Source organism: Pantoea sp. ANP04 (assembly GCF_041982285.1).
GTDB lineage: Bacteria > Pseudomonadota > Gammaproteobacteria > Enterobacterales > Enterobacteriaceae > Pantoea > Pantoea eucalypti.
The window spans coordinates 1-57,671 of sequence record NZ_JAUTYS010000014.1 but is presented as its reverse complement, the minus strand read 5'-3'; the positions used below and the strand labels follow the sequence as shown (position 1 = coordinate 57,671).

General features: G+C 55.0%; 50 protein-coding genes and 1 riboswitch (1 of these 51 running past the window's edge). Of the genes, 21 read left to right on the top strand and 29 right to left on the bottom strand.

Features of this window, described 5'->3' with window-relative positions:
* A protein-coding gene (gene soxS / locus Q7C21_RS17935; RefSeq protein WP_003855727.1) for a superoxide response transcriptional regulator SoxS crosses the window boundary here: on the top strand, positions 1 to 73 show its 3' portion. The gene continues 353 nt to the left of window position 1, outside the view; only the last 73 of its 426 coding nucleotides appear in the window; its start codon lies beyond the left edge, outside the window; it ends in the stop codon at positions 71 to 73.
* 253 nt (positions 74 to 326) lie between these two features.
* A complete protein-coding gene (locus Q7C21_RS17930) occupies positions 327 to 608 on the top strand; it encodes a YjcB family protein (protein WP_008926612.1) in 282 nt (93 codons plus the stop codon).
* 66 nt (positions 609 to 674) lie between these two features.
* Here the strand turns inward: Q7C21_RS17930 and Q7C21_RS17925 are convergent, their stop codons facing one another.
* Together Q7C21_RS17925 and Q7C21_RS17920 are read right to left on the bottom strand one after the other, a co-directional pair.
* Complete coding sequence (locus tag Q7C21_RS17925; protein WP_008926611.1) at positions 675 to 1,625, bottom strand: ATP-grasp fold amidoligase family protein; 951 nt, start codon at positions 1,623 to 1,625, stop codon at positions 675 to 677.
* Between the two features lie 8 nt (positions 1,626 to 1,633).
* Entirely contained in the window at positions 1,634 to 2,890 is a 1,257-nt protein-coding gene (locus Q7C21_RS17920) for an oligosaccharide flippase family protein (protein WP_003855732.1), read from the bottom strand.
* A 525-nt stretch (positions 2,891 to 3,415) separates the two neighbouring features.
* On the opposite strand from Q7C21_RS17920, the gene Q7C21_RS17915 reads away from it, so the two are divergent.
* Positions 3,416 to 3,811, top strand: a complete 396-nt coding sequence (locus tag Q7C21_RS17915) for a transposase (RefSeq protein WP_003855733.1) — start codon at positions 3,416 to 3,418, stop codon at positions 3,809 to 3,811.
* 923 nt (positions 3,812 to 4,734) lie between these two features.
* Here Q7C21_RS17915 and Q7C21_RS17910 read toward each other — a convergent pair.
* Together Q7C21_RS17910 and Q7C21_RS17905 are read right to left on the bottom strand one after the other, a co-directional pair.
* Positions 4,735 to 5,694 carry a DMT family transporter gene (locus Q7C21_RS17910; RefSeq protein WP_003855735.1) on the bottom strand — a complete coding sequence of 320 codons (960 nt, stop codon included), beginning with the start codon at positions 5,692 to 5,694 and terminating at the stop codon, positions 4,735 to 4,737.
* A gap of 77 nt (positions 5,695 to 5,771) precedes the next feature.
* On the bottom strand, positions 5,772 to 6,599 hold the full coding sequence (locus tag Q7C21_RS17905; protein WP_375150992.1) for an AraC family ligand binding domain-containing protein: 828 nt from the start codon (positions 6,597 to 6,599) through the stop codon (positions 5,772 to 5,774).
* 119 nt (positions 6,600 to 6,718) lie between these two features.
* On the opposite strand from Q7C21_RS17905, the gene Q7C21_RS17900 reads away from it, so the two are divergent.
* A complete protein-coding gene (locus Q7C21_RS17900) occupies positions 6,719 to 7,240 on the top strand; it encodes an isochorismatase family protein (RefSeq protein WP_140033703.1) in 522 nt (173 codons plus the stop codon).
* Positions 7,241 to 7,324: 84 nt separating this feature from the next.
* On the opposite strand, the gene ssb1 is transcribed toward Q7C21_RS17900, so the two are convergent.
* Positions 7,325 to 7,876, bottom strand: coding sequence for a single-stranded DNA-binding protein SSB1 (ssb1, locus tag Q7C21_RS17895; RefSeq protein ID WP_003855743.1), 552 nt, complete (start codon positions 7,874 to 7,876; stop codon positions 7,325 to 7,327).
* Positions 7,877 to 8,100: 224 nt separating this feature from the next.
* Here ssb1 and uvrA point away from each other — a divergent pair, with 224 nt between their 5' ends.
* Positions 8,101 to 10,929 carry an excinuclease ABC subunit UvrA gene (uvrA, locus tag Q7C21_RS17890; RefSeq protein WP_003855745.1) on the top strand — a complete coding sequence of 943 codons (2,829 nt, stop codon included), beginning with the start codon at positions 8,101 to 8,103 and terminating at the stop codon, positions 10,927 to 10,929.
* Positions 10,930 to 11,162: 233 nt separating this feature from the next.
* Entirely contained in the window at positions 11,163 to 12,227 is a 1,065-nt protein-coding gene (locus Q7C21_RS17885) for an NAD(P)-dependent alcohol dehydrogenase (RefSeq protein WP_003855747.1), read from the top strand.
* A 53-nt stretch (positions 12,228 to 12,280) separates the two neighbouring features.
* Here Q7C21_RS17885 and Q7C21_RS17880 read toward each other — a convergent pair whose 3' ends face one another.
* From Q7C21_RS17880 to dnaB, 6 genes are all read right to left on the bottom strand, one after another.
* Positions 12,281 to 12,604 carry an MmcQ/YjbR family DNA-binding protein gene (locus Q7C21_RS17880; protein WP_003855748.1) on the bottom strand — a complete coding sequence of 108 codons (324 nt, stop codon included), beginning with the start codon at positions 12,602 to 12,604 and terminating at the stop codon, positions 12,281 to 12,283.
* The gene (locus Q7C21_RS17875) at positions 12,604 to 13,023 is read right to left on the bottom strand and encodes a secondary thiamine-phosphate synthase enzyme YjbQ (protein ID WP_003855749.1); all 420 of its coding nucleotides are present in this window, start codon (positions 13,021 to 13,023) and stop codon (positions 12,604 to 12,606) included. The genes Q7C21_RS17880 and Q7C21_RS17875 overlap by 1 nt, the downstream gene beginning before the upstream one ends.
* Before the next feature lie 121 nt (positions 13,024 to 13,144).
* A complete protein-coding gene (locus tag Q7C21_RS17870) occupies positions 13,145 to 14,338 on the bottom strand; it encodes an aromatic amino acid transaminase (protein ID WP_375151006.1) in 1,194 nt (397 codons plus the stop codon).
* 40 nt (positions 14,339 to 14,378) lie between these two features.
* On the bottom strand, positions 14,379 to 14,993 hold the full coding sequence (locus Q7C21_RS17865) for a YitT family protein (RefSeq protein ID WP_003855751.1): 615 nt from the start codon (positions 14,991 to 14,993) through the stop codon (positions 14,379 to 14,381).
* Positions 14,994 to 15,234: 241 nt separating this feature from the next.
* Positions 15,235 to 15,714 carry an Lrp/AsnC family transcriptional regulator gene (locus tag Q7C21_RS17860; RefSeq protein ID WP_003855753.1) on the bottom strand — a complete coding sequence of 160 codons (480 nt, stop codon included), beginning with the start codon at positions 15,712 to 15,714 and terminating at the stop codon, positions 15,235 to 15,237.
* Positions 15,715 to 15,843: 129 nt separating this feature from the next.
* Positions 15,844 to 17,250 carry a replicative DNA helicase gene (gene dnaB / locus Q7C21_RS17855; protein ID WP_003855755.1) on the bottom strand — a complete coding sequence of 469 codons (1,407 nt, stop codon included), beginning with the start codon at positions 17,248 to 17,250 and terminating at the stop codon, positions 15,844 to 15,846.
* A 96-nt stretch (positions 17,251 to 17,346) separates the two neighbouring features.
* Here dnaB and Q7C21_RS17850 point away from each other — a divergent pair, with 96 nt between their 5' ends.
* Positions 17,347 to 18,330 (top strand): quinone oxidoreductase, encoded by a 984-nt coding sequence (locus Q7C21_RS17850; RefSeq protein ID WP_003855757.1) that lies wholly within the window; start codon positions 17,347 to 17,349, stop codon positions 18,328 to 18,330.
* Between the two features lie 211 nt (positions 18,331 to 18,541).
* Here Q7C21_RS17850 and pspG read toward each other — a convergent pair whose 3' ends face one another.
* The 3 genes from pspG to Q7C21_RS17835 form a co-directional block, all read right to left on the bottom strand.
* Positions 18,542 to 18,808 (bottom strand): envelope stress response protein PspG, encoded by a 267-nt coding sequence (gene pspG / locus Q7C21_RS17845; protein WP_003855759.1) that lies wholly within the window; start codon positions 18,806 to 18,808, stop codon positions 18,542 to 18,544.
* A gap of 180 nt (positions 18,809 to 18,988) precedes the next feature.
* Positions 18,989 to 19,981 (bottom strand): tRNA dihydrouridine(20/20a) synthase DusA, encoded by a 993-nt coding sequence (gene dusA / locus Q7C21_RS17840; RefSeq protein ID WP_375150991.1) that lies wholly within the window; start codon positions 19,979 to 19,981, stop codon positions 18,989 to 18,991.
* 105 nt (positions 19,982 to 20,086) lie between these two features.
* The gene (locus Q7C21_RS17835) at positions 20,087 to 21,337 is read right to left on the bottom strand and encodes a conjugal transfer protein TraF (protein ID WP_039660677.1); all 1,251 of its coding nucleotides are present in this window, start codon (positions 21,335 to 21,337) and stop codon (positions 20,087 to 20,089) included.
* A gap of 450 nt (positions 21,338 to 21,787) precedes the next feature.
* Between Q7C21_RS17835 and zur the strand changes: the two genes are divergently transcribed.
* Positions 21,788 to 22,309 carry a zinc uptake transcriptional repressor Zur gene (zur, locus tag Q7C21_RS17830; RefSeq protein ID WP_008926605.1) on the top strand — a complete coding sequence of 174 codons (522 nt, stop codon included), beginning with the start codon at positions 21,788 to 21,790 and terminating at the stop codon, positions 22,307 to 22,309.
* Positions 22,310 to 22,398: 89 nt separating this feature from the next.
* Here zur and Q7C21_RS17825 read toward each other — a convergent pair whose 3' ends face one another.
* From Q7C21_RS17825 to Q7C21_RS17810, 4 genes are all read right to left on the bottom strand, one after another.
* Positions 22,399 to 22,611 carry a CsbD family protein gene (locus tag Q7C21_RS17825; protein WP_375150990.1) on the bottom strand — a complete coding sequence of 71 codons (213 nt, stop codon included), beginning with the start codon at positions 22,609 to 22,611 and terminating at the stop codon, positions 22,399 to 22,401.
* Between the two features lie 164 nt (positions 22,612 to 22,775).
* Positions 22,776 to 24,098 (bottom strand): MATE family efflux transporter DinF, encoded by a 1,323-nt coding sequence (gene dinF / locus Q7C21_RS17820; protein ID WP_039660678.1) that lies wholly within the window; start codon positions 24,096 to 24,098, stop codon positions 22,776 to 22,778.
* 98 nt (positions 24,099 to 24,196) lie between these two features.
* Positions 24,197 to 24,811 carry a transcriptional repressor LexA gene (gene lexA, locus Q7C21_RS17815; RefSeq protein ID WP_003855777.1) on the bottom strand — a complete coding sequence of 205 codons (615 nt, stop codon included), beginning with the start codon at positions 24,809 to 24,811 and terminating at the stop codon, positions 24,197 to 24,199.
* Positions 24,812 to 24,916: 105 nt separating this feature from the next.
* Positions 24,917 to 25,285 (bottom strand): diacylglycerol kinase, encoded by a 369-nt coding sequence (locus Q7C21_RS17810; RefSeq protein ID WP_003855779.1) that lies wholly within the window; start codon positions 25,283 to 25,285, stop codon positions 24,917 to 24,919.
* Positions 25,286 to 25,413: 128 nt separating this feature from the next.
* On the opposite strand from Q7C21_RS17810, the gene plsB reads away from it, so the two are divergent.
* Positions 25,414 to 27,837: a glycerol-3-phosphate 1-O-acyltransferase PlsB gene (gene plsB / locus Q7C21_RS17805; RefSeq protein WP_140916139.1), complete on the top strand. Its 2,424-nt coding sequence runs from the start codon at positions 25,414 to 25,416 to the stop codon at positions 27,835 to 27,837.
* Positions 27,838 to 27,897: 60 nt separating this feature from the next.
* Here the strand turns inward: plsB and ubiA are convergent, their stop codons facing one another.
* From ubiA to Q7C21_RS17785, 4 genes are all read right to left on the bottom strand, one after another.
* Entirely contained in the window at positions 27,898 to 28,782 is an 885-nt protein-coding gene (gene ubiA, locus Q7C21_RS17800) for a 4-hydroxybenzoate octaprenyltransferase (RefSeq protein ID WP_003855787.1), read from the bottom strand.
* Between the two features lie 10 nt (positions 28,783 to 28,792).
* A complete protein-coding gene (gene ubiC / locus Q7C21_RS17795) occupies positions 28,793 to 29,305 on the bottom strand; it encodes a chorismate lyase (RefSeq protein ID WP_003855790.1) in 513 nt (170 codons plus the stop codon).
* An 86-nt stretch (positions 29,306 to 29,391) separates the two neighbouring features.
* Positions 29,392 to 29,802 (bottom strand): phosphate-starvation-inducible protein PsiE, encoded by a 411-nt coding sequence (gene psiE / locus Q7C21_RS17790; RefSeq protein WP_003855792.1) that lies wholly within the window; start codon positions 29,800 to 29,802, stop codon positions 29,392 to 29,394.
* A gap of 69 nt (positions 29,803 to 29,871) precedes the next feature.
* Positions 29,872 to 30,579, bottom strand: a complete 708-nt coding sequence (locus Q7C21_RS17785; RefSeq protein ID WP_008926601.1) for a UTRA domain-containing protein — start codon at positions 30,577 to 30,579, stop codon at positions 29,872 to 29,874.
* Positions 30,580 to 30,785: 206 nt separating this feature from the next.
* Here Q7C21_RS17785 and Q7C21_RS17780 point away from each other — a divergent pair, with 206 nt between their 5' ends.
* The 6 genes from Q7C21_RS17780 to Q7C21_RS17755 all read left to right on the top strand — a co-directional run bounded on the left by Q7C21_RS17780 (position 30,786) and on the right by Q7C21_RS17755 (position 37,049).
* Positions 30,786 to 31,847, top strand: coding sequence for an ABC transporter substrate-binding protein (locus Q7C21_RS17780; protein WP_008926600.1), 1,062 nt, complete (start codon positions 30,786 to 30,788; stop codon positions 31,845 to 31,847).
* A gap of 20 nt (positions 31,848 to 31,867) precedes the next feature.
* Positions 31,868 to 32,680 (top strand): alkaline phosphatase family protein, encoded by an 813-nt coding sequence (locus Q7C21_RS17775; protein ID WP_003855799.1) that lies wholly within the window; start codon positions 31,868 to 31,870, stop codon positions 32,678 to 32,680.
* Positions 32,677 to 33,522 carry an ABC transporter permease subunit gene (locus tag Q7C21_RS17770; RefSeq protein WP_003855801.1) on the top strand — a complete coding sequence of 282 codons (846 nt, stop codon included), beginning with the start codon at positions 32,677 to 32,679 and terminating at the stop codon, positions 33,520 to 33,522. The genes Q7C21_RS17775 and Q7C21_RS17770 overlap by 4 nt, the downstream gene beginning before the upstream one ends.
* An 11-nt stretch (positions 33,523 to 33,533) precedes the next feature.
* Positions 33,534 to 34,319, top strand: coding sequence for an ABC transporter permease (locus tag Q7C21_RS17765; protein ID WP_003855803.1), 786 nt, complete (start codon positions 33,534 to 33,536; stop codon positions 34,317 to 34,319).
* 2 nt (positions 34,320 to 34,321) lie between these two features.
* Entirely contained in the window at positions 34,322 to 35,314 is a 993-nt protein-coding gene (locus Q7C21_RS17760; protein WP_003855804.1) for an ABC transporter ATP-binding protein, read from the top strand.
* A 109-nt stretch (positions 35,315 to 35,423) separates the two neighbouring features.
* Positions 35,424 to 37,049 (top strand): Na/Pi cotransporter family protein, encoded by a 1,626-nt coding sequence (locus Q7C21_RS17755; protein WP_003855807.1) that lies wholly within the window; start codon positions 35,424 to 35,426, stop codon positions 37,047 to 37,049.
* Positions 37,050 to 37,134: 85 nt separating this feature from the next.
* On the opposite strand, the gene panS is transcribed toward Q7C21_RS17755, so the two are convergent.
* Complete coding sequence (gene panS / locus Q7C21_RS17750; RefSeq protein ID WP_003855809.1) at positions 37,135 to 38,052, bottom strand: ketopantoate/pantoate/pantothenate transporter PanS; 918 nt, start codon at positions 38,050 to 38,052, stop codon at positions 37,135 to 37,137.
* Between the two features lie 260 nt (positions 38,053 to 38,312).
* Positions 38,313 to 39,665 (bottom strand): lysine-sensitive aspartokinase 3, encoded by a 1,353-nt coding sequence (gene lysC, locus Q7C21_RS17745; RefSeq protein WP_003855819.1) that lies wholly within the window; start codon positions 39,663 to 39,665, stop codon positions 38,313 to 38,315.
* Between the two features lie 113 nt (positions 39,666 to 39,778).
* Positions 39,779 to 39,971: riboswitch (Lysine riboswitch) on the bottom strand.
* Positions 39,972 to 40,362: 391 nt separating this feature from the next.
* On the opposite strand from lysC, the gene pgi reads away from it, so the two are divergent.
* The 5 genes from pgi (at position 40,363) to Q7C21_RS17720 (ending at position 46,505) form a co-directional block, all read left to right on the top strand.
* Complete coding sequence (gene pgi / locus Q7C21_RS17740) at positions 40,363 to 42,009, top strand: glucose-6-phosphate isomerase (protein WP_008926599.1); 1,647 nt, start codon at positions 40,363 to 40,365, stop codon at positions 42,007 to 42,009.
* Positions 42,010 to 42,575: 566 nt separating this feature from the next.
* Positions 42,576 to 42,833 carry an exopolysaccharide production protein YjbE gene (gene yjbE, locus Q7C21_RS17735; protein ID WP_008926598.1) on the top strand — a complete coding sequence of 86 codons (258 nt, stop codon included), beginning with the start codon at positions 42,576 to 42,578 and terminating at the stop codon, positions 42,831 to 42,833.
* A 194-nt stretch (positions 42,834 to 43,027) separates the two neighbouring features.
* On the top strand, positions 43,028 to 43,675 hold the full coding sequence (locus Q7C21_RS17730) for a YjbF family lipoprotein (RefSeq protein WP_003852764.1): 648 nt from the start codon (positions 43,028 to 43,030) through the stop codon (positions 43,673 to 43,675).
* Positions 43,672 to 44,415, top strand: coding sequence for a capsule biosynthesis GfcC family protein (locus Q7C21_RS17725; RefSeq protein WP_003852765.1), 744 nt, complete (start codon positions 43,672 to 43,674; stop codon positions 44,413 to 44,415). The genes Q7C21_RS17730 and Q7C21_RS17725 overlap by 4 nt, the downstream gene beginning before the upstream one ends.
* A complete protein-coding gene (locus Q7C21_RS17720; protein ID WP_375150989.1) occupies positions 44,415 to 46,505 on the top strand; it encodes a YjbH domain-containing protein in 2,091 nt (696 codons plus the stop codon). The genes Q7C21_RS17725 and Q7C21_RS17720 overlap by 1 nt, the downstream gene beginning before the upstream one ends.
* Before the next feature lie 281 nt (positions 46,506 to 46,786).
* Here Q7C21_RS17720 and metH read toward each other — a convergent pair whose 3' ends face one another.
* Positions 46,787 to 50,518, bottom strand: coding sequence for a methionine synthase (gene metH / locus Q7C21_RS17715; protein ID WP_375150988.1), 3,732 nt, complete (start codon positions 50,516 to 50,518; stop codon positions 46,787 to 46,789).
* Between the two features lie 146 nt (positions 50,519 to 50,664).
* Here metH and iclR point away from each other — a divergent pair, with 146 nt between their 5' ends.
* The gene (gene iclR / locus Q7C21_RS17710; RefSeq protein ID WP_003852768.1) at positions 50,665 to 51,492 is read left to right on the top strand and encodes a glyoxylate bypass operon transcriptional repressor IclR; all 828 of its coding nucleotides are present in this window, start codon (positions 50,665 to 50,667) and stop codon (positions 51,490 to 51,492) included.
* Here iclR and aceK read toward each other — a convergent pair.
* From aceK to metA, 4 genes are all read right to left on the bottom strand, one after another.
* Positions 51,467 to 53,215: a bifunctional isocitrate dehydrogenase kinase/phosphatase gene (aceK, locus tag Q7C21_RS17705; protein WP_003852770.1), complete on the bottom strand. Its 1,749-nt coding sequence runs from the start codon at positions 53,213 to 53,215 to the stop codon at positions 51,467 to 51,469. The two genes, iclR and aceK, sit on opposite strands and share 26 nt — an antisense overlap.
* 62 nt (positions 53,216 to 53,277) lie before the next feature.
* Positions 53,278 to 54,579 carry an isocitrate lyase gene (aceA, locus tag Q7C21_RS17700; RefSeq protein ID WP_003852771.1) on the bottom strand — a complete coding sequence of 434 codons (1,302 nt, stop codon included), beginning with the start codon at positions 54,577 to 54,579 and terminating at the stop codon, positions 53,278 to 53,280.
* Positions 54,580 to 54,596: 17 nt separating this feature from the next.
* The gene (aceB, locus tag Q7C21_RS17695; RefSeq protein WP_375150987.1) at positions 54,597 to 56,195 is read right to left on the bottom strand and encodes a malate synthase A; all 1,599 of its coding nucleotides are present in this window, start codon (positions 56,193 to 56,195) and stop codon (positions 54,597 to 54,599) included.
* Positions 56,196 to 56,457: 262 nt separating this feature from the next.
* Positions 56,458 to 57,387 carry a homoserine O-succinyltransferase gene (metA, locus tag Q7C21_RS17690; protein ID WP_003852776.1) on the bottom strand — a complete coding sequence of 310 codons (930 nt, stop codon included), beginning with the start codon at positions 57,385 to 57,387 and terminating at the stop codon, positions 56,458 to 56,460.
* Between the last annotated feature and the right edge of the window lie 284 nt (positions 57,388 to 57,671).

Below are 57,671 nucleotides of genomic sequence, written 5' to 3'. Positions count from 1 at the left end.
AGGTTTTGGCTATAACGATCCAATCAATAGCTTTACCCAGCGCACCACCGGCGAGTGTTGCCCGGTTCGCTGATTCTCCGTTGCGCCCGCCCTGGGCGCATCTGACTGATTTTTCCGCCGTTCTTCTTCTGCTGCTTACCCTTCCTTCGTGTCACTGCCACACCCGTGTAAATTTTGTTCAAAATTTAAAATCGGGTGATATAATGTGACCCAAGTCACACTTTAAACCTGGTTTGACGGCAAAAAAGTCTTCCCTGACACACTTTTTTGTCGCCGGTGATGTCCGCAGATTGTCAGGATTACCTGTTGATATTGAGGTCCGGCCAATGGCTACGTTAACCACCAGTTTTCTTGTTATGCGTTGGGAATTGCTGAGCGCAGTCATGATGTTTTTTGCCAGCACCCTGAAAACCAAACTTCGTCAGGATAGCCGTCACGTAATGGCATTTATGTGTGGCGGGATTGGTTTAGGCATGACCTGCTGGTTTGTCACCGGTCTGATGGGCATTACCCTGAGTATGGATAACGTGCATAACTTCGTGGAAATCTCAAAGCATGCCTTTATTGAAGCAATGAGCCAGGCGCCTGCTGACTGGCCGATGCCCTGATTGATTGCCTGAATTTTGCGCATAAAAAACCCCGCTAAGCGGGGTTTTTTATATTGCTGTGTGTGCTTAAATTTTCTTCAACATGGCAGGAATATTAACATCCTGCACGGTAGCGCCCGGGCTCTGCGTTCCGCGGCGGTCCTGAATCCACATATCTCCCATCATCTGATTTAAACCACGATCTAAGCCGGTGACCAGTCCTGCACCTGGGGTGAAGGTCAGTTCGCCAAAGTAGATCCTTTCGTCATGGATATACCAGTCCACACGTACGTAGTCGAAATCACTGGCCAGTTTTTTACTCAGTTCGAGCGCATGTTCCAGTGACGGCATAATCGGTGACACATCCAGACCGGTATCGCGAATTTTGTGATAGGCCTCGTTGAGGTTGTTCACGTAGAAATTCATCGACAGCAGCGGCTGACAGCGGTTGTAGATCACCTGCAGCACATATTCGAACTTGCCATCCCGCTTGTTGAACATATGGAACTTGTAATCAATCGGCGCGCTCTTGCCATCACCAATGTACTTCTCAACCAGGATACGTGGCTTGATGTAGCGATAGTGAATCTCACGCGCTTCGTTGGCAAAGTCAGTCTTCAGCCAGCGATAGCAGTCATGAATGATCTGCTGCTTGCGCAGGGCATCCGGCTCTTCCAGCAAAATCTCAACCATGTTGGAGGCGTGGTTCGGCTTGATCACCGTCCCCTTCCAGCAGGGTAAGCTGTTCAGCGTTGTCGGGTCAGTGGTTTCGTGTACCAACGGAATCAGGTATTCATTACCGATTTTTTCAGCAATGAATTCGCGCACCGAGTACTTATCAGACAGACGACCGTAATTCTGGTAATCGCCGAAGATAAACTTACGGTACAGCACCTTCTCATTGAACACTTTTGGCTGACGCAGATTGGGCAGCTTTCTGAACTTGTGGAAGTAGTAAATGCGGTCCTGATAAGCCCAGGGCATCTTCTTAATAAAGTACTGCACACTTCTTCTGAGTTCTTCTTTCAACTTGAGCATATCTGACCTCATTTGTATGTTTTGTAGTTGAGTGAGGAAACCTGAATCTTTTGAATGACGCCGTTTTTAAAGAAGTAATTCATTACGGTCAGGGACAAAAGTTCTGAAAGGAAAACGCTCCACGCGGCCCCCATGATGCCGTGACCCTGGATCAACCACCAGGAGAGCGGCAGACTGATGACCATCAGGCAGATGATTTTCCTCAGTAAGTAGTTAAATCCTCCCTCTTTGACCATGTAGCGATACGCTACGGTCCCCATTGCCGAAAAGCTGGTCGCTATCGACAGCAACGTAATGAGACTTCCTGACTGTGTGTATGCCGGTCCGTACAACGCAATGATGATCCGCTCGCCATACAGCGAAATAACAAGCAGCATCAACAATGAAACACCCATAACGTAACCATTGAGCCGCGCAGCCAGCTTAATGGCGACCTCACCGCGCTCCCTGAAGATCTCAGTGAAGCAGGAGGTGATGAGCGCTACCGGGATAAAAATCCAGGAAGCGGAAATGGTATTCGCCGCCGCAAACAGACCCAGATCGCGGGCGGGAGCCGTGCCTGCCAGAAACATCTGTGCGGCTTTGACCTGCACCGAAATAAAGATGCTGGAGATGGCCAGCGGCAGTCCGGCATACATCAGATAGCGCAGATAAGCGGTACGCTTCTCGCGGGGCGGCATCTGATCCTGATGGTCCTGATAAAAGTTGCGACGCTTGATCAGGTAAGGCACCAGCGTGACGGCGACAATCGACAGCGTCAGCCAGAGTGGATTGAGACGCAGCCAGGCGACGATAAAGCTGATGCTGAAACTCAGCAGCATGCCCACGGCGTTAGCAATGGTGTTAAGACGCGAAGCAAGACGCGCGTTGTTATAAACGCTAAAGGTGTCCTGGGTGACAAAAACGGAGGCAACAAATGAGGCCAGTGCAAACGCCAGGAAATTTTCCTGCATGTTGTACCAGACCCAGATTAAGACTGGCACCGAAGTGACCAGCAATAACACCATTCGCAGCGTACGGGCAATGGTCATCAGGCGCAGGCCTTTTGACGCATTTTTGCTGACGCGCTTAAACAGAATGGTTTCGGTGCCAAAAATCGCAACGGTTTGCACCATCGCAAATAGTGAGGTTGAAAACGCCATCTGACCAAACACCGTTGGGCCAAAAGACTTCGCCACGTAAGACGTCACAAAAATGACGCCAAAAACGGAGATGATCTTCTCAGACATCATCCAGGCGGCATTAGACATTACGCTCAATTTCATCGACTCTTCCTTAGTATTACTCAACTACAACCGCTTCGGTACAACATCCCTGTAACGAATTAATAAGCGCTCAGTGGGCCTGGCGAAAATGTAAGACTTCAGACCAAACTGGTCCGAAAATTGAGATGCAAGTCATAATCCGGAGAGTGAATTCAGGATAATTCTTATTATAAATGGTGCGAATCACTTCAAATGGAAACGATTTCAGGCTGAAAATAAAACAACCCTAAAGCGCCTGACCGCCATATTAATCACATCGCTCAGGCTAAATATCCCGCATACGTTGTATTTATTTCGTATTTTGGATGCGATGAATTTATAACAAAAATGCCCCTCCAGGAAGGTACGCCCCCCCGATAAGAATAAAATAAGATTTATCCCATGATGATATTTCTTCTAAATATCTTAATTTAGGCTTCGCAATTCAATTCGCGCACTTTAATACTGCCTTAATAAAACCTTACAGTGCCAGAAATTATTAAAGTCATTCTCATCCATTAATCGATAAGAAAGGTAAGAGCATTTATGAGAAAGTCACGATACAGCGAAGATCAAATCACAAATGCCATTAAAGCTTCTGAATCGGGCGTGAAAGTCAGAGAGATCTGTGAAGAGTTAGGTATCTCTGAAGCCACGTTCTATAGCTGGAAAAAGAAGTTTTCTGGGTTGTCTTCGGAAGAAGGCAGAAAAATCAAGGAGCTGGAAGAAAAACTGCAAAACATCACGCGTGAGTTGCAGACGCTCAACTCCGATAAAGAGATGCTGCAGAGCGTTCTGAAGCACTTCTTTACGACAAATGAAAAACGTCAGGCTGTGGATTTCCTGCAGGCCACCTTCGACATCGGTACACGCCGTAGCTGCAGACTATTAGATATCAGTCGCAGTGTGTACCATTATCCGTCAGGCACGGAGAACCGCTAAACCCAATGCTACCGCGCTTTTTAGACTTAACGCTGAGATTTGTTCTTACCAGAAGAGATGAAGATCATTTAACAGGACAATTGCGGCACCCTTTTCCGCTCCATTTATAACTAATGAATGGCTTCACGGCTAAGCTTCTTTTTTTGCGGTAAAATTGATTCACAACAGCAAAAGTCTCGCATTCTACGCCTATTCTTCCCTTCCCAATCTCGTTGACACGGGATTGGGCCCTCTATTTCTTACGTAAGCCCAGCTAATCGTCGGAACTAATTCTGCTTAATACTATTAAGCTGCTTTAAACATCGTGCGAAAAACAGCCGTCGCCGTTTTAAGTTAACGGTGGCCCTGACTCAAATTCTGCGGCTGCGCTTTAATTTCCGATGATGGGTTTATTGCATAAACTTTCTCCAGGATTAATCCGGGATAAATAGTTTATTGCTCCTTATCACTAACGTTACGCGCTTCTCTTTTCACTCTCATCATTGCGCATCATTGATGCCAGAGATTAATCTTTAATTAATAACGCAAAGGCGGAATTCTCTTACTCATTTATCACTGAGTGAAGTTAATGGTGGTTTTTCGCCTCTCGTTCTCAGTGCCACCATGCAATAAAAAGCCGTGAGAGAAAGCATAACGTCCATAATGTTGCGCTATTTTTCCTGATTAATGACCGATATCTGAGCAATAAAACACTGTCAGACCCGAAAAGGCGTGTTCTCCGCAGACCGTAAGTACCGTTTTTTCACTTAAAAATGGGGGATGAGAGAGACAATTGCGGGAGACGGTACTATCACCTGGTGGAATGAAATCGATTTCGCGGCATAAATCTGTCGGAGAGCGTGCAAATCGGCATAGGGTTTAATCTTAAAAAGCCGCGCGACATGCTGTTCGCGCGGCAGAGCGATTTGGATGGACGTTGCGGTTTACTCGTTCAATGAGACCACAAGAGGTTGAGGTTTAATACGCATTGCCCACAGCACCCCAGCCAGCAGACAAACAATGCCGGTCACAGTGAGCTGCGGTGGCCAGCTTTGATACCAGAGAAAAGTCCACAACAGGCCAAAAAGAATCTCGAAAACGATCAGTGGCCCCATCAATACGGTCGGCAGACGCTGGCTGGCAGCGTTCCAGCATAAGGTGCCGAGCCAGGAGCAGAGCAGGCCAATGGTCAGCATCAGAGAGATAAACACGCCGGGACGCGGCCCAAATGGCAACGAAAAGTCGGGCTGTAGCCAGGTGAGCTGCACACTGACCAGCGCATACATGATCAACGCCATGGGCAATGTGACCAGACCCTGCGCGGTGGCCCAGGTCGACGGCCGCAGCTCGGGATGTGTGCGCAGCCAGCGGGCATTACGCAGCGGATACCAGGTCCAGCAGACTACGGCCAGTAGCGCCAGCACGATACCTGTGAGATAACGGCTCAGATCAAGCAACTGGCCCTGACTTTTTAGCTCCGCCGCGTTTACGCAGAGTAAGCCGGCCGCCATCATGACAAGCGCCGGAAACAGCCGCCGCCACGGCAATCTTCCTTCAAGATGGCCGTAACAGAGATTGGCCGTCACGGCGATCACCACCGGCAGTGTGCCAATAATCATGGTCGAGACCGGGCCGCCAGTGCGCTGAATGGCGTTCGCCAGAAACGCATAGTAGAAGAGGTTTCCCACCAGCGAGAGTTTTACGGCCTCAAGCCAGTCGGCGCGAGCCAGCTGACGCAGGCGATGACGACCATGCCAGGCCAGCGGCAGCGCAATCAATCCAAACGCCACATAGCGTCCCGCCGACTGCAGCGCGCCGGGGTAGTCAGGCACCAGCAGTGGCCCGACAAAGATCAGCCCCCACATCAGCCCGGCGGTGACGGCAAACATGACACCAGCAAACATGATTCCTTCCTTATATAGCTTTTTGACAGAGTGTGGCGGGTTCGGGCGGGGAATGCTTGTAGCAGATTGCGGTGATATCAGGATTGGCGCACCTGCTTCTGATAGCGGCCCGGCGTGATGCCGTACCGATTGGCAAAAGCGCGGGTGAGATGAGCCTGATCGGTTAATCCCACCGCCGCCGCGACGCTGGCGGCCGCTTCTCCCTGAGCCAGCCTTTGCTTGGCGTCATAGAGCCGGAAAGCCATCAGCATCTGATGGGGCGTCACGTGATAGTGCTGGCGAAAAGCGCGTAAAAAGTGCCATGGCGATAACGATGCCAGCGCTGCCAGCTCATCCAGCCGCACGGGTTCAGCAAGGTTGTCGCGCAGGAAATCTTTTACCTGATCAAAACGATGCCGGGTGTCGGGTCTGCCCTGTGAAGACATGCATGCCAGCGGACGGATCTGCAGCAGCAGTTCCGCGATCAGGCTCTGACGTGCCAGTTCAGACTCCGCCTGCCAGAGTGCGGCAAGTTTTCGGGAGAGCGGTTGCGCCACACGTGAATCGGTCAGCAGCGCCTCATTAAACCACCAGCCGCGATCGCCGGTCAGTTCGTCCATCAGCTGCGGCTGAATGTAGATCATCTGATAGCGCCAGCCCTCTTCGCAAGCGGACTCACCGGTGTGCAGCTCATCCGGATTCATCATGACCAGCGAGTTCTCCGGCGCCGTATATTCAGTGCCACGATAGCGAAAGCGCTGTGCACCCGCTTCGATAGTGCCAATTCCGAAAGCTTCATGGGTATGCGGTTCAAAGGCGTAGCGGGAGATGTGAGCCTGATAAAGCTCCACACCAGGCAGCTCTGCGAGTTGCTGAAAGCGGGCGCGATCTTTTTCATAGGGGAAACTCGCCGGAACACTGTCCACTTCTCTCTCCTTATTTAACCAGTGGGTTAAGCATGCCTGTGACCAGGGTGGAAATGCAAAAGATTGCTATCCATCACGCCGCAGGTAACACTGTTTTTTTAAACCAGATGGAGTTAAGCATGGCACAGCGGGTGGTATTGGTTGTCGATATGCAGAATGGCGTATTCAGCACGCCACGCTTCGATAAAGCGGGACGAGTGGCGCAGATTAACCGGCTGACCGCACGCGCCGACATCACCCTCTTTATACAACATCGTGAAGGCACGATGTGTGAGGGGAATGAAGCGTTTGAGCTGCTGCCGGAAATCGCTCAGCCTGCTGGCGCGCACTACATCACGAAAACCGCCTGCGACAGCTTCTGGCAAACCGAGCTGGGCGCGCTGTTAGAAAGGCTGGCGATTAAGGAATTTGTGGTGTGCGGCTGTGCCACAGACTACTGCCTGGATACCACAATAAAAGTCGGAGCCAGTGCGGGCTATGCCATCACCGTCGCTGCGGATGCACACACCACGGCAGATCGCCGCTGGGTCAGCGCCGATGCGCTGATTAACCAGCACAATGAGGTGTGGGCTTCACTGCTGATCCCCGGCAACGTGCCGCGTGTGCTGAGCACGGAGGCCATTCTGGCAGAATGGTCGTAACAGGCCGCAAAAGCCGCGCATAAAAAAAGCCCGCATAAGCGGGCTTTTTGCACTCTTTAGCCAGAGAAATTCCAGCCAGCGAAATCAGAATGGAATATCGTCGTCGAAATCCATTGGGGGTTCGTTGTTATTGCTGGCCGGTGCGCTCTGTGGCTGCTGCGGACGAGACTGCGCGCCGCCACTGAACTGGTTGTTATTGCCCTGCGGCTGCTGCGGCTGACCCCAGCCATTGTTGTTGCCACCCTGCGCGCCGCCACCTGCTGGTGCACCCGCATTTCCACCCTGCTGACGTCCACCCAGCATCTGCATGGTGCCGCCAACGTTAACCACGACTTCGGTGGTGTAACGTTCCTGGCCGCCCTGATCCTGCCATTTACGGGTACGCAGCTGGCCTTCGATGTAAACCTGCGAACCTTTTTTCAGGTATTCGCCTGCGACTTCAGCCAGTTTGCCAAACAGCACCACACGGTGCCACTCAGTGATCTCTTTATTTTCACCGGTCTGCTTGTCGCGCCAGCTCTCTGACGTAGCCAGCGTAATGTTGGCAACAGCGCCACCATTTGGCATGTAACGTACTTCCGGATCCTGACCCAGATTCCCGACAAGAATCACTTTGTTAACGCCACGACTGGCCATGTTGCTGTCTCCCGATGAGTTAATGCATACAGTCTAATCTATCAATTCTAACACGTCCTGCGGACTGTTTCCCACTTTCGAGCGGGGTTCCAGTTTTAACGCTCTCTGTTCTGGCGCGCAAGAGTACTGGATATTTATTCAGTCTATTTTTTGTGCCATAATGACACGTTTATTCTGGCCGTGTCGGCAAGGCGCGGTGAGTGCTGCTAATCCGGGAAAGGTGAATGGATAAGATCGAAGTTCGTGGTGCCCGCACCCATAATTTGAAAAACATCAACCTGACTATCCCACGCGACAAACTCATTGTGGTGACCGGCCTGTCAGGTTCAGGTAAATCCTCACTGGCGTTTGATACGCTGTATGCGGAAGGTCAGCGCCGCTATGTAGAGTCGCTCTCTGCGTATGCGCGCCAGTTTCTTTCGTTAATGGAGAAGCCGGACGTCGATCATATCGAAGGTTTGTCGCCCGCCATTTCCATCGAACAGAAATCCACCTCGCATAACCCACGTTCAACCGTGGGAACCATCACTGAGATTCACGATTATCTGCGTCTGCTGTTTGCCCGCGTAGGCGAACCGCGCTGCCCGGATCATGATGTGCCGCTGGCGGCGCAGACCGTGAGCCAGATGGTGGATCAGGTGCTTTCCCAGCCGGAAGGCCGTCGCCTGATGCTGCTGGCACCGGTGGTGAAAGATCGCAAGGGTGAGCACACCAAGACGCTGGAAAATCTGGCGACGCAGGGCTACATCCGTGCACGTATCGATGGCGAAGTGTGTGACCTCTCCGATCCGCCGAAACTTGAGCTGCAGAAGAAGCACACCATTGAAGTGGTGATTGACCGCTTTAAAGTGCGTGACGATCTGGCGACCCGTCTGGCGGAGTCGTTTGAAACCACACTGGAGCTCTCCGGCGGCACGGCTATCGTGGCGGACATGGATGACAGCGCCGCAGAAGAGCTGCTCTTCTCGGCTAACTTCGCCTGCCCCATCTGTGGTTACAGCATGAGCGAGCTGGAGCCGCGCCTGTTCTCGTTTAACAACCCGGCAGGCGCCTGTCCAACCTGCGACGGCCTGGGCGTACAGCAATACTTCGATCCTGACCGCGTGGTGCAGAATCCTGAACTTTCTCTGGCAGGCGGCGCAATCCGTGGCTGGGATCGGCGCAATTTCTACTACTTCCAGATGCTGCGTTCGCTGGCGGAGCACCTCGATTTTGATATCGAAGCGTCGTTCGGCAGCCTGCCCGAGAACGTGCAGAAAGTGATTCTCTACGGTTCAGGCAAAGAGAGCATCGAATTTAAGTACATCAACGATCGCGGCGATACGTCTGTTCGCCGTCATCCGTTTGAGGGCGTGCTCAATAACATGGAGCGCCGCTACAAAGAGACCGAGTCTTCAGCGGTACGCGAAGAGCTGGCGAAATTTATCAGCAACCGCGCCTGTGCCAGCTGTGAAGGCACCCGTCTGCGTCGTGAAGCGCGCCACGTCTTCGTCGAGAATACTACGCTGCCGACCATCTCTGAGATGAGCATCGGCCATGCGATGTCCTTCTTTGAAAATATGAAGCTCAGCGGCCAGCGCGCGCAGATCGCCGAGAAGATTCTGAAAGAGATTGGCGATCGCCTGAGTTTCCTGGTCAACGTCGGCCTGAACTATCTCTCGATGTCCCGTTCCGCCGAGACCCTGTCCGGTGGAGAAGCGCAGCGTATCCGTCTGGCCAGCCAGATCGGTGCCGGCCTGGTCGGTGTCATGTATGTGCTGGATGAGCCTTCAATCGGCCTGCATCAGCGCGACAACGAACGTCTGCTTGGCACCCTGATTCATCTGCGAGACCTCGGTAACACCGTGATCGTGGTTGAGCATGATGAAGATGCGATTCGTGCCGCTGATCATGTCATCGACATCGGTCCGGGTGCAGGCGTCCATGGCGGCCAGGTGGTGGCTGAAGGTACCGTCGATCAGATTATGGCGGAAGACGCGTCACTGACGGGCCAGTTCCTGAGCGGCAAGCGGGGTATTACGGTGCCAGAGGAACGCGTCAAAGGCGATCCGGCCAAAGTGCTGAAGATTACCGGCGCACGCGGCAACAACCTCAAAGATGTCACGCTGACGCTGCCGGTCGGGCTTTTCACCTGCATTACCGGTGTTTCCGGCTCGGGTAAATCGACCCTGATCAACGATACGCTGTTCCCGATTGCCCAGCGAGCGCTGAATGGTGCAACCATCGCCGAACCGGCACCTTACCGCGAAGTGGCGGGACTGGAGCACTTCGACAAAGTGATCGACATTGATCAGAGCCCGATTGGTCGTACACCGCGCTCCAACCCAGCCACCTATACCGGCATCTTCACGCCGGTGCGTGAACTGTTTGCGGGCGTGCCGGAAGCGCGTTCGCGTGGCTATAATCCGGGTCGCTTCAGCTTTAACGTTCGAGGCGGACGTTGTGAAGCCTGTCAGGGCGATGGTGTGCTGAAAGTCGAAATGCACTTCCTGCCGGACATTTATGTGCCGTGCGACCAGTGCAAAGGCAAACGCTATAACCGTGAAACGCTGGAAGTGAAGTACAAAGGCAAGAGCATTCACGAAGTGCTGGAGATGACTATCGAAGAAGCACGTGAGTTCTTCGATGCCGTGCCGGCGCTGGCGCGTAAGTTGCAGACGCTGATCGATGTGGGTCTTACCTATATCCGCCTCGGTCAGTCCGCCACGACCCTGTCCGGCGGTGAAGCCCAGCGTGTGAAGCTGGCGCGTGAACTGTCGAAGCGCGGCACCGGTCAGACACTCTATATTCTTGATGAGCCGACCACCGGTCTGCACTTTGCCGATATCCAGCAGCTGCTGGAAGTGCTGCATCAGCTGCGCAATCAGGGCAACACCATCGTGGTCATTGAGCACAATCTTGACGTGGTCAAAACCGCAGACTGGATTGTGGATCTCGGTCCGGAAGGCGGCAGCGGCGGCGGTGAAATCCTGGTTGCCGGCACGCCAGAAACCGTGGCGGAGTGTGAGAAATCCCATACTGCACGTTTCCTGAAGCCTCTGTTACAGAAGTAATTCCTGCAGGCCCGCCGCGTGCGGGCCTTTTCATGACATCTGCTGATTCAGCCAGAAAAATGCAGAATCAGGCAAGATTCAGACATGTATAGGCATATACGCTTTTCCCCAGGCTGACTATCCTTAAGCAGTTCCTCTTTGGCACGTCCCTGGCGTCGCCCTGTTTTCGCAGCACATTAACGCTGCTGCACTTCATCGAATAACACTCACGACACATCGAAACTGGAGACACCATGAATATTACGCATGCGTATGCTGCTCAGGATGCAAAATCTAAACTGGCACCGTTCGATTTTAAGCCGCGTGAGCTGCGCGCCCATGACGTTCAGCTTGAAGTGCTGTTCTGTGGCGTTTGCCACTCAGACCTGCACCAGGCCCGTAATGAGTGGAAAAACACCATTTTCCCTGTGGTTCCGGGTCATGAAATTGTCGGTCGCGTGACCGCTGTTGGCCCGCAGACGCAGAAATATAAAGTCGGCGATCTGGTCGGCGTCGGCTGTATGGTCGATTCATGCCGCAGCTGTCCGAGCTGTCAGCAGGGTCTGGAGCAGTATTGTGAAAACGGCTTTGTCGGCACCTATAACGGCGAAGATCGTGAAACCGGCGCCATTACCTACGGCGGTTACTCAACGTCGATGGTGGTTGATGAGAGCTTTGTGCTGCGCATTCCGGAGAACCTGGAGCTGGCGGGCGTTGCACCGCTGCTGTGTGCCGGTATCACCACCTACTCACCGCTGCGTCACTGGAATGTCGGTCCTGGCAAGAAAGTGGGTATCGTCGGTTTAGGCGGCCTGGGTCATATGGGCGTGAAAATTGCCCATGCAATGGGCGCACATGTGGTGCTGTTCACCACCTCGCCGTCCAAAATTGAAGATGGCAAACGTCTGGGTGCCGATGAAGTGGTGATTTCTAAAGATCCAGAGCAGATGGCGCAGCACGCGAACAGCTTTGACTTCATTCTGAACACCGTGGCTGCTCAGCACGATCTCAACCCGTTCATCACCCTGCTGAAACTGGACGGCAACATGACGCTGGTCGGTGCACCGGAGCACGATCACCCGGCACCACAGGTGTTTAACCTGATCTTCAAGCGTCGCAGCATCGCCGGTTCACTGATTGGCGGCATCGCAGAAACCCAGGAGATGCTCGATTTCTGTGGTGAGCATGGCATTACGTCAGACATTGAACTGATCGCGATGGATCAGATTAACGAAGCCTATGAGCGCATGCTGAAAAGCGATGTGAAATACCGCTTTGTTATCGACATCAATACCCTGCGCGAGCAGCCTGCTGCGTAACCCGTCAGATCTGACACCCTCTTGCTCGGGTAAGAGGGTTTTTTTATTGCCGTTTATCGGGCAGCCGCAACCTGCTGGAATGAAGCATCGACCAGATAGTAAATCTGCGAATCTTTCAGCGAGCCGTCCAGAAACAGCGTGCTCCAGTGTGACTTGTTCAGATGCTCACTGGGAATGATGTCGCTATGCTCTTCGCGCAGTAATTCGGCCAGCGCAGGCGTCGATTTCAGCGAAACGGCTGGCCGCCCTTTTGCCTCATGCACCATTGCAAACAGCACACCGTTGCTTTTAATCTGCGTTGCCTTCCAGTCACTGTGGACGCTCTGCTCCGCGCCCGGCTTGCTCATGCAGTAGGTCAATAAATCTGAGTTATTCATTACGACTCCCCTTGTAACGTAGCGACAATCCGCCTGGCACCGCCCTCAATGCGATGCTCGCCCAGCCAGATACCCTGCCAGGTGCCCAGCACCAGACGCCCCCGCTGAACCGGCAATAACAGCGAAACGCCTACAATCGATGATTTGATATGCGCCGGCATATCGTCACGCCCTTCGTAGTCATGCTGATAAGGTGCGTTCTCCGGCACATGCCGCATGAAATGCTGCTCCATGTCGCTGCGCACCGTCGGGTCACAATTCTCATTTAAGGTTAACGACGCCGAGGTGTGCTGTAACAGCAGATGCAGCAGACCGGTTTTGATATCACGCAGTCCGGAGAGCGAGTTGACGATCTCATCGGTGACCAGATGAAATCCACGCGGCTTCGCGCTCAGCGTAATAGTTTGTTGATGCCACATAGCGTATTCCTGAAACGGTTATCCCGTTTAAGTGTGCAGCATGACGCCGAAAGGTAAACCCTGACCCATAAAAAAACCGCCAGAGCGAACCCTGACGGTTTAATTTACAGCCAGACAGCCATTACATCACGGCGGCAAAGGCTTCAGCGACCTGATGCACGTTTTTGCTGTTCAGACCGGCCACACACATGCGGCCGCTGCCCACCAGATAGATGCCAAACTCGTTACGCAGACGATCGACCTGTTGCGCACTCAGGCCGGTATAGCTGAACATGCCACGCTGTTTCAGCAGGTAGTCAAAGTTTTTACCTGGCAGCGCGGTACTCAGCACATCCACCAGCGACTGACGCATCGCGAGAATACGCAGACGCATCGCTTCCACTTCAGCCAGCCAGCTGGCTTTCAGTGCCTCATCATTGAGAACGCGCGCAACCACCTGCGCACCAAAGTTAGGCGGGCTGGAGTAGTTGCGGCGAACGGTGGCTTTCAACTGGCCCAGTACGCGCGCTGACTCTTCGGCGCTGTCACAGACGATGGAGAGACCGCCTACGCGCTCGCCATAGAGCGAAAAGATTTTGGAGAAGGAGTTACTGACCAGCGCAGGCAGACCCGCCGCCGCGACCGCACGCAGTGCATAAGCGTCCTGCTGCATACCGGCACCAAAGCCCTGATAGGCGATATCAAGGAAAGGAATCAGCTGCTGTGCTTTCAGCACCTCAACGGTCTGATCCCACTGCGCATCAGTCAGGTCAGCGCCGGTCGGGTTATGGCAGCAGGGATGCAGCAGCACGATGCTCTGCGCAGGCAAGGTTTTCAGCGTGCTGATGAAGGCATCAAATCGCACACTGTGGGTCTCTGCGTCATACCAGGGATAGGTATTGACCTCAAAACCTGCGCCATTAAAGATCGCGATGTGGTTTTCCCAGGTCGGATCGCTGACCCAGACTGCAGATTGCGGGAAGTAGCGCCTCAGGAAATCCGCGCCCACTTTCAGCGCGCCAGAACCACCCAGCGTCTGAATCGATGCAATCCGGCCCGCGTTTAACACCGGATGATCGGCACCAAACAGCAGTGGTGCAATCGCACTGCGGTAACTGTTCAGCCCTTCCATCGGCAGATAGAGGGAAGCCTGATGCGGCTCAGCATAGATCTGCTCTTCGGCAGCGGCGACGGCCTTCAGCTGCGGGATGATATTCTGTTCGTCGTAATAGAGCCCGATACTCAGGTTAACTTTGTGTTCGCGTGGATCTTGTTTGAACGCTTCCATCAACGACAGAATCGGATCGCCAGCATAGGCATCAACGTTTTGAAACACGGTGTAGGTCTCCATGATTGGTCCAGAGGTCAGAGGCGGATTAAACCCGATAGCGTCCCGGACGATGGTTCATTGCAATTATCAGATTCAGGATCACCGCGCCCGCAATAGACGCAAGCAGGATGGGGCCGCTCACCACAAACAGTGAGGCCAGCACGACGCAGGTATCAACCGCCATTTGCAGTTTACCCGCGCGGATCCCAAAGCGATCCTGTAGCCACAGGGCCAGAATATTGATGCCGCCCAGGCTCGCCTTATGACGAAATAACACTATAAACCCGATTCCCATGATGACGTTACCGAACAGTGTCGCATAGAAGGGGTTAAGGTCAGAAAAGTGGACGAACAGCGGGTGCAGCTGGGTAAACAGCGATACCAGTCCGACGGCACAGAACGTTTTAAGGGTAAATTCCCAGCCCATGCGTTTTACCGCCAGCCAGTAAAAAGGGATGTTGATCAGGAAGAACGCGCTGCCAAACGAAAGCGGCGAGAGATAACTGATCAGAAAGGCGATGCCTGCGGTGCTGCCGGTCAGCGCGCCCGCCTGTTTCAGCATAATGACGCCGAACGAGACCATCAGGGTGCCGAGCACCATCGCCAGCGCATCTTCAATGCGCGAATGTGGGACGCGGGAGGGTTCTGCGATGTTATCCATGGAGGTTTTCTCAGTGCAAAAGATGCCGTTTCTATGCAAAAAACACACCAGCGTCACAACCCTTAACGGCTGTAAACGAAGTGCCCGCGATATCCTTTTGATATCTAAGGCGCTTTATAACGGAAACGTGTGCACAAATTCTGGCCTGCACCATCAACCTATGCATTAAAGTCCGTTAACATGCGCGTTACTTGCATTTATTGCCGCAAGTGTGCACCAAAACCGCACATCACGCACCTTTTTAGCGCGTCTTCTCTCCGGGGATCATCATCAGCCCGTTCTCTTTCATTCGTCCCAGTACTACCGAGGTTTTCACATGGGAAACACTCTGGTGGCCCGCGACTAACTGGCTGATTAGTGCACTGAGAGAATTGAGATCGGCCACTGCCACTTTAAGCAGATAGTCAGCGTCGCCGGTCGTTTTGTAAGCATCCACGATCGCCTGCTCCTGCTCCACCATGCGGTGAAAGCTCTCGACATATTCTGCGGTGTGGTTAATTAAGCGCACCTCGATTAATCCCACCATGCCAAGTCCGATCGCATCGGGCGACAGCCGGGCGTGATAACCCAGGATGAGATTAGCCTGTTCCAGATTGATACGGCGGCGGGAACATTGTGAGGCGGAAAGGCCGACCAGATCGCTGAGTTCCTGATTGGTCAGACGGCCGTTAGATTGTAATAAAGTGAGGATTTTAAGGTCGTAATCGTCTACGTGAGTCATTCCGTTTCCACATCGGTCCAGGCGTCGCTTTATTACAGATAACCCGATTACCCGAGAGGTTGTCCAACACTATTTTCTGATGATGGGTGCTGTCATGCACAGATCGTGCATGACAGCACAAACCGGCGATTATTCGTCGTCGTATTGCGGGCCCGCGTAGTTATCAAAGCGCGACCACTGACCGTTAAAGGTCAGACGTACCGTACCGATGGGACCATTACGCTGTTTACCCAGAATGATCTCGGCGATCCCTTTGAGATCGCTGTTTTCGTGGTAAACCTCATCGCGGTAGATAAACATGATCAAATCCGCATCCTGCTCGATCGAGCCCGATTCACGCAGATCCGAGTTGACCGGACGCTTGTCAGCACGCTGTTCCAGTGAGCGGTTGAGCTGCGACAGCGCCACCACCGGTACATTCAGCTCTTTGGCCAGCGCTTTCAGCGAGCGGGAGATCTCCGCAATTTCCAGCGTACGGTTGTCCGACAGCGCCGGCACACGCATCAGCTGTAAGTAGTCGATCATGATCATGCTTAAGCCACCGTTTTCACGGTAGATGCGCCGGGCGCGCGAACGCACTTCGGTAGGCGTCAGGCCAGAAGAGTCATCAATGTACATGTTTTTCTTCTCCAGCAGGATGCCCATGGTGCCGGAGATTCGCGCCCAGTCCTCATCATCCAGCTGTCCGGTTCGGATGCGGGTCTGATCGACGCGGGAGAGCGAAGCCAGCATACGCATCATGATCTGCTCGCTGGGCATCTCCAGACTGAATATCAGCACCGGCTTTTCCTGCAGCATGGCGGCGTTTTCGCACAGGTTCATCGCAAAGGTGGTTTTACCCATCGACGGACGTGCGGCGACAATAATCAGGTCAGAGCCCTGCAGGCCTGCGGTCTTTTTATTCAGATCCTGATAGCCGGTATCGACGCCGGTGACACCATCGTGCGGCGTCTGATAGAGCGATTCGATACGGGAGACGGTCGATTCCAGAATCTGCTCAATGTTTTTCGGGCCAGCATCTTTATCCGCGCGCGCTTCCGCAATTTTAAAGACGTTCGACTCGGCAAAATCGAGCAGCTCTTCGCTGTTACGTCCCTGCGGATCGTAACCGGCATCGGCAATCTGGTTGGCGACGGAGATCATCTCACGCACCACCGCACGTTCACGCACGATGTCAGCATACGCGCCAATGTTTGCCGCGCTCGGGGTGTTTTTCGCCAGTTCAGCCAGATAGGCGAATCCGCCCGCCATCTCCAGTTCACCACGGGTTTCCAGCGATTCGGAGAGCGTAATCAGGTCAATGGGTTTGCTGTTTTCCAGCAGCCGCTGCATCTCGGAAAAAATCAGCCGATGCGAGCGGTTGTAAAAGTCATTCGCGACGACGCGCTCAGAGACGTTATCCCAGCGCTCGTTATCCAGCATTAACCCACCGAGCACCGACTGCTCCGCTTCCAGAGAATGCGGGGGCATTTTCACGCCTGCGAGCTGGCGATCCTGCGTTTCGTTCGATTTGTTGGTGGGTTTATTTCCTGCCATAGTGAATGCATTACCGATCTTCTGTGGGGACGCGCAAGTATACCTTAGTTGGGGTGCGTGCCTCACCCTCATGATGAAACAATCACAGGAGTCAGAATGGCAAAGCGTATTCAGTTCAGCGCACATGGCGGTCCGGACGTTTTAGCGTGGACGGATTTTGAACCTGCTGACCCCGCTGAACATGAAGTGCAGGTTGAAAATCGCGCTATCGGGATTAATTACATCGATACTTATGTTCGCAGCGGGCTCTATCCGGTTGCCGATTTTCCCTCAGGCCTGGGGACAGAAGCCGCGGGCGTGGTGTCGCGCGTAGGCCATGGTGTGACCCTGTTTAAACCCGGCGATCGCGTGGTCTACTGCATGGCGGCTATGGGTGCTTACAGTGACGTGCACAACGTGGCGGAAGATCGCCTGATGCATCTTCCGGAAGCCATCAGCTTTGAGCAGGGCGCAGCCAGCTTTCTGAAAGGACTCACCACGCAATATCTGTTGCGCCAGACCTATAAAATCAGCGCCGGTGAGACCTTCCTGTTTCATGCTGCCGCCGGCGGCGTCGGGTTAATCGCCTGTCAGTGGGCAAAAGCGCTGGGTGCGCATTTGATCGGCACTGTGGGTTCAGCGGAAAAAGCCACAATGGCGAAAAATGCCGGCGCCTGGGCGACCATTAATTACCGCGAAGAGAACATTGCACAACGCGTCAGCGAGCTGACTGAAGGGAAAAAAGTGGCCGTGGTGTATGACTCCGTGGGTAAAGATACCTGGGAGGCGTCGCTGGACTCGCTGCGCCGTCATGGCCTGATGGTCAGTTTTGGTAACGCATCGGGGCCGGTAACCGGCGTTGATCTCAGTATTCTGAATAAGAAAGGCTCACTGTTTGTGACCCGCCCTTCACTCTTTGGCTATGTCACCAACCGTCAGGAGCTGGAAATCGCCAGCGCCGAACTGTTCTCTCTGCTGGCGAGTGGCGCAATTAAAGTGGATGTGCCGGAACAGCAGAAGTTTGCGCTGAAAGAGGCCAGCAAAGCGCACCAGTTGCTGGAGAGCCGCGCCACGCAGGGATCCTGTCTGTTAATCCCGTGATTGAAGGCGACAAAAAGGGCTTCCCATGGGAAGCCCTCTTCTGTTTTTTATTTTTTGTTCGCGCTGGTGTAGGGACAGCGGTGATGAATTCATGTCGAGTCGATGGCACATCGATTTGACCCCAGGCATCCTGCCAGAAAACATAAGTAAAAAGTATGGTTAATTGCAGTTCAGCGCTGAGCAATCTCTCACACTGTGATCATCACCGCATTTAGCGCCAGCCTTTACGGTCCAGCCTGTCGATTTTACGTCTCAGCTTACGACGCGCTCGCGCATCGCTGTCGCCAAAAAAGGCCCGATGCAGCCACACAGCGATTACCGCCAGCACCAGCCACGGCAATACTTTGATCACGAGTGCGAACAGTCCACCGACAAACATCACGATGGTTGCGACAACCAGTGCCGCCAGCACACCAATCAGCGAAACACCGGTCAGCAACAGCATCAGGAAAAACCCTAATACGAATAATATTTCCACGTCAGCGCTCCTTTTTTGAAATCGATTGTTATCGCTATTACAAGAAGCGTGCCAACCATTAATTCATTGATTTTTATATAATAAAAATCAAAAGCCGCATGACGCTTTGGCGAAAAAAACCATAAAGTGGCGTAAAAAAAACCAGCCCTGATGGCTGGTTTTTCAGGACGGGATTGCAGATCAGGCTTCCTGCGGGATCTTATCCGCTACCAGCGCCAGCGCGGCTTCCAGCACACGGACATCAGCACCCGGTTTGTGGGCGTTTTCACTCAGGTGGCGTCGCCATTGACGGGCGCCGGGAATGCCCTGGAACAGTCCCAGCATATGGCGCGTGACGTGCCCCAGATAGGTGCCCTTCGCCAGTTCCGCTTCAATGTAGGGGTACATGGCGCGCACCACGTCCACCGGGTTAGCCGCCGGATGCTGACGACCAAACAACGTCTGATCGACCTGCGCCAGAATGCCGGGGTTTTGATAGGCTTCACGTCCCATCATCACACCATCGAGGTGTTGCAGATGAGTCAGTGCCTCTTCCAGCGTTTTCACGCCGCCATTCAGCGCGATCGTCAGATGCGGAAAATCGCGTTTCAGCTGATAGACGCGTGGATAATCCAGCGGGGGAATTTCGCGGTTCTCTTTAGGGCTGAGGCCAGAGAGCCAGGCTTTGCGCGCATGAATGATAAATGTCTCGCATTCGCCGCGTCCCGCCACCGTGCCGATGAAATCAGTCAGAAATTCATAGCTATCCAGCTCATCAATCCCGATGCGGGTTTTCACCGTGACCGGAATGGAGACCACGTCGCGCATCGCTTTAATGGCATCCGCAACCAGATTCGCTTCGGCCATCAGGCAGGCGCCAAATCGACCATTCTGAACGCGATCGGAGGGACAGCCAACATTGAGGTTCACTTCATCGTAGCCACGCTGCTCTGCCAGCTTCGCGCACTGCGCCAGCGCCGCCGGATCGCTTCCACCGAGCTGCAATGCGACCGGATGTTCCGCCTCACTGTAAGCCAGGTAATCCCCTTTGCCATGAATGATCGCGCCCGTGGTCACCATTTCGGTGTAGAGCAGCGTATCGCCGGTCAGCTGACGATGAAAATAGCGACAGTGACGATCGGTCCAGTCGAGCATAGGGGCAATAGAGAAGCGTTGCGAAGAGAAATTAGACATGAAGCGCAGGCAATCCGGTAATTAAAGATGATGGAATTCTGTGCAAGGATAACACAAGGGCGGGCGATAGTGCATCGCCCGACCCCGACAGCCTGAATAACGCGGTTAGAAGTTAAAGCCGAGCTGCATCATCGCGCCCCAGGTGTTGTTAGCACCCACTGAGCCAGCCAGATCCAGATGGACGGCTTTGTTAAACGGTGACACACCAAAACCTGCTGTGGCGACATTCTCGTCGTGAGAACGCATGTCCGCACGATAACCGCCACGCAGCTGCAGCCAGTCAAATACGCGGTATTCCGCGCCCACCGCCGCATACTGGCTGTTATCCTGGCTTTTGAAGCGTTTGGTTTCCGTCAGATCCACATCGCCCGTCACGGTAAACGGACCTTTATCCCAGGAGAGACCGGTGGTGACCAGCGGGCGAATCTGGTAGGTGTCGCGGTAACCATTCACTTCTTTGGTCTGCAGATCGCGTGAAACCAGGTTCTGTCCGGTCACGCCCAGCGTCCAGTTTTCAGCAAAGGTGGTCGCCAGACCGGCATCAACGTTAAAGCCGGTGTCGGTGCTGCGATACTTACTATTGTTGATGTCGTTCTTGTCGTAGTTGTAGATGCTGGCGGTATAGTTATAGAGCCAGGTTTTCTGCACTTTTGGCGTCACACCAACAGATACTGGCTGACCGGCGATGGTGAACTCATGCGCCACCGCGACACCGTAATCGGTGGTCAGTGCCGCCAGGCCATTGGCGCTGGAGCGCAGGTTATTTTGATCGCCAGGACGTGGGAACCGCGTACCGTCAGCAACACCGCGCAGATAGTCGATATCACCCTGTACGACATTGGCGCGGACGTGCGCGGTTCCGTAGGCTTTGGTGATAAAGGCGAAAGGCAGGGTCTCATTGGGGATAGTCACGGCCACGGCCGCACCCGCACTGCCATCCGCTTTGTTGCCACGCAAATCGCTGAGTTTGTTAGCGACATCGCCGGAGGCGGCGCGTAATTCAGGGTAGCCGCGGAAGAAATCCGCTGGCGTAAAGTTATTCAGCACTGTGCGGTAACGATCCACGGTGTCCGAAATATCATCAACTTTATCAAGCAGCTTATCTTTGTCAGTAACCTGAATACCCGCTGAAGGAACAATAATGCTGACGTTATCGTCGGGTTTAGCACGCGTCATCAATGCCGGGTTCGCCAGCACTGCGGAACCATAAAGAGAAGATGCTACGCCGGTGCCACCCATGGCGTCATTACGTGCATCGTACCAGGTCCCTGCCGCCATGGCGGAAGAAGAAAGGAAAAGCGCGGTCACTACAGCGGAGTACTTCAGCGCTGAACGTTGAGCGGATTTTTTCACCATTTGCCTGCCATCACCTGAGAAATTGTCATTGAAACATTCAACGACTGAATAGTTTGTTAGCCCTATTGTGAACCCTGGCTAACGCGTTATTGCTGTGAATTCAAAGGAAACAGTGTCTTAATTCAAAGGATTGGACGTTTTCCAATCAAAAAACCGTTGTAATAGTTCAGACTGCATCGGTGCATTTCAAACAATGCCAGACTTTTCTTAAGTCTTTCTGAACATTACTTCTTAACTCAGTGAGATGCAAAGCAAAATGCCAACAAATTCCGCTTCAGACGGTTGCAGAATGGATCTGAATTATCGTCATATTTGAGATAAAAAGCGGGCTGAATTCTAAATATGCTGCTTTATCAGGCGAATAATGCTGTTTTATCAGACAAAAACCAACCTCAGCACCGCGAAACTATGTGTGATAAAATAACATCACTTATCCAGCGGAGAATTTTCATGACCAACCTGACGTCGCAGCAAATTTTGATTCAGGCCGAAAAAATGTGCCTGCAGCGCGGTGTGCGTCTGACTTCGCAGCGTGCTGAGGTGTTGCGCCTGATGGCGGAACAGCCGGGCTCTATCAGCGCCTACGACCTGCTGGATCAACTTCGCGTCAGCGAACCACAGGCTAAGCCGCCCACGGTCTATCGGGCGCTGGACTTTCTGCTGGAACAGGGTTTCATTCATCGGGTGGAATCCAACAATAGCTACGTCATGTGTCACCACTTTGAAGCACCGGCACATACGTCAGTCATGCTGGTCTGTGACCGTTGTGCAGCCGTTACTGAGAAACAGGCACAGGGCGTAGAAAAGATTATCGCGACACTGGCGGGTGAAGCGCAGTTTGCATTACGCCACAGCGTGATTGAAGCACATGGTTTATGTGAAAGTTGTGCCGTCGTTGAAGCCTGCACGCACCATGAGAGTTGCGATCATAATCATCAGGATGAGGGTAAAAAGCGGGGAAAACGCGGCTGACGGGCACATCCTTGTGCGGTTCCGTCCCTGTACTGTTCCGGTGCAGGCGCGCCGGAACGATTTTAGCGGGCTATCGGGGAATGCGCTGATTACCAGCGGTAATCTTTATTGGTGCCTTCCCAGTCTGCTACTTCGCACTCTGCTTCATCTTTTGCATAGCCGTAGCGTTCCTGGATTTTACCGACCAGCTGATCGCGTTTACCTTCGATAACCTGCATATCATCGTCGGTCAGCTTGCCCCATTTCTCTTTCATTTTGCCTTTGAACTGCTTCCAGTTGCCGCTCGCTTCATCTTTGTTCATGGCAGACCTCCAATCCTCGGGTTAAATAATTATCTTGCTGCTTAACAAAATAACGATACAAAGCGCGGGTTAACTTCGCTTGTTAGAGTTAATTGTAGTAGCCAATTTCAAAAATGCAGAATAATACAGAATAATCCGTATCCTCCCGGGTCAGCGCTGCTGGATCACGCCTCAAACCAGCTGTTCTGACGCCAGTGCTTACGCCAGATGAGCCACAGTGACAGGCCGCGCAGCGCCAGGAATACCGTCACCGCCAGCCAGAGACCGTGGTTGCCCAGCAACGGTACGCTGAGCAGCGTCAGAAAGTAGCCAGCCGCCGCCACGACCATGCTGTTACGCATCTCGCGTCCACGTGTCGCCCCGATGAACATTCCATCCAGCAGATAACACCAGACGCCGATCAGCGGCATGATTATCTGCCAGACCAGATAGCGGTCAGCTGTCTGCTGCAGTGACTCAAGCGAGGTCAGCAGGGTAACAATCTGCGGGCCAAAAATGGCATAAACCAGCGAGAAGAAGAGCGCGACTACCACCGCCTGCCGACAGGCTGAGTGCCAGACGTGCTGCAATTTACTGCCATCTTTTGCGCCATGCGCTTCGCCGGCAAAAGCTTCAACCGCGTAGGCAAAACCATCCAGCGCGTAGGCAGTAAAGGTAATGAACATCAGTAATACCGCGTTAACCGCCACCACATCCGGACCCAGCCGCGCACCCAGCACGGTCAGCGAGGCGAAACAGAGCTGCAGCATCAGAGAGCGCAACATGATATCCCGGTTCAGTCGCAGCAGTCGGCCGCTGTCACCGCGCCAGCTCTGCTTCAGCAGATTAAACGTAATACCGCGCAGCTTTAACACCCGCCAGACCATGATGCCGCCGACGCCCAGCGTGATGTACTCCGCCAGCGCCGTGGCGGTTGCTGCTCCCGCGACACCCCAGTGCAGCCCCATCACCAGCCAGAGATCGAGCACGATGTTCACCAGATTGCCCACTATCAGCAGGATTACCGGCGCCCGCGCATACTGAACGCCCAACAGCCAGCCCAGGATGACCAGGTTTGCCAGCGTTGCAGGTGCACTGAGCCAGCGAATCTGAATAAACAGCGCCGCCTGTTCCAGTACATCAGGATTGCCACCTACCAGATGGGTCGCCAGCTGAATAATCGGATAACGCAATGCGATGAACAGCACGCCGGCCAGCAGCGCAATGATCAGCGGCTGCGTCAGCGCGCGTGCCAGAGCGGTTTTATCGCCCGCACCAAACGCCTGCGCCGTCAGGCCAGTGGTACTCATTCGAAGGAAAAGCAGCAGCATAAAGAGGAAGCTGGTCACTGTGGTCCCGACCGCAACCCCGCCAAGATAGACAGGGCTGTCGAGATGACCAATAACTGCAGTATCGACCACGCCCAGTAAGGGAACGGTGATATTTGAAAGGATCATCGGCAGCGCAAGCCGCCAGAGATTTTTATCCGTTGCCGTGATAAAGCGCATTCGCCGTTCCGTGCTCAGTGTCGCTGCAGCAAAGCAGGCAACAAAATTAGGGCAGACAGAATAGCATCAGAAAAGGCGAATGCACGCAGGCCTCAGAATCAAAGCCACTCGCCGTTACGCACCACGCCAACCGCAAGACCTTCAATGGTCAGTGACTGCGCACGGGTGTCGACCACGATAGGGTCAAAATCGCTGTTTTCAGGCAGAAGATGCACGATAGCACCCTGCTTTTTCCAGCGTTTAACGGTGACTTCATCATCAATGCGTGCAACGACAACCTGACCGTTGCGCACATCCTGGGTTTTATGTACCGCGAGCAGGTCGCCGTCCATAATCCCGATATCTTTCATCGACATTCCGCTGACGCGCAGCAGGAAGTCGGCAGAAGGCTTGAACAGGCCCGGATCCACTTTGTAGTGGGTTTCGATATGTTCCTGCGCCATGATCGGCTCACCGGCAGCAACCCGGCCAATCAGCGGTAGTCCTTCTGAAACTTCTTCTTCCATTAACAGACGAATGCCGCGTGATGCACCCGAAACGATCTCAATAACGCCTTTACGCGCCAGCGCTTTCAGATGCTCTTCAGCCGCATTTGGCGAACGGAAGCCCAGTTGCGCGGCGATCTCTGCACGCGTAGGCGGCATGCCCGTTGAAGATATATGGTCGCGAATCAGGTCATAGACCTGCTGCTGCCTGCTGGTTAATGCTTTCATCCCGCCCCCTGGTTGTTTATACAGTCGCTGTGAGTATATACAGGTATTGGCGAAATGGAAACCGATTGTCAGGGAAAACGCGCCCTCAGGCGCGTTATGGAAGGCTTATCGCAAATGTGTCCAGAGCAGCGCGACCCAGACAAACAGGGCCAGTAAGATGCTGATCAGTACCGCCGCCGAGCCCATGTCTTTGGCCCGGCCCGCCAGGGGATGATGTTCCTGACCAATCCGGTCAACCACCGCTTCAATGGCGCTATTGAGGATTTCGACAATGACGACCAGCACCACGGCGCCAATCATGAGGATGCGGGCGATCACATCGACATCCAGCCAGCACGCGATAATAATAGCGGCCAGCGCAGCCAGTGCTTCCTGCCGAAAGGCGGCTTCATGCTGCCAGGCGGCACGCAGTCCCTGCCAGGAGTAACCTGCGGCTTTTACTATTCTGATAAGTCCGGTGGCATTATTTGCCATGATGTGGGAACCCTTTCATTCAATTGACGTCAATGTCTGGGCTGCGTGCAATTGGCACCACCACAGATCTTCGCTGCGCTTTCTGGTATGCTTGCGGCGCTTTGCTAACAAGAGGCTTCATGTTGTCTATGTCAGGTTGGCGTAAACTCTATTACAAATTACTTAATTTACCACTCTCCTTTTTGGTAAAAAGTAAGGCCATTCCGGCCGATCCCGTGTCTGAACATGGTCTGGATCCGACCCGACCTATTATGTATGTTTTGCCTTACGATTCGAAGGCTGACTTACTGACTTTACGCGCACAGTGTCTGCGGCATCATCTGCCCGATCCGCTGATTCCGCTGGAGATTGATGGTTCGCTGCTGCCGCGCCACGTGTTTATTCATAATGGCCCACGCGTATTTCCCTATTTTGTGCCCAGCGTTGAATCGGTAAAAATCTTTCACGATTACCTCGACCTGCATCGCAATAATCCTGAGCTGGATATTCAGATGCTGCCGGTCACCGTGATGTTTGGTCGTGCGCCAGGACGTGAAGTCCAGGGCGAAGCGACGCCGCATCTGCGTGTGCTGAATGGGGTGCAGAAATTCTTTGCGGTCATCTGGCACGGACGTGACAGTTTTGTCCGCTTCTCGCCGACCGTCTCGCTGCGCCGCATGGCAACGGAACACGGTACGGACAAGTCGATTGCCCAGAAACTGGCTCGCGTGGCACGCATCCATTTTGCCCGTCAGCGACTGGCGGCGATCGGCCCGCGTTTACCGGCGCGTCAGGATCTGTTTAATCGTCTGCTGCAATCCAAAGCGATTGAAAAAGCCGTCGAAGATGAAGCGCGCAGCAAAAAAATCTCCCATGAGAAAGCCCAGCAGAATGCTGTTGAGATGATGGAAGAGATCGCTGCTAACTTCTCCTATGAAGCCATTCGCGTCACCGACCGTGTGATGGGCTGGCTCTGGAGTCGTCTCTATCAGGGCATCAACGTCAATGGCGGTGAAAAAGTTCGCCAGCTGGCGCAGGATGGCCACGAGATTGTCTATGTACCCTGCCATCGCAGCCATATGGATTATCTGCTGCTCTCCTATGTGCTCTATCATCAGGGGCTGGTGCCGCCGCACATTGCCGCGGGTATCAATCTCAACTTCTGGCCAGCCGGACCGATTTTCCGTCGTCTGGGCGCCTTCTTTATTCGTCGTACCTTTAAAGGCAATAAGCTTTACGCCACGGTATTCCGCGAATATCTCGGCGAGCTGTTCACCCGCGGCTATTCAGTTGAATACTTTGTCGAAGGAGGCCGTTCACGTACCGGTCGCCTGCTGGACCCGAAAACCGGCACCTTAGCCATGACCTTACAGGCGATGCTGCGCGGCGGAAATCGCCCCATCACGCTGGTGCCGATCTACATCGGTTATGAGCACGTGATGGAAGTGGGCACTTACGCCAAAGAACTACGCGGTGCAGCCAAAGAGAAAGAGGGCTTCATGCAGATGGTGCGCGGCTTACGCAAGCTGCGCAATCTCGGTCAGGGTTACGTTAACTTCGGCGAACCGCTGCCGCTGGTCAACTATCTCAATAAGCGGGTGCCGGAATGGCGCGACGCGATCGATCCGATTGAGCCGCAACGTCCGAGCTGGTTAACGCCGACCGTTAATGACATCGCGGCCAGTCTGATGGTGCGTATTAATGAAGCGGGCGCGGCTAACGCGATGAACCTCTGTGTCACGGCGCTGCTGGCGTCACGTCAGCGCTCACTAACCCGTGAACAGCTGATTGAACAGCTGGAGTGCTATACCCAGTTGCTGCGTAATGTGCCTTATTCGCCCAATGCGACCGTACCCGATCTTTCCGCGGAAGCGCTGCTGGATCACGCCCTGGGTATGAACAAATTTGAGAGTGAAAAAGACAGTATTGGCGACATCATCATTCTGCCACGTGAGCAGGCAGTGTTGATGACCTACTACCGTAACAACATTCATCACATGCTGGTGATGCCGTCGCTGATTGCCGCCATTGTTCAGCAACATCAGACGCTGAGTGAAGCGGAACTGCTGCGTCAGGTGAGCCTGGTCTATCCGATGCTGAAGAGTGAACTGTTCCTGCGCTGGCAGACCAATGAGCTGCCACAACTGCTGACTGACGTAAGTCAGGAGCTGGCACGTCAGGGCTTGATTACCTTCGAAGCGGGTGAGTTGCGCTTTACCGCAGCACGCTATCGCACGCTGCAACTGCTGGCTGCTGGTGTGCGCGAAACGCTGCAGCGTTATGCCATTACCTTCTCGATTCTCAGCGCCAAGCCGACGATTAACCGTGGCACGCTGGAGAAAGAGAGCCGGACGCTGGCACAGCGTCTGTCAGTGTTGCACGGAATCAATGCGCCGGAGTTCTTCGACAAAGCGGTCTTTACCTCACTGGTACTGACGTTGCGTGATGAAGGGTATATCAGCGACAGCGGTGATGCCGATGTCGCGCAGACCCTGGCGACCTGGCATATTCTGGCTGACCTGGTCACCAGTGATGTCCGCATGACGATTGAAACCGCGGTGGCGCACGACTGACCGCCGCGCGCATTGTAAAAAGGCGACCTCATGAGGTCGCCTTTTTTATGCCCACAACTTTCAGAACAGCTGACTGAACGGCGGCGTATTCATCAGTACGCCCAGGAACAGCACCATCCCGACGTAGTTGTTATTCAGGAAAGCCTGGAAGCAGGGCTGACGTTCGCGCCCGGCGATCAGCTTCTGCTGATAAACAAACAGCGCAGCCGCCAGCAGCAGCGTCCAGTAGAAAGCACCATTCAGATGCAGCATCATGCCCACCAGCGCCATCAGCAGCAGGGTCGCCAGTTGCAGCAGGCCAATGATCAGCTTGTCGAAACGTCCAAATAAAATCGCTGTCGATTTCACACCAATCTTCAGATCATCATCCCGGTCCACCATCGCATACTGCGTGTCATAAGCCACCGTCCAGCAGATATTAGCGATAAATACCAGCCAGCAGACCAGAGGTAAGGACTCACTAACTGCGGACCACGCCATGGGAATTGCCCAGCCAAACGCGGCACCCAAAACGACCTGCGGCAGATGGGTATAGCGCTTCATAAAGGGATAGACCCAGGCCAGCGCCAGCCCCACGACGGAGAGCATAATCGTCATCAGATTCATGGTCAGCACCAGCGCAAACGCCACCAGCGCCAGAATCACAAACAGCAGCTTAGCCTCTTTTGCACTGACCGCGCCGCTGGCCAGTGGACGGTGCTTTGTGCGCTCAACGTGACCATCGACTTTCCGATCGGCGTAGTCATTGATCACACAACCGGCTGCTCGCATCACGAAAACCCCGGCCACAAACACCGCCAGCACCGGCAGCGGCGGAATCGACATATCCGCCAGCCATAACGCCCAGAGCGTTGGCCACATCAGCAGCAGCGTACCGATCGGTTTATCAATACGCATCAGGCGAGCATAGGCCCGCCACTTATTCATACTTACGCTATTTTGCACCACAGAATCCTCAGACCAGATCGCGATAGAGCGGCGATGCCGGCAAAAACAGTTCAGTCAGCAGCAACGGTTTGCCGGAAAGACGCAGGCGTGAACGCCGTCCCCACAATCCCTCTACCTGGCCCGGATCAATAAAATCGCGGGTCAGCGTCGACGAGGAGAAAAGATAGCGACCCAGAGGACGGGTGCCCAGCTGTTGCAGCATCGCCTCTGGCCCGTTGAGGGTACTTTCCGGCACCAGCGTGCGGCCAGCCAACCAGGGCTGATCGTCGCCGAACAGCAGCACTTCACGCAGCCAGAAGCGTTCGTCGTCTGGCAATAACGCCCTTTCCTCACCCAACTCGCTGGCGTCGATAAAGCCTTCACGCAGCGGCTGAACCGTGACCCGCTGACAGTGCTGTTCAAAACGGCGCGTCATTGAATCCTCCTCCATCAGCCAGTCAAGCAAGGGCGGCGCAAGGGTGGCCTGCGACGGAGAAAGCCAGTTGAGCGAACGTAATAAGCTGAGTGCGTCTTGCGACATAGCACCACTCCCGATAATTTTCAGGTCGCTAGTTTAGCGCAGAGAGGCGATGCGAACACCTGCCGTCGTGTCAGACGGCAGGAGGATTACTCGCGTTTCAGCCGGTTGCTGTTTGCCAGCCACAGGGTGACGACAAGAATCAGAATCGCCGCAGAGTAGCAGAGCGTATCGAAGGGATTTTTATGGTCGACGATGATCAGGCGGATAATCGCCGTGATCCCGATATAGACAAAATAGCGCAGGGGAAAATGATAGCCCGACTGAAAGTACTTAACAATCAGGGCGATAAATTCGAAATAGAGGAAATAGATGACGATTCCATCAATCAGCAGGTAGGAGGAAGCCTGCTCGCTGGTGTTAAACAGCACGTTTGCCAGATGAATCGTTTCTTTGCCTAAAAAGACGATCAGGATAATCGCCAGACTCAGCAGCCCCAGATTCAGCACCCATTGCAGTACCGTTGCAAGGTGGCGGGCCAAAGGATTTTTGTCACTCATGTTGCGCCTTTAAAAAGGAGTTATTAGCGCAGCATCATGCGCGAGTGTGACGCAAATCACAATAACGCCTCAGGCCTCCACATCAACACAGAGCGCATCGTAACGCCAGTATTCACAATCGCAGTCAATCACCTCTTTTTGCTGATTGCGGTTGATGCGGGTGATCAGCAAGCCGGGGCTGCCCGGTGCCACATTCAGTGTGGGCGCTGCGACCTCGGGTAAAGGGCCTGGCATAATCGTAAAACGCGCGCCGCCATAACGAATACCGTAGCGCTGGTCATAGAGATCGGTCAGGGAACGGGTCAGGTCTTCATCAAGCAGGCCAGGGAAAAAACGGGGATTGAGGTAGTGCTCAACATAGAGCACCGCACGTCCATCAATGCGCCGCAGGCGGCGTATGCAGTAAACCGCCGAGCCGGGTGCCAGCCGTAACGCAGTGGCTACGCTCTCGTGCGCCGCGACCTGCTCAGCGGCGATCACCTCAGTGGTTGCCTGACGCCCCTGCTGCGTCGCCATGGCATGAAAGTGGCTGTGATGCAGCGGGTTGTAGATCAGACGCGGCGGTGCGATAAACCAGCCACGACGCAGTTCACGGTAGATCATCCCCTGCGCTTCCAGCTTGCCCAGCGCTTCCCGCAGAGTAATCCGCGTGGTGCTGAACGCCTCGCTTAAGGCACGCTCTGCCGGCAGGCGTCCGCCGCTGAACTCACCTGCCTGAATGCGTGTCAGCAGTGCGCTGGCTATCGCATCCGCCGTTTTGAGTGCTATCGACTCCACAACAGTAGCCTCATTTTGGTGCGACTTCGCACTTTTACTGGTCAGATAAACACGCCTGTGGCGGGCGAACGCGCCACGTCTTTCATCACCCATTCCCCGCACAGCGCCGCTTTGTCATAAATCGTTCATATAGAGGGGCTACATTGGCTCGGTTCTTGCTGGACTAGACCAGCCAGGCCCATCAACTTACACCCGGAGCAACTGAGATGAAAGCGTTTATCGCCTCTGTAGTAGCCAGTGCTGTAGTCCTCACCCTGCCCGTTGCGCAGGCCGCCGATAACGACCTCGCCGCGCTGGAAAAAGCGGCGCGCAGTGAAGGTCAGGTCAACAGCGTCGGGATGCCAGACAGCTGGGCCAACTGGAAAGATACCTGGAACGACATCAGCACCAAATATGGCCTTAAGCACAGCGATACCGATATGTCATCGGCGCAGGAGCTGGCGAAATTTGATGCAGAGAAAGAGAACGCCAGCGCTGACATCGGCGATGTGGGCGCCGCCTTTGGTCCAATCGCTGTCGCGAAGGGTGTAACCCAGCCCTACAAACCGACGCACTGGGATCAGATTCCGGCCTGGGCCAAAGATAAAGAGGGTAACTGGGCACTGGCTTATACCGGCACCATCGCTTTTCTGATCGACAAGCAGCAGGTTAAAGATATCCCCCACAGCTGGGCCGATCTGAAGAAAGGTAAGTATGTGGTTACTATCGGTGACGTCGGCGTGGCAGCTCAGGCGGCCAACGGCGTCCTGGCTGCCAACTACGCCTTAGGCGGTGATGAGAAGAACCTGAAACCGGCGCTGGCCTTCTTTGCCGATCTGGCAAAACAGGGGCGTCTTGGCGTGACCGATCCGGTGATTGCCAACATTGAAAAAGGTGAAGTGCAGATGGCAGTAGTGTGGGACTTTAACGCCCTTAACTACCGCGACCAGATTGACAGAAATCGCTACGAAGTGGTGATTCCGTCTGATGGCTCAGTGACCTCCGGCTACACCACCATCATCAACAAATATGCGAAACACCCTAACGCCGCAAAATTGACGCGCGAATATATCTTCTCAGACCAGGGACAGATCAATCTGGCTAAAGGCTATGCCCGCCCGATTCGTGCTGAGCATCTGACGCTGCCAGCAGACGTTCAGGCTCGCCTGCTGCCGCAATCAGAATATAAAAATGCCCGTCCGGTTAAGGATCAGGCTGCCTGGGATAAATCGTCGAAAATGCTGCCGCGCCTGTGGCAGGAAAACGTCATCATCAACATGCAGCAGTAATTCGCGGCAGGGAGAACGGAATGAAGACCATCCTGGTAGTGCTGGACGGCCTGAGCAATCAGGTCGCACAACATGCAATGGGTTACCTGCATGCCGAATGTTCACAGGGCAACGGGTTCTATTACCGTATGACCTGTGAATTGCCGTCGCTGTCGCGCCCGCTTTATGAGTGCATTCTGACCGGGGTTCCGCCGGTCAGAAGCGGCATTATTCATAATGGCGTTAGCCGGTTAAGTCGCGAGCGCAGCGTGTTTCACTTTGCGCGTGCGGCGGGCCTGACTACGGCGGCGGCGGCCTACCACTGGGTGAGTGAGCTTTACAACCGCACTCCGTTCGTTCCGGCGCGCGATCGTCACACCGATGCGCCGGACCTGCCCATTCAGTTCGGCCACTTCTACTCTGACGATAGCTATCCTGACTCGCATCTGTTTGAAGATGCGGAGAGCCTGCGGCTGCGTCACGATCCCGATTTTCTGCTGATCCACCCGATGAATATCGACGATGCCGGTCATAAGTCGGGGCTCTCTTCGCCGCAGTACCGCAACCGGGCACGTATCGCCGACGGCCTGCTGTCGCAGTGGATGCCGCTGTGGCTGGCCGAGGGCTATCAGGTGATGGTGACCGCCGATCACGGCATGAATGACGATCGCTCCCACGGCGGGATTCTGCCGGAGGAGACCACGGTGCCGCTGTTTGTCTTTGGTCATGCTTTCTCGCTGCAGCCTGACCTTGCGCCGCAGCAAACCGACCTGTGTGGCACGCTGTGTGAACTGCTTGAGGTGGCGCATGACAAGCCGGTCTGCCGCGGCCTGCTGGCGGAGTCACAAAGATGAAGGGAAAAGGCGTCGCACTGCTGCTGCTGTTACCTTTCACCCTGTTCTGGGTCGCCTTCCAGCTGGCACCGCTGTTGTGGATCGCCATCAACAGCTTCTGGAGTGACATGAACAGCCAGTGGGGCTGGGATAACTATCACGACATCCTCACCTCACCCTTCTACCAGCAGGCATTTCGCTTTTCGCTGGATATCTCGCTCTGGTCCAGCGTCTGGGGATTACTGATTGCGCTGGTCACCGGCTATTCGCTGCATCAGCTCGGCGGCGGACGACTGCAGCGCTTTCTTATCTCCTTTACCAACATGACCAGTAACTTTGCCGGTGTCCCGCTGGCGTTTGCCTTTGTGATTCTGCTGGGGCTGAACGGCTGCCTGACGCTGCTGCTGCGCCATTATGGTGTGATTGAGAGCTTCAGACTCTTCTCGCGCAACGGCATGGTACTGGTCTACACCTGGTTTCAGATTCCGCTGGGCGTGCTGCTGCTCTATCCCGCCTTCGACGGGCTGAAAAAAGAGTGGCAGGAGTCGGCCGCACTACTGGGCGCCAGCCGCTGGCGCTACTGGTGGCACATCGGACTGCCAATTCTTTTCCCGGCGCTGCTCGGAACCTTTGTGATTCTGCTGGCGAATGCCCTCGGCGCTTACGCCACGATTTACGCCCTGACCACCGGTAATTTCAACGTGGTTCCGGTGCGCATCGCTGCATTGGTTTCCGGTGATATCTCGCTGGATCCCAACACCGGCAGCGCGCTGGCAATGTTGCTGGTGGCTATCATGGCGCTGATTACCTTGGTACAGCAGTATCTGGTGCGCCGCAGCTATCTCAATGCGAAACAGCCATGAAAGGAGCCGTCATGTCACGTGCTGAGCACCTCTATCATCGAATCATGGTCGGGTTACTCTTTACCCTGCTGGCGCTGCCGTTGCTGGCCACGCTGCTTTATGCAATCTCCTCCGACTGGAGCAATACCATTCTGCCGCAGGGCTACAGCCTGAAGTGGTTCATCCAGCTCTGGAGCGACCCGCGATTTTTGACGGCGCTGGGCCATTCGCTGCTGATTTGCTTTGGTGCGCTGCTGTTCTCGCTAGCGCTGGTGCTGCCTGCCATGTTTGTAATTGCTTACTACTTTCCCCGGCTGGATTCAGTAATGAACATCCTGATCCTGATGCCGTTCGCCGTGCCGCCAGTGGTGTCATCCGTGGGATTACTCCAGCTCTACTCGTCGTCACCACTGATGCTGACCGGCACGCCGTGGATCCTGATTGGCTGTTATTTCACTATCGCACTCCCCTTTATCTACCGGGCACTGTCGAACAATATGCAGGCGATCAATCTCAAAGAGCTGATTGATGCTGCACAGCTGCTGGGGGCCAGTACCTGGCAGGCAGCGATCTGGGTGGTGCTCCCCAACCTGCGCAAAGGGATGCTGATTGCCGTACTGCTCTCTTTCTCCTTTCTGATTGGTGAGTTTGTCTTCGCTAACCTGCTGGTCGGCAACCGCTATGAAACCCTGCAGGTTTACCTCTTCAACATGCGTAACGGCAGCGGTCACTTCACCAGCGCGCTGGTGATCTCCTACTTCTTTGTGGTGCTGCTGGTCACCTGGCTGGCCAACGCCCTGAATCCCGAACGAGGCTGAATATGAGTTACCTTGAGGTCAGAGAGCTGAACAAGTCCTATGGACCGACGCCCATTTTCGAGCAGATCGATTTCAGCGCCGCTGAAGGGGAATTTGTCACCCTGCTTGGCCCCAGCGGCTGCGGTAAATCAACGCTGCTGCGCTGTCTGGCGGGACTAACCAGCGTCGACAGCGGTGAAATCCGGCTGGAAGGCAAAGATATTGTGCCGCTGGCCCCGCAGAAGCGCGCCATCGGCATGGTGTTCCAGAGTTATGCGCTGTTTCCCAACATGACGGTGGAGAAGAACGTCGCGTTTGGCCTGAAGATGCAGAAACTGCCCGAAGCACAAATCCGCCAGCGGGTGCTGGAGGTGCTGGAGCTGGTTGAACTCAGCGACTATGCGCGCCGTTATCCGCACCAGCTGTCGGGCGGGCAGTGTCAGCGCGTGGCGCTGGCGCGTTCACTGGTGACGCGTCCGCGACTGCTGCTACTGGATGAGCCGCTGTCGGCGCTGGATGCGCGTATCCGTCGTCATCTGCGCGATCAGATCCGGCGCATCCAGCGTGAGCTGAATCTCACCACCCTGTTCGTGACCCATGACCAGGAGGAGGCGCTGACGCTCTCCGATCGCATCGTGCTGATGAACCGGGGCAAAATCGTGCAGAACGGCGACGCCGAAGCACTCTATACCCAGCCGGTCGATCTATTCGCCGCCGGATTTATTGGCAACTACAACCTGTTGAGTGCTGAACAGGCAACGCGACTGACCGGTCAGCCTTTTAATAGCCAGGTGGCCATTCGTCCGGAATCGATGCTGTTCACCGCGCCAGACCAGGGCATTCCTGCGGAAATTCTCAGCCACAGTCTGCTGGGCAACGTGATCCGCTATCGGATCCGTGCGCATGACGTCGAACTTTCAGTGGATGTGCTAAACCGCTCGGCGGCGGATTTGCACCCCGCAGGCAGGAAGATTGGTCTACAATTAGAGATGTCGACTTTGCGCCAGGTTGCTTAAAACACAGGAAAAAATCACGCATAGTACGGCAATCCCCTTTCACAGATTGCTCTCTCTGTCAGGCTGGCAGTCTGTGCTGCTTGCAGCCTGACACAAGGAGCGACACCACGTGTTAACCCTGCTTAATCTACTCTCTGCAGTGGCCCTGCTGGTCTGGGGCACGCATATTGTGCGAACCGGCATCATGCGGGTCTATGGTGCCGATCTGCGCCGCGTCCTGAGCCGCAGCATAGAAAAAAAACCGATGGCGTTTCTGGCGGGCATCGGTGTGACCACCCTGGTGCAGAGCAGCAACGCCACGACCTTGCTGGTCACCTCGTTTGTGGCGCAGAATCTGGTCAGCCTGACACCCGCGCTGGTAGTGATTCTGGGTGCGGATGTCGGTACCGCCATCATGGCGCGTATCCTGACCTTTGATCTCTCCTGGCTTTCACCGCTGTTTATCTTTTTTGGCGTGGTCTTTTTCCTCAGCCGCAAGCAGACCCGCGCCGGTCAGTTAGGCCGGGCCAGCATTGGTCTGGGCCTGATTTTGCTGGCATTGCAGCTGATTGTTGAAGCGGCTCGTCCGATTACCCAGGCCGCCGGTGTCCAGGTCCTCTTCTCCAGCCTGACCGGCGACGTGATGCTTGATGCACTGCTGGGTGCGGTATTCGCCATTATCAGTTACTCCAGTCTGGCCGCCGTGCTGATCACCGCAACGCTGACCGCCACCGGGGTCATTTCGTTCAAGGTCGCGCTCTGTCTGGTGATTGGTGCCAACCTTGGGAGTGGCCTGCTGGCGATGATCAACGCCAGCGGCTCGAATGCCGCCGGTAAACGCGTGGCGCTCGGCAGCCTGCTATTTAAGTTCGTTGGCTGCATCGTAATCCTGCCGTTTGTCGATATTGTGGCAACCTGGCTTGATAAGCTGCCGGTTAACGATGAAGAGTTAGTGATTTTCTTCCATGTGTTTTACAACCTGATTCGCTGCGTGGCGATGGTGCCGTTTGCTGACCTGATGGCGCGCCTTTGCCGTCGTATGATTGCCGACGACGTCGATAACGCACTGCACCTCAAGCCTAAGCATCTCGATCGCAGCGCGCTGGATACCCCGGCGCTGGCGCTGGTGAATGCCGCCCGCGAAGCGCTGCGCATCGGTGACGTGGTGGAACAGATGCTGGAGGCGTTTAATAAAGTCGTGCATGGCGAATCCCGCGAGGAGCGCACGGTGCGTCGGCTGGATGATGATGTCGATGTGCTCTATACCGCCATCAAGCTCTATCTGGCGCGGATGCCAAAAGAGGATCTCCCCGAAGAGGATTCGCGCCGCTGGGGCGAAATTATCGAGATGTCGCTGAATCTGGAGCAGGCCGGAGACATTATTGAACGGATGAGCGGCGATGTGGCTGACAAGTCGCTGGCAGCGGGCCGCGCGTTTTCTGCCGAGGGATTAAAAGAGCTGCAGGAGCTGCAGGAGCTGTTGATTGCCAACCTCAGAATGAGCCTGTCGGTGTTTCTGTCGCATGATGTCACCAGCGCCAAACGGCTGCGCCGCGCGAAACATCGCTTCCGCCTGATGATTCGCCGCTACTCTCACGCCCATGTTGATCGCCTGCACCAGCAGAACGTGCAGAGCATTGAGACCAGCTCACTGCACCTCGGTTTACTCGGCGACATGAAGCGCCTGAATTCGCTGTTCTGCAGCGTGGCCTATACCGTGCTGGAACAGCCCGACGATGAGCGGGATTACGAATAAGGCGTGTGAACAGACCGTTGTGTCAGGCTGAAAACACCCGGCGCAACAATAATGAGAAGCGGCGCATCATCATGCGCCGCCACAGTTACTTCTTCTTAATCGGCTTACCGGACCAGTAACCCGCCAGCAGTGAACCTGACAGGTTGTGCCACACCGAGAACAGCGCGCCCGGCAATGCCGCCAGCGGTGAGAAGTAGAGTTTGCCCAGCGTGGCCGCCAGCCCGGAGTTCTGCATGCCAACTTCCAGCGCCAGCGTACGGCAGGTCGACTCATCGAAACCAAACAGCTTGCCACCCCAGTAACCACCAAGCAGGCCAATCGCGTTATGCAGGATTACCGCCGCGATCACCATCAGACCCACCGATCCAATAAAGCCCTGACTGCCCGCCACCACCGCGCTGATGATCAGCAGAATGCAGACCATGGAAAATGCAGGCAGCCAGGGTTCCACCCGGCGAACCACGCTGTTCATGCTGTGATGAATGATCAGCCCAAGGCTAATCGGGATCACCACGATCTTCACAATACTCAGCAGCATACCCACCACATCAACCTGAATGTGGGTATCAACGTAAAAGCGGGTTAACAACGGCGTGGCGAACACCCCCACCAGCGCAGAAACTGACGAGATCGTGACCGACAGCGCCACATCCCCTTTCGCCAGATAGATCATCACGTTGCTGGCGGTGCCGCTGGCCACGGAGCCGACCAGAATCATACCGGCTGCCAGATCGGGCGGCATATGAAACAGTTTTGCCAGTCCCCAGGCGGCTAACGGCATCACCAGATAGTGCAGGAAAGTTCCGGCAATTACCGGCGCAGGTCGGGTCAGCACCCGTTTGAAATCGTCGATATTCAGCGTCACACCCATGCCGAACATAATCAGCATCAGCAGATAGGTGACCCAGGGGCCGATGCCGAGAAAGGTACCAGGAGAGTAATACGCGGCGACAGACAACAGCACGGCCCAGAGCGGGAACAGGCGGGTTAACGTGGCGAGCATAGCCAGACTTCCTTATAAGAATGTTATGTTTTATGCAGGTTTGCCATAGAGAATCGCCAGACAGGAACGACTGCCGTGACGAAGGCGGGATCATAACATTTCATTATCATGGCGTAAGGCGAAGATGGGGCGAGGCGGCAAAATGCGGATCGACTGCTGCCGATCCGCAGAATATTGGCGAAATTACGCTGCTTTTTCCTCTAAACCACGGTAGATCGAACCACCTGGCACGGCACCGATAATCGGCATTAACCAGAGGATTACTCGAACAGATTGCGATGCAGGGTACGTACCACGCTTTCCGCATCGTTGCCGGGCACCAGGAAGCAGAGATTGTAGCTGCTGGCACCGTAGCAAATCATCCGCAGGTTGAACGGATCGAGTACACCAAACACCTCTTTGCCGACACCGCATGCTTTTGACAGCTGGTTGCCGATAATCGCCACCAGCGCCAGATCTTCTTCCACCTCTACCCGGCACAGCGACGAGAGTTCAGTCAGCAAGGCCTGGGTCAGCAGACTGGCGCTGGTTGAGGTCGAGCCGGTGGTGTCGAGGGTCAGCGCCACGCTCACTTCGGAGGTGGTGATCAGGTCAACCGAGACGTTGTGACGTGCCAGAATGTTGAAGAGTTCGGCGAGGAAACCAAACGTATGCAGCATGTTAAGGCTATGCAGCGTTAACAGCGTCTGCTTGCGGCGTAAAGCCAGCGCCCGGAACAACGGCGGGTTACGGGTTTCGTTGCAGACGCGGGTTCCGCCCGCTGCCGGATCCTTGCTGGAACCGACGAAGACCGGAATACCCCGACGCACAGCAGGAAGCAGTGTCGCGGGATGCAGCACTTTCGCGCCAAACGTCGCCATTTCGGCGGCTTCTTCAAAAGTGATCTCGTCAATGCGCTTCGCCGTCGGCACCACGCGGGGATCGGTGGTGTAGATGCCTGGCACATCTGTCCAGATATCCACTCGTGCCGCATTCAGCGCTTCGCCCAGCAGCGCGGCGGTGTAATCACTGCCGCCACGCCCTAAGGTGGTGGTGCGCCCCTCACGTTCACTGCCAATGAAGCCCTGAGTAATGACCAATGCCTGCCCGATGCGCGGCTGTAACTGCGCCGTCGCCTGCTCCGCCAGCACCTCAACATCCGGTACAGCCCGGCCAAAATGATCGTCGGTGCGCATCACTTTACGGACATCGAACCACTCCGCGTTAACCTGACGTTCACGCAGAATTTCCACAAACAGCAGTGATGACATCAGCTCGCCGTGGCTGACCAGTTCATCAGTCAGGGCGTTAGAGGTGGCCAGTGAAGCCGCTTCAGAGAGCATGCTGATATTGTCGATCATCCGATCGATTTCATCGCGGATCACTTCCGGATGCTGCAGGCGATCGACAATGGCATACTGAATACGGCGGATATCATCAAGCAGAACAGCGCGCTGCGGAGCCTGCTGGCCTTCAGCCAGCGCCACCAGCAGATTGGTAATGCCCGCCGAAGCAGAGAGCACAACCAGACGCGTACTGGCGTCCTGCAACACCACATCGGCGCTGCGGTTCATCGCTTCAAAATCGGCTACGCTGGTGCCGCCAAATTTTGCCACTATCAGAGTTTGAGACATGTAGGACCTCGTGTCAGGTTATCTTGTTCTCGCCGATGAAAGGGTCGAGAAACATTCTTTCAGCCAGGCACAAGGAAAGAGCAGAAACGGGCGGACAAGATCAGATAGACGAGTCACCCAGAAGCGCCCCACCTTGCGAAACGTCGACTGCAGACGTTTCTGGTGACAACCCAGAGGATTCAGCCCCTGTAGCCGACAGGCAGCACACCGTGTGCTGACCCACCTCGGCGTCGCTCCCCATTATGTGTTTTCACCGGATACGGTTCCTCCAACACACTACCTGGGCGACGCGCCTCTTCTGGCTTGCGCACAGGTGCGCAAGTAGGCGCATAGATTTAGCCTTTTCTGGACCTGCTGTCAATGTCAGCGATGGCTGGAGAGCCGCATCAGAAAACAAATTAACCCGCGCCGCAGCGGCTACAGTGCTTAATGGGTTCAGCACCTGCAGCAATCCCTGATACGGCACAACGTTTTGCGCAGACTTTTGCGCCACACTTTGCTGCGCGCGGGGTCTGTGCACCGCAGGGTGTTCGCGCCAGTGAATGCTGACGATAAACCACAGCGTGCCGATCGCCTGTCCGGTGCGCGCTGACAAAATTTTTCCTTTCAGTTACAACTGTGGTCATACTGAAACGCTAAACGGGCATGATGTGCCTCCGATGGAATGACGGTTCTTAATATCAACAAGAGTGTTGCCATGAAAAATATCAATCCGACACAAACCGCAGCCTGGAAAGCGCTGCAACAGCATTTTGAGCAGATGAAATCGGTAGAAATTGCCGATCTGTTCGCCCAGGATGCCGATCGTTTTGCCAAATTCTCTGCCACCTTTGATGATCAGATGCTGGTGGATTTCTCCAAAAACCGCATCACCCAGGAAACGCTCGATAAGCTCCAGGCGCTGGCCAAAGAGACCGATCTCAGCGGTGCCATCAAGTCTATGTTCTCGGGTGAGAAGATTAACCGCACTGAAGATCGTGCGGTGTTGCATGTCGCACTGCGCAACCGGAGCAACACGCCGATTCTGGTGGATGGCAAAGATGTGATGCCAGACGTCAACGCGGTGCTGGACAAGATGAAAGGCTTCTCAGAGCGCATCATCAGCGGCGAATGGAAAGGCTATACCGGTAAAGCGATCACTGACGTGGTCAATATCGGCATCGGCGGCTCCGACCTCGGCCCGTTTATGGTGACAGAGGCGCTGCGCCCGTATAAAAACCATCTGAACATGCATTTTGTCTCCAACGTTGACGGCACCCATATCGCCGAAACGCTGAAAGACCTCAGCCCGGAAACCACCCTGTTCCTGGTTGCCTCCAAGACCTTCACGACTCAGGAAACTATGACCAACGCCCACAGTGCGCGCGACTGGTTCCTGAAAACTGCTGGCGATCAGCAGCACGTAGCGAAACACTTTGCTGCGCTGTCGACCAATGCCAAAGCGGTGGGTGAATTCGGTATCGACACGAACAACATGTTTGAATTCTGGGACTGGGTTGGCGGCCGCTATTCACTGTGGTCAGCCATCGGTCTGTCGATCATTCTCTCAATTGGCTTCGAAAACTTCGAGCAGCTGCTGAGCGGCGCACATGCCATGGACCAGCATTTCGCAACGACCCCGGCTGAGCAGAACCTGCCGGTGCTGCTGGCGCTGATTGGCATCTGGTACAACAATTTCTTTGGTGCTGAAACCGAAGCGATTCTGCCTTATGACCAGTACATGCACCGCTTTGCCGCCTATTTCCAGCAGGGAAATATGGAGTCAAACGGCAAGTATGTGGATCGCGCCGGTCATCCGGTGGACTACCAGACTGGCCCCATCATCTGGGGTGAACCTGGCACTAACGGTCAGCACGCGTTTTATCAGCTGATCCATCAGGGCACCAAGCTGGTTCCGTGTGACTTTATTGCGCCGGCTATTACCCATAACGCGCTGACAGATCACCATCCGAAGCTGCTCTCTAACTTCTTTGCCCAGACCGAAGCGCTGGCGTTTGGTAAATCACGCGACGTTGTCGAGAAAGAGTTTACCGATGCCGGTAAATCTGCAGAGTCAGTGGCCCATATCGTGCCGTTCAAAGTGTTTGAAGGGAATCGCCCGACTAACTCCATCCTGCTGCGTGAGATCACCCCATACAGCCTGGGTGCGCTGATTGCCCTGTATGAGCACAAAATCTTCACTCAGGGCGCCATCCTGAATATCTACACTTTCGATCAGTGGGGTGTGGAATTAGGTAAGCAGCTGGCAAACCGTATTCTGCCGGAACTGGAAAATGAGGATGAAATTACCACTCACGACAGTTCCACCAATGCCTTAATTAATCGTTATAAATCCTGGCGTTAATCGGCATTAATTTTACCGGGCGGCAACCTTGTCGCCCTTTTTTTGTCTGTTTTAACATCTTATTGGGTAATTCATCAGGACAGAGATGCCTGCCAGCACGGGAAAAGTCTTAAAATACCCCAGGATAATTCTGAACATCACGCTCCGGAACAGCGTTTAATCCAGTATAAAGTGGATCTGATAATAGCGACTTTACGAGGTTAACTATTGATTCATAGCCATATTTAATTTAAGACCTTCTGAGTAAATTCTGATTATTCTTATTCCGTACCATTTATAAATAAAAAAGAACATTACGCTTTGCATTCCCCTTAGCAGCAGCGAAATATAGGGTATCAACCGGAAATACTCCGATATAAAAAGCAGTTATCCCCAATATTACTGATTAAATCACGCAATCATCCCGCCATTTGACCTGGTTTTTATAGCACTGAACTCTGATATTTTGTTGCCCTATAATGAACGCGCCCGCAATGGGACTGTCCGTCGCACTGGTCGCAGCCTGTCTGCATAGCCATTGTCGCTGGTCAGAGATCCTTCATTCACTCAATGCAGGAAACGTTGTTATGAAAAAAACTATGGTTGCCGGTGCAGCCTTGATCCTCGTTGCCGCCTCCTCAAGCGCATTTGCTGCGCCGCAGGAAGCAGGTGAAGCAGGTACGGCAGCAGGCGCGCAGGCGGGAGCAATCTCTGCTGGTGCTTCTACCGCTGTCGGTATCGGCGCACTTGGTGCGTTGGTCGGGCTCGGCATTGCCGCTTCTGGCGGTGGTGACGGTGCAAATACCGGTACAACAACCACAACCACGACGAGCACCACTCGTTGATGGATGCCCGAAACGCGTCTGATTACTGAACGGTAACAAACCGGCGAGGCTGAAAAACTGACTACGGTGAGGATTTCAGCGGAGCCACATTGTCTGCCGCTTTGCAGCCAGACGGGACGGGCAGAGCACCTTTAAACATAACCACACGCCTGTGTGGTTATTTTTACTTTGGCATGACTTATCAGGGACACACAGTGCGCCAACTTCCTCTGCTGCTCGCTTGCCTGCTGCTGCAGGCCTGTACACAAACGCAAAAAGGTCTTGAACAGACTTTGCTGCTCGCGGTTAACGGTCCGGATGACGTCACCGTTACCGATCAACAGGTCAACAATCTCCCCTATGCCAGTCTCTACGCTCGTCTGAATGACGGTCCGCGCATTTTTGTGGTGCTGGGCTACAGCGAGCAGGGACAGCAGAAATGGGTCACTCAGGATCAGGCGATGCTGGTAACACAGCATGGCCGTCTGGTTAAAACTCTGGGCTTACCCGATAACCTGCTGAGCGTCAGCAATCTGCAACAGGATCCGCTCGCTGACAGTCTGCATATCAGCAACGGCGCTGGCTGGACCCGCATCGTGCAGTGGACCGAGCAGGGTAAGGTTCGCGGCGCGACCGTGCGTTCAACCTTCCAGCGCGGCACCGACGAGGTGCTGACGGTTGCAGGCAACCGCATCCCGTGTCGTGTCTGGCATGAGCAGGTGAGCATCGACAGCAGTAACCGCGAGTGGGAAAACACCTTCTGGATCGATAACAGCAGCGGCGATGTGGTGCAGGCTCATCAGATGCTGGCGGCCGATGCCTTCCCTGTTGATATCACTATTCTGAAGCCGGCGAAATCATGAAAAAAATCACTATTTTGCTGGCCGGGCTGAGCCTGTTCAGCGTCGCAGGGGCGCAGGCTGCTGCGCAGGTTACTGTCCATACACCGCACAATGGCGGTCAGGCTGAGCTGAGCCAGATCACTGATCTCTCACAGCTGGTGACCCTGCCTCCACTGCAGGTCAACACGGACTGGCGCGGTACCTTTATTGCCGAGCGCGGCGCAACCGCAGTCGCCCGGCAGCAATATCAACAGACGCTGGGCGCGTTACGGGCCTGGCGTGCCGACAGCAGCGGCGATCGGGCGGTGGCCATTGATGAGGTGATTCGCCAGCTGAGCGCCATCAAAGTGACAGGTCGCCAGTTTACTTCGCTTGACCCGGACTGGATTCGTCTGCATCCGGCGGACAACCGTCGGCTGGAAGGCAGCTATGACCTCTATTTGCAGGCGCCCACCGATTCAGTGCTGCTGCTCGGCGCACTGAGCGGCGCAGGCAAGGTGAGCTGGCAGCCGGGTAAATCAGTACGCGACTATCTGGATGGTCATGACGCACTCTCCGGGGCAGAACGCAATTTTGTCACGGTGATTGCCCCTTCAGGCGCCACACAGCAGGTGCCGGTTGCTTACTGGAATCGCCGCCATGCGGAAGTGGAGCCAGGCAGTGTTATCTGGCTGGGCTTTTCGTCATGGAGCCTGCCAGGCAGTGATGAAGACCTGAACGATCGCATCCTTTCCGTACTGACTCACCGGATACCAGACTGATGAAAAAACGTTATCTCTTCAGCCTGTTGGCTGTTTCCGTGGCGGCAGCCTGTCAGGCGCAGGCTGACACTTTCCCCGCGCCGGTGGGTCCTTCACAATCCGATTTCGGTGGTGTTGGCCTGATGCAGGTGCCGACGGCGCGCATGTCCAGAGAGGGTGAATTCAGCCTCAACGCCCGCGACAACGATCAGTATCGTTACTACTCTGCCTCACTGCAGCTCTTCCCCTGGCTGGAAACTACGGTGCGTTATACCGACGTGCGGACCCGTCAATACAGTGCGGTATCAGAATTCAGCGGCACACAGAGCTACAAAGATAAAGCCTTCGATTTGAAACTGCGCCTGTGGCAGGAAGGTTTCTGGCTGCCAGAGGTGGCGGTGGGAACCCGCGATCTCGGCGGTACTGGCCTGTTCGACAGCGAATACTTGGTGGGAACCAAAGCCTGGGGACCGTTCGACTTTACGCTGGGTGTCGGCTGGGGCTACCTCGGCAACAGCGGCACGCTGAAAAACCCCTTCTGCTCATACAGCGACAGCTATTGTCAGCGTCCGAAAGTGGGCGAAGCGGGTTCGATCAATGGCTCGCAGATGTTCCATGGTCCGACGGCGCTGTTTGGCGGCGTGGAGTATCAGACGCCCTGGCAGCCGCTGCGCCTTAAGATGGAATATGAAGGCAACGACTACCAGAATGACTTTGCTGGCCGCCTTGATCAGCGCAGCAAGCTCAACGTCGGGGCAATCTATCGTGTGACCGACTGGGCCGACATCAACACCAGCTACGAACGCGGCAATACCTTTATGTTTGGTGTCACCATCCGAACCAACTTCAACGATCTGCGCCAGGCGCACATCGACAGCGAGAAGCCGGCCTACAATCCGCAGCCGCAGCCAAAACTGCTGGAGACGACGGTGGTGGGTTCTCAGCTGACCGATCTGAAATACAACGCCGGTCTCGACGGTCCGCGTATTCAGACTCAGGGCCATACGCTCTATGTGTCAGGCGAGCAGACGAAGTATCGCGATACCCGTGAAGGGGTGGATCGCGCTAACCGCATTATCATCAACCACCTGCCTGACGGCATCGACACGATCAATGTCACCGAGTCGCGCTTTAACATGCCGCAGGTAACCACGGAGACGAAAGTCGCCAGCCTGCGTAACGATCTGGAAGGCTATCCGCTGGGCCATGAGAAGCCGCTGCAACAGACACGCAAAGAACCGGTCGATCCGGGTACCACTGAGCAGGGGATGTTTATCCGTAAAGATCGCCTGAACTACAGCCTGTCGCCGGTGCTGAATCAGTCGGTGGGCGGCCCGGAAAGCTTCTATATGTATCAGGTCGGCGTGATGGCCAGCGCGGATTACTGGCTGACGGACCACCTGCTGGTGGGCGGCAGTCTGTTTGGTAACCTCGCCAACAACTATGACAAGTTCAACTACAACGGCGCACCGGCGGACTCTTCCCTGCCGCGCGTGCGTACCCATATCCGCGACTACGTTGAGAACAATGTCTACGTCAACGATCTGCAGGCGAACTATATGGGCCAGCTCGGTAATGGCTTCTATGGTCAGGTCTACGGCGGCTATCTGGAGACAATGTACGGCGGCGTGGGTGGCGAGGTGCTTTATCGTCCGGTCGATGCGAACTGGGCGGTGGGCGTCGATGCCAACTACGTTCGTCAGCGTGACTGGGACAATATGATGCAGTTTAACCGCTATAAAGCGGCAACCGGCAACCTGACGGGCTACTGGCGTCCATGGTTCATGCAGGATGTACTGGTGAAAACCAGCGTCGGTCAGTATCTGGCGAAAGATAAAGGCGTGACGGTTGATGTGTCGAAGCGCTTCGACAGCGGCGTGATGGTCGGTGTTTATGCTACCAAAACTAATGTGTCGTCTGAAGAGTATGGCGAAGGCGACTTCACCAAAGGCTTCTATATCTCCATCCCGATGGATCTGTTCACCGTGACACCAACGCGTGGTCGCGCGCAGGTGAACTGGGTGCCGCTGACGCGTGATGGTGGTCAGATGCTGGGCCGTAAGTACCAGCTGTATGATCTGACGTCGGATCGCGACGCGCGCTTCAACTAAGCAGAGGCGGCCTTCGGGCCGCTCAACGCTGTTTACAGAAGCAGGCTCAGGGAGCAAACGCCCTGCGTAAAGACGCAAAAAACGCCATGAGCGTTTTTGAACAACGCAACGCGTTGGTCCGTTTACGGGCGCACCTCAGGAATGAGGTGCGTAATTGCGCGGGCCGAGCGGCCAAAGACTGGCTTTAGCGCCTTTCCGATCTGACCGTCTTTCCTGCGCCGCTCCGGTATCACAGCAGTGCGGACCAGGCTTTATCAACCACCTCGGGCCGCTTTTTTTATTTAGTCCGCATCGTAGCCGAGATTCGGCGCCAGCCAGCGCTCCACCTCCGTAACCGACATCCCTTTGCGTGCCGCATAATCTTCCACCTGATCACGCTGAATCTGCGCCACGGCAAAATAGCGGCTGTCAGGATGGCTGAAATACCAGCCAGACACCGCCGCACCCGGCCACATCGCATAAGATTCGGTGAGTTTCATGCCGGTCTGCGCTTCCACTGCCAGCAGACGCCAGATAGCGGCTTTTTCGGTATGCTCCGGGCAGGCCGGATAGCCTGGCGCCGGACGTATCCCCTGATAATTTTCGCGAATCAGCTCTTCGTTGCTGAGATTCTCGTTGGGCGCAAAGCCCCAGATCACCTTACGCACCCGCTCGTGCAGGTATTCGGCGAAGGCTTCCGCCAGACGGTCAGCAAGCGCTTTCACCATGATCTTGTTGTAGTCGTCGTGCTGACGATCATAGGCCTCCGCCAGCGCATCCTCTTCCAGTCCGCCTGTCACCGCGAACGCGCCAAGATAATCCGCTTTTCCGGAGGTTTTCGGCGCGACAAAATCCGCCAGGCAGTAGTTGGCGAAGTCGGTTTTCTCGGTCTGTTGACGTAAGTGATGACTCACACACAACACTTCATCGCGCCGCTCATCACTGTAGAGATGAATATCATCGCCGACCCGGTTAGCCGGGAAAATACCGACCACACCACGCGGTTTCAGCAGTGACTGATCACTTAATCTGTCGAGCATCGCATTGGCATCGGCGAACAGACGCTGCGCCTCTTCACCGACCACCTCATCTTCAAGAATGCGGGGATATTTGCCCGCCAGCGACCAGGTCATAAAGAATGGCGTCCAGTCGATGTAGTGGCGCAGCGTGGCAATGCTGGCCTCCACCTGGCTGACACCGAGACGGTGTGGCACCGGCGGCGAGTAGCTTTCCCAGTCAATCGACGTGGCGTTATCGCGCGCCGTCTGCAGCGAGACCGGCGGCGTGCGCGGCTTTTTGCGCGCATGCTGGATGCGTACGGTTTCGTACTCTTTGCGCGTTCGGGCAACGAAATCGTCTTTTAAGGTGGCGGAGAGCAGTGATGAAACGACGCCAACAGTGCGTGAGGCGTTCTGCACGTAGACCGTCGGGCCGCTGTAGTGCTGCTCAATTTTGACGGCAGTATGTGCCTTTGAGGTGGTCGCGCCGCCAATCAGCAGCGGTAAGGTAAACCCCTGACGCTCCATCTCTTTCGCCATATTGACCATCTCATCCAGCGACGGCGTAATCAGACCGGATAAGCCAATGATGTCCGCATTCACTTCGCGCGCCGTTTTAAGGATTTTTTCGCCCGGCACCATCACGCCAAGGTCGACAATTTCGTAGTTATTACACTGCAGCACCACGCCGACAATGTTTTTGCCGATGTCATGTACGTCACCTTTAACGGTGGCCAGCACGATTTTACCGTTGCTGCGCCCCGCCTCTTTGCTGGCTTCGATAAAAGGCTCCAGATAAGCCACCGCCTGCTTCATTACGCGTGCCGATTTCACCACCTGCGGCAGGAACATTTTGCCTTCGCCGAACAGGTCACCGACCACGTTCATGCCGGACATCAGCGGACCTTCAATCACTTCTATCGGACGCGGCACCTGCTGGCGCGCCTCTTCGGTATCCTGCTCGATAAACTCCGTGATCCCCTTAACCAGCGAATACTCCAGTCGTTTCACCACGTCCCAGCTTCGCCACTCGGCGAGCTGCTTTTCCTGCGCACCATCGCTTTTGCCGCCACGGTATTTCTCCGCCAGCGCCAGCAGCCGCTCGGTGCCATCATCCCGGCGGTTAAGGATCACATCTTCTACCGCCTCGCGCAGTTCTGTCGGCAGATCGTCATAGATGGCCAGCTGACCTGCGTTAACGATGCCCATATCCATGCCGTTTCGGATGGCGTAGTAGAGGAACACCGCGTGTATTGCTTCACGAACCGGATCGTTGCCCCGGAATGAAAACGATACGTTGGAGACGCCGCCGGAGATCATGGCATGGGGCAGTTCACGCTTGATATCTTCACAGGCACCGATGAAATCTATGGCGTAGTTGTTGTGTTCGTCAATGCCGGTGGCGACTGCAAAAATGTTGGGATCGAAGATAATATCTTCCGGCGGGAAACCGACCTGCTCGGTGAGGATGTGGTAAGCACGGCGGCAGATCTCAATTTTACGGGCACGCGTATCCGCCTGGCCCACTTCGTCAAACGCCATGACCACCATCGCCGCCCCATAACGCCGGACCTGCCGCGCATGGTGGATAAAGGCGGCTTCACCCTCTTTCATCGAAATCGAGTTCACGATCCCTTTGCCCTGAATGCACTGCAGCCCTTTCTCAATGACCTCCCATTTGGAGGAGTCGATCATGATCGGCACGCGGGCAATATCGGGCTCGCCTGCAATCAGATTCAGGAAGCGCACCATCGCTGCTTCAGCATCGAGCATCCCTTCATCCATGTTGATGTCGATGATCTGTGCGCCGCTCTGCACCTGCTGCAGCGCCACTTCAAGCGCTTCGTTGTACTTCTCTTCTTTGATCAGCCGCTTAAATTTTGCGGAGCCAGTGACGTTGGTGCGCTCACCAACGTTAACAAACAGTGACTCTGCGGTGATGTTCAGCGGCTCAAGACCCGAGAGACGACAGGCCACTGGAATCGTCGGCAATGGACGCGGCGCAACACCTTCAACCGCCGCGACCATGGCAGCGATATGCTTCGGCGTCGTACCACAGCAGCCGCCAATAATATTCAGGAAACCCGAGGTCGCCCATTCACCAATCTGCTGCGCCATCAACTCTGCATCAAGATCGTATTCGCCGAACGCGTTGGGCAGACCGGCGTTAGGATGGGCAGTCACGTAGCCTTCAGCAATGCGTGACAGCTCCGCCACATACTGACGCAGTTCATCCGGTCCCAGCGCGCAGTTCAGGCCAAAAGAGAGCGGTTCGGCATGGCGCAGCGAGTTGTAAAAGGCTTCCGTGGTCTGGCCGGAGAGCGTCCGGCCTGACGCATCGGTGATGGTGCCGGAGATCATCAGCGGCAGCGTGACACCCAGCGCTTCCATCTCGGTCTGCACTGCATAGATGGCGGCTTTGGCATTCAGCGTATCGAACACCGTTTCGATCATAATGATGTCGGAACCGCCCTCCACCAGCGCACGGGTTGATTCGCGGTATGCCTCTACCAGCTGATTAAAGGTGACGTTTCGGTAAGCCGGATCGTTGACGTCGGGTGAGATCGAGCAGGTGCGGTTGGTCGGGCCGAGTACCCCCGCGACATAACGCGGGCGGTCCGGTGTTTTCGCCGTCAACGCATCTGCGCAGGCTCGTGCCAGCCGGGCCGCTTCATAATTGATCTCCGCCGACAGACTTTCCATCTGGTAGTCCGCCATCGCAATCGACGTGGCGTTAAAGGTATTGGTTTCGAGGATATCTGCACCTGCAGCCAGATAAGCGTCGTGGATCTCGCGGATCACGTCCGGTTTACTCAGCACCAGCAGATCGTTGTTGCCTTTGAGATCGCAGGGCCAGTCAGCAAAACGGCTGCCGCGATAATCCTCTTCCTCCAGCCGGTAACTCTGGATCATGGTGCCCATGCCACCATCCAACACCATAATGCGTTGTGCGAGCTGCTGATGTAGCGCGTCGATTTTATTGCTCACTGTTGCCCCATTCACGTCAGTCTGCTGGCGGAAAACCCTGTTTTCCATTCTGGCACAACCCTGTCTGGCGACAAAGTAACCTCACCTGAGAGATTTTCAGATCATCGCCTCACAGGTCTGACCAGAAAACCAGCGTTTGCAAACCGCGCGATTAAAACGAAAATGATTTCCACAATGCAAAAGGAGAGACAACAATGGCCACGCCCGTTCCTGTTAAGCGCGGTAAGAAACCCCGCGGCACCCCTGTCGCCGCACCCGCGGGCGGTCAGGTTCAATCGCTGACACGCGGCCTGACGCTGCTGGAGCTGATTGCAGATTCACATGGCAGCGTGGCGCTGACCGAGCTGGCGCAGCAGGCGGGTTTGCCTAACTCCACCACGCATCGCCTGCTCAGCACCATGCAGCAGCAGGGCTTTGTCCGCCAGGTGGGCGATCTCGGGCTATGGACGATTGGCGCACACGCCTTTGTGGTTGGCAGCAGTTTCCTGCAAAGCCGTAATCTGCTGGCGCTGGTTCATCCGGTGTTGCGGAGCCTGATGGAGCAGTCCGGTGAAACAGTGAATCTGGCGGTGCTGGACCTCAGTGACTATCAGGCGGTGATCATTGATCAGGTGCAGTGCACCCAGCTGATGCGGATGTCAGCACCGATTGGCGGCAAGCTGCCGATGCATGCGTCAGGTGCAGGCAAAGCCTTTCTGGCCCATCTGGGTGAAGAACAGATTACTGCCCTGCTGCATCAGAAAGGATTGCACTACTACACGCCAAAAACCCTGATGTCGCCACAGAGTCTGAAAGAGAATCTGGCACAGGTGCGTAAAGCGGGCTTTTCGCTGGATGATGAAGAGCATGCACTCGGACTGCGCTGTGTCGCTGCACCCATCTATGATGAACATGGCGAGGCGTTTGCTGCCCTCTCAATCTCCGGCCCTATCGCCCGCATGACAGACGACAGGATCACGGAATTAGGTGCGCTGGTCATCCGCGAAGCGCGTCAGGTTACGCTGGCGTACAGCGGTCGCTAACCCTCTCTGGCGTATAGCAGACGCTGAAACGCTGCGTCTGCCGCCAGGCGATCACCTCTTCGACGTGGCCCTGCGCGATGCGCTGCTGCTGTGCGCGCCACCAGCTGGCGTCGAATATTTCCGGATGCAGTTCCAGCAGCAAAGCGCCGGTCGCGGTTTCGCTGCATAACGCATAGCGGAAGGTTTCGGGAAAGACATCGTCTGGCCCCACGCTGTACCACGGCTCGGCACTGAGTTCATCTTCCTCATAGCGTGCCGCGGGCACCTCCCGGAAGTTCAGCTCCTGCATCGGGCGGATCTCATCGTAATCGTAAAATATCACCCGCCCATGACGGGTTATGCCGAAGTTTTTAAACAGCATATCGCCGGGAAAGATATTGGCTGCCGCCAGTTGTCGAATGGCATTGCCATACTCTTCAATGGCATGACGTCGCTCGGCTGGCCTGGCCTGGGCAAGATAGAGATTCAGCGGCTGCATACGGCGCTCCAGCCACAGATGACGAATAATCAGGCGATCGCCTTCGATATACAGCTTCTCTGCCACACAGGCGTGGAGTTCCGCCAGCAGCGCCGATGAGATGCGCGCCAGCGGCAGTGCAAACTGTTCAAACTCCTGGGTATCTGCCATGCGCCCCACACGGTCGTGCTCTTTGACCTGCTGATAACAGGCGCGGACCTGTGCTTCCGTCACCTCTTTTTGTGGTGCGAAGCGATCCCTGATGACCTTGAATACCCAGTCAAAGCCCGGCAGCGTGAAGACCAGCATCACCATGCCGCGCACGCCAGGCGCGATCTCAAAGGCCGTTTCACTCTCTGCCAGCGCCTGAAGATATTCGCGATAGCTTTCTGTTTTACCGTGCTTCTGGCAGCCAATCGCCATATAGCGTTCGGCCAGTGTTTTGGCGGGCAGAATGGGTTGCAGCCAGGCGACCAGTGCCGCAGGTACCGGGGCATACACCATGAAATAGGCGCGGGCAAAACCAAAGACAATGCTGGCGTCATTTACATCCGTCAGACAGGTGTCGATCCACAGTTCGCCGGTTTCCGTCCGCTGGATCGGCAGCAGACAGGGAAAGATACCCGCTGGCAGATGCAGACGCGCCACCAGCCAGGCCGTTTTATTGCGATAAAAGAGTTCACTGTTGACCTCGAGCCAGCCCTCGCTCAGCCGGGGAAAATGCGACTCCAGGTGGCGGACAATCCAGCCCACATCGCGCGCGCGGTGCTGCCACGGTAGCGTCAGCGGTAGATCCTCCAGTATCTGATCTACCAATGCCCGCCAGCCCCGCTCCGGCTGGTAACGCCGTGATAAGGGGCGCAGAGGTGTGACCGGCGCGGTCAGGGACTGAGAGCTGAAGATAAACAGCCGTTCAGGTTGCAGGTCGGCATGTCCGTGTAGCCGGCAATAGACGGAATTAAAGAAGCTTTCGGCAATTTCGTGCCGCGGATAGCCAGGTAGCAGGCTTTGATAGTGATCTTTAACCCTCAGCCAGAACATCGCATCCCAGCTTGCCGCACCGTTCAGCACGCGCAGTTGATCGGCAACCAGGCTGACGTGATGATCATAGAGATGAATGCGAGCCTTCATGGCATGCTGCACTGCCTGCCATTCTGCCTGCTCAAAGCGCTGCTGCGCGCCGGCAGTAATATCCAGAAAGCGTCCATACTGAGCATCAAATCCCTGCAGGATAGTGTGTGCAATCAGCGATTCGCGTGGCGGCATAGTCAGCTCCGGTCAATGCCCGCCCGCATGGTGCGGGCGGGGAACCCATCAGAGAAAAAGCGTCAGAACTGGTGCTCTTCGGTCGAGCCGGTGAGCGCGGTGACCGAGGATTTACCGCCCTGAATGATGTTGGTCACCTGATCGAAATAGCCGGTGCCCACTTCCTGCTGATGTGACGAGAAGCTATAACCGCGATCGCGGGCCGCGAACTCAGGCTGCTGAACCTTTTCCACATAGTGGCGCATCCCTTCACCCTGCGCATAGGCATGGGCCAGATCGAACATGTTGAACCACATGCTGTGGATGCCTGCCAGCGTGATGAACTGGAAGCGATACCCCATGTCGCTGAGCGCCTGCTGAAATTGCGCGATAGTGCGGTCATCGAGGTTCTTTTTCCAGTTAAACGAGGGCGAGCAGTTGTAGGCCAGTAGCTTGCCGGGGAAACGCGCATGAATAGCGTCGGCAAAACGCTGCGCCATCGCCAGATCCGGTGTTGAGGTTTCACACCAAAGGATGTCAGCATAAGGTGCATAGGCCAGTCCGCGACTGATCGCCTGTTCAATACCGGCATGAGTGCGGAAGAAGCCTTCTGCCGTCCTGTCGCCCCGGATAAAGGGACGATCGTATTCATCGCAGTCTGAGGTAATCAGGTCAGCGGCGTCGGCGTCGGTGCGAGCCAGCAGCACGGTTGGCACACCCATTACATCGGCCGCCAGTCGTGCCGCTACCAGTTTCTGAATCGCTTCCTGGGTCGGTACCAGCACTTTGCCACCCATGTGACCGCATTTTTTAACCGCCGCCAGCTGGTCTTCGAAGTGGACCGCCGCCGCCCCCGCCTGAATCATCGCCTTCATCAGCTCATAGGCATTGAGCACGCCGCCAAAACCGGCTTCAGCATCGGCAACAATCGGCAGGAAGAAATCAGTATGCCGGCTGTCGCCCTCTTCAATGCCGCTGGACCACTGAATCTGATCGGCACGCTGAAACGTCTGGTTAATGCGGGTCACCACTTCCGGTACGGAGTTCACCGGGTAGAGCGACTGATCGGGATACATCTGTCCTGCCACATTGGCATCCGCAGCCACCTGCCAGCCAGAGAGATAGATCGCTTCAATGCCCGCTTTGGCCTGTTGCAGTGCCTGCCCGCCACTGAGCGCACCCAGGCTGTTGATGTAACCTTTCTTCGCCTCGCCGTTCAGCAGCGCCCATAACTTTTCGGCACCGCGCTCTGCCAGCGTACAGGCAGGCAGAACCGAGCCGCGCAGATTAACCACCTCTGCTGCGCTGTAAGGGCGGATAATGCCCTCCCAGCGTGCGGTCTGCCAGAGTTGTTCCAGTTGATCGATCTGTTGAGTACGTGTCATGGCAATAGCTCCTCTGTTCAGGGGATCAGGCGGTAGCCTGGCAGGGTAAGAAAGGAAACCAGTTCGCGTTCGGTGGTGATCTGCGCCATCAGTTGTGCCGCGTCGTCATAGCGACCGGCGCTGAACCGGGCTTCGCCCAGCGCGTTTTGCAGCAGGTGCAGCTCTTCGTTCAGCCAGCGCAGAAACAGTTCGGCCGTAACCTGCTGGCCGTTGTTCAGGATTTGCTGATGACGAATCCATTGCCAGATTGAGGTGCGTGCAATCTCAGCGGTGGCGGCATCCTCCATCAGCCCGTCAATCGGCACACAGCCGTTACCGCTGATCCAGGCTTCAAGGTATTGCAGCGCGACGCGGATATTGGCGCGCATCCCCGCTTCGGTGCGCTCACCCTGACAGGGCGCAAGTAACTGCTCCGCCGTGATCGGGGCATCCTCTTCCCGCATAACATGCAACTGGTTGGGTTGGTCGCCCAGCACGGCATTGAAGACCGCCATAGCGGTGTCTGCCAGGCCCGGATGCGCAATCCAGGTACCGTCATGCCCGTTGCCCGCCTCACGCTGTTTATCTTCCGTCACGCGCTGCAGTACCCAGGCATTACGTGTTGGGTCTTTAGCAGGAATCAGGGCTGACATTCCCCCCATCGCGAAGGCTCCCCGACGATGACAGGTTTTAATCAGCAGACGTGAGTAAGCATCCAGAAACGGCTGCGACATGGTGACTGACTGGCGATCCGGCAGAACGCGATCCGCATGCTGTTTCAGGGTTTTGATGTAGCTGAAGATGTAATCCCAGCGGCCGCAGTTGAGGCCCACAATGTGATCGCGCAGATTCCACAGGATCTCATCCATCTGAAACACGGCGGGTAACGTTTCAATCAGTACGGTAGCCTTGATCGTACCGCGCGTCAGATCGAACTGATCCTCGCTGAAACTGAAGATCTCACGCCACCAGGCGATCTCCTGCCAGCTCTCTGTTTTCGGCAGATAGAAGTAAGGCCCGCTGCCTTTGGCCAGTAAAGGCCGGACGTTGTGGAAGAAATAGAGCGCGAAATCAAACAGCCCGCCCGGAATCGCCTCACCCTGCCAGCTGACATGTTTTTCTGACAGATGCAGACCGCGAACCCGGCACATCAGCACCGCTGGGTTTGCGCCGAGCTGATAAATTTTGCCTTTGTCGCTGGTGTAACTCAGCGTGCCCTGCACCGCCTCGCGCAGTGTGAGCTGCCCTTCCATCAGCTTTGACCACTCCGGTGACAGCGAATCCTCAAAGTCGGCCATAAAGACTTTTACGTTTGAGTTCAGGGCATTAATGACCATTTTTCGATCCGGTGGGCCGGTGATCTCAACCCGACGATCTTCTAAGTCGGCCGGAATGGATTGAATACGCCACTCACTCTCTCTTATGGAAGCAGTTTCCATATTGAAGTCTGGCAGATAGCCCTGGTCATAGCGTTGCTGACGCTGCTGGCGTGCCAACAACAGCTCGTTGCGTTGCGATGTAAAGCGTGCGACCAGCGCTTCCAGAAAAGAAACCGCTTCGGGCGTTAACAGCTGTTGTTCGGCATGGCTAAAGGGCTGGCTGAAATTCAGCGCAGGGCTGATCACTGAGTCTGTCATGCTGGCGTTCTCCTGTATTCAAATGATCGAATGCAGCGGATCCACACGGTGTTTATTTTGTGAGCTACAGGATCAGAGCATAAGCATTTATTTTTCTAAATCAAAAACTATTTCCATTTTTATACATTGACCCACCTATCCTGATGTTTTATATGGATTTAAAGTTTTATTTATTAAAGGAACGACTTTCATTGCTGTTTTTCAGGCGAAAAAAAACCGTGTTGCCATCGGCTAACACGGTTCAGTTGATCTTCGGGCGGGACTACTCCAGCGTTGGATTCATGCGACGCAGATCGAATGGCGTGATCTGGTAAACGTAGTAGTTGAGCCAGTTAGAGAACAGCAGATTACCGTGGCTACGCCAGGTCGCGCGCGGTGGCAGGGCCGGATTGTCCTGTGGGAAATAGTTATAGGGGACTTCCGGATTCACCCCGGCTTCATAATCGCGATGATACTCACCAGACAACGTCAGCGCGTCATACTCCGGATGGCCAGTAACAAATACCAGGCGTTTGTCTTTACTCGCCATCAGATAGGCACCGGTTTGTTCCGATTCAGCAAACAGCTCAAGATCGGTGTAATCCGAGATCAGTTGAGTAGGAAAATCAGCATAACGAGAGTGTGGTGCGAGGAAATTATCATCAAAACCCCGGGTCAGTAAGGCATGAGGATGCAATATCTGATGCTCATAGACGCCGGACAGTTTGTTATGTCGGGTTTGCTTGGGAATGCCATACAGAATATTAAGCGCCGCCTGCACGGCCCAGCAGACAAACAGCGTTGAGGTGACGTGCTCATTTGCCCAGTGCAGCACGCGCTGAATCTGGGGCCAGTAAGCAACATCATTAAAATCGACCAGCCCCAGTGGCGCACCTGTCACGATTAAGCCGTCATAGTTGTCATGCTGGATATCTTCAAAATTGCAGTAGAAGTTGTTGAGGTGCTCAGTGGGCGTATTGCGTGACTCGCGGCTGTCGATGCGCAGCAGCTGAATATCGATCTGTAAGGGCGAGTTGGAAAGCAGACGCAGAAACTGATTCTCTGTTTCGATCTTTTTCGGCATCAGATTCAGTATGAGCACTTTAAGCGGTCGGATCTCCTGAACACTGGCGCGCGACGACGTCATGACAAAGACGTTTTCGTCACGCAAAAAATTCACTGCCGGTAATTCGTCGGGAACCCTGATTGGCATAACCTGCTCACCTCTCGTAACCATATAAACGTTTAGACATCTGGATGCCCAACATTAGCCTGATCGTTGTGAGATGTCGAGGTTTCATGCGGAAAATGAAAATGTTTCAGCTTAAAGGGGGATAGTGTTAAAGGGACATAGCGCAGACGCAAAATAATGCAGACGTAAAAAAGCCCCGCACTCTCGTGCGGGGCTTCTTCACTTATTTAATGCCTGGCAGTTCCCTACTCTCGCATGGGGAGACCCCACACTACCATCGGCGCTACGGCGTTTCACTTCTGAGT

What these genes read in the sequence shown, in the direction of transcription:
- Q7C21_RS17930 (WP_008926612.1), top strand. Translation starts at nt 327, where the DNA reads ATGGCTACGTTAACCACCAGTTTTCTTGTTATGCGTTGGGAATTGCTG.
- Q7C21_RS17925 (WP_008926611.1), bottom strand. Translation starts at nt 1,625, where the DNA reads ATGCTCAAGTTGAAAGAAGAACTCAGAAGAAGTGTGCAGTACTTTATT.
- Q7C21_RS17920 (WP_003855732.1), bottom strand. Translation starts at nt 2,890, where the DNA reads ATGAAATTGAGCGTAATGTCTAATGCCGCCTGGATGATGTCTGAGAAG.
- Q7C21_RS17915 (WP_003855733.1), top strand. Translation starts at nt 3,416, where the DNA reads ATGAGAAAGTCACGATACAGCGAAGATCAAATCACAAATGCCATTAAA.
- Q7C21_RS17910 (WP_003855735.1), bottom strand. Translation starts at nt 5,694, where the DNA reads ATGTTTGCTGGTGTCATGTTTGCCGTCACCGCCGGGCTGATGTGGGGG.
- Q7C21_RS17900 (WP_140033703.1), top strand. Translation starts at nt 6,719, where the DNA reads ATGGCACAGCGGGTGGTATTGGTTGTCGATATGCAGAATGGCGTATTC.
- ssb1 (WP_003855743.1), bottom strand. Translation starts at nt 7,876, where the DNA reads ATGGCCAGTCGTGGCGTTAACAAAGTGATTCTTGTCGGGAATCTGGGT.
- uvrA (WP_003855745.1), top strand. Translation starts at nt 8,101, where the DNA reads ATGGATAAGATCGAAGTTCGTGGTGCCCGCACCCATAATTTGAAAAAC.
- Q7C21_RS17885 (WP_003855747.1), top strand. Translation starts at nt 11,163, where the DNA reads ATGAATATTACGCATGCGTATGCTGCTCAGGATGCAAAATCTAAACTG.
- Q7C21_RS17880 (WP_003855748.1), bottom strand. Translation starts at nt 12,604, where the DNA reads ATGAATAACTCAGATTTATTGACCTACTGCATGAGCAAGCCGGGCGCG.
- Q7C21_RS17875 (WP_003855749.1), bottom strand. Translation starts at nt 13,023, where the DNA reads ATGTGGCATCAACAAACTATTACGCTGAGCGCGAAGCCGCGTGGATTT.
- Q7C21_RS17865 (WP_003855751.1), bottom strand. Translation starts at nt 14,993, where the DNA reads ATGGATAACATCGCAGAACCCTCCCGCGTCCCACATTCGCGCATTGAA.
- Q7C21_RS17860 (WP_003855753.1), bottom strand. Translation starts at nt 15,714, where the DNA reads ATGACTCACGTAGACGATTACGACCTTAAAATCCTCACTTTATTACAA.
- dnaB (WP_003855755.1), bottom strand. Translation starts at nt 17,250, where the DNA reads ATGGCAGGAAATAAACCCACCAACAAATCGAACGAAACGCAGGATCGC.
- Q7C21_RS17850 (WP_003855757.1), top strand. Translation starts at nt 17,347, where the DNA reads ATGGCAAAGCGTATTCAGTTCAGCGCACATGGCGGTCCGGACGTTTTA.
- dusA (WP_375150991.1), bottom strand. Translation starts at nt 19,981, where the DNA reads ATGTCTAATTTCTCTTCGCAACGCTTCTCTATTGCCCCTATGCTCGAC.
- Q7C21_RS17835 (WP_039660677.1), bottom strand. Translation starts at nt 21,337, where the DNA reads ATGGTGAAAAAATCCGCTCAACGTTCAGCGCTGAAGTACTCCGCTGTA.
- zur (WP_008926605.1), top strand. Translation starts at nt 21,788, where the DNA reads ATGACCAACCTGACGTCGCAGCAAATTTTGATTCAGGCCGAAAAAATG.
- Q7C21_RS17825 (WP_375150990.1), bottom strand. Translation starts at nt 22,611, where the DNA reads ATGAACAAAGATGAAGCGAGCGGCAACTGGAAGCAGTTCAAAGGCAAA.
- dinF (WP_039660678.1), bottom strand. Translation starts at nt 24,098, where the DNA reads ATGCGCTTTATCACGGCAACGGATAAAAATCTCTGGCGGCTTGCGCTG.
- lexA (WP_003855777.1), bottom strand. Translation starts at nt 24,811, where the DNA reads ATGAAAGCATTAACCAGCAGGCAGCAGCAGGTCTATGACCTGATTCGC.
- Q7C21_RS17810 (WP_003855779.1), bottom strand. Translation starts at nt 25,285, where the DNA reads ATGGCAAATAATGCCACCGGACTTATCAGAATAGTAAAAGCCGCAGGT.
- plsB (WP_140916139.1), top strand. Translation starts at nt 25,414, where the DNA reads ATGTCAGGTTGGCGTAAACTCTATTACAAATTACTTAATTTACCACTC.
- ubiC (WP_003855790.1), bottom strand. Translation starts at nt 29,305, where the DNA reads ATGTCGCAAGACGCACTCAGCTTATTACGTTCGCTCAACTGGCTTTCT.
- psiE (WP_003855792.1), bottom strand. Translation starts at nt 29,802, where the DNA reads ATGAGTGACAAAAATCCTTTGGCCCGCCACCTTGCAACGGTACTGCAA.
- Q7C21_RS17780 (WP_008926600.1), top strand. Translation starts at nt 30,786, where the DNA reads ATGAAAGCGTTTATCGCCTCTGTAGTAGCCAGTGCTGTAGTCCTCACC.
- Q7C21_RS17775 (WP_003855799.1), top strand. Translation starts at nt 31,868, where the DNA reads ATGAAGACCATCCTGGTAGTGCTGGACGGCCTGAGCAATCAGGTCGCA.
- Q7C21_RS17770 (WP_003855801.1), top strand. Translation starts at nt 32,677, where the DNA reads ATGAAGGGAAAAGGCGTCGCACTGCTGCTGCTGTTACCTTTCACCCTG.
- Q7C21_RS17765 (WP_003855803.1), top strand. Translation starts at nt 33,534, where the DNA reads ATGTCACGTGCTGAGCACCTCTATCATCGAATCATGGTCGGGTTACTC.
- Q7C21_RS17760 (WP_003855804.1), top strand. Translation starts at nt 34,322, where the DNA reads ATGAGTTACCTTGAGGTCAGAGAGCTGAACAAGTCCTATGGACCGACG.
- panS (WP_003855809.1), bottom strand. Translation starts at nt 38,052, where the DNA reads ATGCTCGCCACGTTAACCCGCCTGTTCCCGCTCTGGGCCGTGCTGTTG.
- lysC (WP_003855819.1), bottom strand. Translation starts at nt 39,665, where the DNA reads ATGTCTCAAACTCTGATAGTGGCAAAATTTGGCGGCACCAGCGTAGCC.
- pgi (WP_008926599.1), top strand. Translation starts at nt 40,363, where the DNA reads ATGAAAAATATCAATCCGACACAAACCGCAGCCTGGAAAGCGCTGCAA.
- yjbE (WP_008926598.1), top strand. Translation starts at nt 42,576, where the DNA reads ATGAAAAAAACTATGGTTGCCGGTGCAGCCTTGATCCTCGTTGCCGCC.
- Q7C21_RS17725 (WP_003852765.1), top strand. Translation starts at nt 43,672, where the DNA reads ATGAAAAAAATCACTATTTTGCTGGCCGGGCTGAGCCTGTTCAGCGTC.
- Q7C21_RS17720 (WP_375150989.1), top strand. Translation starts at nt 44,415, where the DNA reads ATGAAAAAACGTTATCTCTTCAGCCTGTTGGCTGTTTCCGTGGCGGCA.
- metH (WP_375150988.1), bottom strand. Translation starts at nt 50,518, where the DNA reads ATGGAAAACAGGGTTTTCCGCCAGCAGACTGACGTGAATGGGGCAACA.
- iclR (WP_003852768.1), top strand. Translation starts at nt 50,665, where the DNA reads ATGGCCACGCCCGTTCCTGTTAAGCGCGGTAAGAAACCCCGCGGCACC.
- aceK (WP_003852770.1), bottom strand. Translation starts at nt 53,215, where the DNA reads ATGCCGCCACGCGAATCGCTGATTGCACACACTATCCTGCAGGGATTT.
- aceA (WP_003852771.1), bottom strand. Translation starts at nt 54,579, where the DNA reads ATGACACGTACTCAACAGATCGATCAACTGGAACAACTCTGGCAGACC.
- aceB (WP_375150987.1), bottom strand. Translation starts at nt 56,195, where the DNA reads ATGACAGACTCAGTGATCAGCCCTGCGCTGAATTTCAGCCAGCCCTTT.
- metA (WP_003852776.1), bottom strand. Translation starts at nt 57,387, where the DNA reads ATGCCAATCAGGGTTCCCGACGAATTACCGGCAGTGAATTTTTTGCGT.